This is a genomic window from Paenarthrobacter sp. 10L412, from assembly GCF_056395565.1.
The window spans coordinates 1-57671 of record NZ_JBFTJT010000023.1 but is presented as its reverse complement, the minus strand read 5'-3'; the positions used below and the strand labels follow the sequence as shown (position 1 = coordinate 57671).

The 57671-nt window shown below is 59.5% G+C and carries 48 protein-coding genes and 1 pseudogene (1 of these 49 running past the window's edge); 34 read left to right on the top strand and 15 right to left on the bottom strand.

Annotation, left to right across the window (positions count from 1 at the left end; all coding sequences use genetic code 11):
• The 7 genes from AC1DD7_RS23310 to AC1DD7_RS23280 all read left to right on the top strand — a co-directional run.
• Window positions 1–251 carry the end of an MFS transporter gene (locus AC1DD7_RS23310; RefSeq protein WP_477516768.1) on the top strand. 1150 nt of this gene lie to the left of the window's left edge, so the window shows 251 of its 1401 coding nt (coding positions 1151–1401); the start codon falls outside the window, past its left edge; its stop codon occupies window positions 249–251.
• A 96-nt stretch (window positions 252–347) separates the two neighbouring features.
• On the top strand, window positions 348–812 hold the full coding sequence (locus tag AC1DD7_RS23305; protein WP_477516767.1) for a CBS domain-containing protein: 465 nt from the start codon (window positions 348–350) through the stop codon (window positions 810–812).
• 292 nt (window positions 813–1104) lie between these two features.
• Window positions 1105–2769 (top strand): carboxylesterase/lipase family protein, encoded by a 1665-nt coding sequence (locus AC1DD7_RS23300; RefSeq protein ID WP_477516766.1) that lies wholly within the window; start codon window positions 1105–1107, stop codon window positions 2767–2769.
• Window positions 2770–3088: 319 nt separating this feature from the next.
• Window positions 3089–4690 (top strand): ABC transporter substrate-binding protein, encoded by a 1602-nt coding sequence (locus AC1DD7_RS23295; protein WP_477516765.1) that lies wholly within the window; start codon window positions 3089–3091, stop codon window positions 4688–4690.
• 55 nt (window positions 4691–4745) lie between these two features.
• Window positions 4746–5753 (top strand): ABC transporter permease, encoded by a 1008-nt coding sequence (locus tag AC1DD7_RS23290; RefSeq protein WP_442006367.1) that lies wholly within the window; start codon window positions 4746–4748, stop codon window positions 5751–5753.
• Window positions 5750–6646, top strand: a complete 897-nt coding sequence (locus tag AC1DD7_RS23285; protein WP_442006368.1) for an ABC transporter permease — start codon at window positions 5750–5752, stop codon at window positions 6644–6646. Before AC1DD7_RS23290 ends, AC1DD7_RS23285 begins: the two co-directional genes overlap by 4 nt.
• On the top strand, window positions 6643–8472 hold the full coding sequence (locus tag AC1DD7_RS23280; protein WP_442006369.1) for a dipeptide ABC transporter ATP-binding protein: 1830 nt from the start codon (window positions 6643–6645) through the stop codon (window positions 8470–8472). The genes AC1DD7_RS23285 and AC1DD7_RS23280 overlap by 4 nt, the downstream gene beginning before the upstream one ends.
• A gap of 605 nt (window positions 8473–9077) precedes the next feature.
• Here AC1DD7_RS23280 and AC1DD7_RS23275 read toward each other — a convergent pair.
• The 5 genes from AC1DD7_RS23275 to AC1DD7_RS23255 form a co-directional block, all read right to left on the bottom strand.
• Window positions 9078–9485 carry a transposase gene (locus AC1DD7_RS23275; RefSeq protein WP_477516771.1) on the bottom strand — a complete coding sequence of 136 codons (408 nt, stop codon included), beginning with the start codon at window positions 9483–9485 and terminating at the stop codon, window positions 9078–9080.
• A gap of 1534 nt (window positions 9486–11019) precedes the next feature.
• Window positions 11020–11382, bottom strand: a complete 363-nt coding sequence (locus tag AC1DD7_RS23270) for a hypothetical protein (protein WP_442006371.1) — start codon at window positions 11380–11382, stop codon at window positions 11020–11022.
• Window positions 11383–11495: 113 nt separating this feature from the next.
• Window positions 11496–11900, bottom strand: a complete 405-nt coding sequence (locus AC1DD7_RS23265; RefSeq protein ID WP_477516764.1) for an acyl-CoA thioesterase — start codon at window positions 11898–11900, stop codon at window positions 11496–11498.
• A complete protein-coding gene (locus AC1DD7_RS23260; protein WP_477516763.1) occupies window positions 11897–12802 on the bottom strand; it encodes a nitrilase-related carbon-nitrogen hydrolase in 906 nt (301 codons plus the stop codon). Before AC1DD7_RS23260 ends, AC1DD7_RS23265 begins: the two co-directional genes overlap by 4 nt.
• A 297-nt stretch (window positions 12803–13099) precedes the next feature.
• Window positions 13100–14338, bottom strand: a complete 1239-nt coding sequence (locus tag AC1DD7_RS23255; protein ID WP_477516762.1) for an NAD(P)/FAD-dependent oxidoreductase — start codon at window positions 14336–14338, stop codon at window positions 13100–13102.
• 781 nt (window positions 14339–15119) lie between these two features.
• On the opposite strand from AC1DD7_RS23255, the gene AC1DD7_RS23250 reads away from it, so the two are divergent.
• From AC1DD7_RS23250 to AC1DD7_RS23230, 5 genes are all read left to right on the top strand, one after another.
• Entirely contained in the window at window positions 15120–16364 is a 1245-nt protein-coding gene (locus AC1DD7_RS23250) for a PucR family transcriptional regulator (RefSeq protein WP_477516761.1), read from the top strand.
• Window positions 16365–16576: 212 nt separating this feature from the next.
• Window positions 16577–17392, top strand: coding sequence for an alpha/beta fold hydrolase (locus AC1DD7_RS23245; protein ID WP_477516760.1), 816 nt, complete (start codon window positions 16577–16579; stop codon window positions 17390–17392).
• A 96-nt stretch (window positions 17393–17488) separates the two neighbouring features.
• The gene (locus tag AC1DD7_RS23240; protein WP_477516759.1) at window positions 17489–17833 is read left to right on the top strand and encodes a 3-methyl-2-oxobutanoate hydroxymethyltransferase; all 345 of its coding nucleotides are present in this window, start codon (window positions 17489–17491) and stop codon (window positions 17831–17833) included.
• Window positions 17800–18021 (top strand): 3-methyl-2-oxobutanoate hydroxymethyltransferase, encoded by a 222-nt coding sequence (locus tag AC1DD7_RS23235; RefSeq protein WP_477516758.1) that lies wholly within the window; start codon window positions 17800–17802, stop codon window positions 18019–18021. The genes AC1DD7_RS23240 and AC1DD7_RS23235 overlap by 34 nt, the downstream gene beginning before the upstream one ends.
• Window positions 17918–18223 (top strand): 3-methyl-2-oxobutanoate hydroxymethyltransferase, encoded by a 306-nt coding sequence (locus AC1DD7_RS23230; RefSeq protein ID WP_442006378.1) that lies wholly within the window; start codon window positions 17918–17920, stop codon window positions 18221–18223. Before AC1DD7_RS23235 ends, AC1DD7_RS23230 begins: the two co-directional genes overlap by 104 nt.
• A gap of 577 nt (window positions 18224–18800) precedes the next feature.
• On the opposite strand, the gene AC1DD7_RS23225 is transcribed toward AC1DD7_RS23230, so the two are convergent.
• From AC1DD7_RS23225 to AC1DD7_RS23195, 7 genes are all read right to left on the bottom strand, one after another.
• Entirely contained in the window at window positions 18801–19448 is a 648-nt protein-coding gene (locus tag AC1DD7_RS23225; protein WP_442006423.1) for an adenylate kinase, read from the bottom strand.
• A 5-nt stretch (window positions 19449–19453) separates the two neighbouring features.
• Window positions 19454–20269, bottom strand: a complete 816-nt coding sequence (locus AC1DD7_RS23220) for a polysaccharide deacetylase family protein (RefSeq protein ID WP_477516770.1) — start codon at window positions 20267–20269, stop codon at window positions 19454–19456.
• 175 nt (window positions 20270–20444) lie between these two features.
• The gene (locus tag AC1DD7_RS23215) at window positions 20445–20942 is read right to left on the bottom strand and encodes a MaoC/PaaZ C-terminal domain-containing protein (RefSeq protein ID WP_442006380.1); all 498 of its coding nucleotides are present in this window, start codon (window positions 20940–20942) and stop codon (window positions 20445–20447) included.
• A gap of 46 nt (window positions 20943–20988) precedes the next feature.
• Window positions 20989–22215 (bottom strand): NAD(P)/FAD-dependent oxidoreductase, encoded by a 1227-nt coding sequence (locus AC1DD7_RS23210; protein ID WP_442006381.1) that lies wholly within the window; start codon window positions 22213–22215, stop codon window positions 20989–20991.
• An 80-nt stretch (window positions 22216–22295) separates the two neighbouring features.
• The gene (locus AC1DD7_RS23205) at window positions 22296–23840 is read right to left on the bottom strand and encodes a class I adenylate-forming enzyme family protein (protein ID WP_477516757.1); all 1545 of its coding nucleotides are present in this window, start codon (window positions 23838–23840) and stop codon (window positions 22296–22298) included.
• Window positions 23841–23943: 103 nt separating this feature from the next.
• Entirely contained in the window at window positions 23944–24996 is a 1053-nt protein-coding gene (locus tag AC1DD7_RS23200) for an NAD(P)H-dependent flavin oxidoreductase (protein ID WP_477516756.1), read from the bottom strand.
• Window positions 24997–25112: 116 nt separating this feature from the next.
• Window positions 25113–25892, bottom strand: coding sequence for an SDR family NAD(P)-dependent oxidoreductase (locus tag AC1DD7_RS23195; RefSeq protein WP_442006384.1), 780 nt, complete (start codon window positions 25890–25892; stop codon window positions 25113–25115).
• A 592-nt stretch (window positions 25893–26484) separates the two neighbouring features.
• Here AC1DD7_RS23195 and AC1DD7_RS23190 point away from each other — a divergent pair.
• The 19 genes from AC1DD7_RS23190 to AC1DD7_RS23100 all read left to right on the top strand — a co-directional run bounded on the left by AC1DD7_RS23190 (window position 26485) and on the right by AC1DD7_RS23100 (window position 49051).
• Window positions 26485–27327 carry a citryl-CoA lyase gene (locus AC1DD7_RS23190; RefSeq protein ID WP_442006385.1) on the top strand — a complete coding sequence of 281 codons (843 nt, stop codon included), beginning with the start codon at window positions 26485–26487 and terminating at the stop codon, window positions 27325–27327.
• A gap of 23 nt (window positions 27328–27350) precedes the next feature.
• Window positions 27351–27845 (top strand): MaoC/PaaZ C-terminal domain-containing protein, encoded by a 495-nt coding sequence (locus tag AC1DD7_RS23185; RefSeq protein ID WP_477516755.1) that lies wholly within the window; start codon window positions 27351–27353, stop codon window positions 27843–27845.
• 34 nt (window positions 27846–27879) lie between these two features.
• Complete coding sequence (locus AC1DD7_RS23180; RefSeq protein ID WP_477516754.1) at window positions 27880–28587, top strand: NUDIX hydrolase; 708 nt, start codon at window positions 27880–27882, stop codon at window positions 28585–28587.
• A gap of 387 nt (window positions 28588–28974) precedes the next feature.
• On the top strand, window positions 28975–31887 hold the full coding sequence (locus AC1DD7_RS23175; RefSeq protein WP_477516753.1) for an FAD-binding and (Fe-S)-binding domain-containing protein: 2913 nt from the start codon (window positions 28975–28977) through the stop codon (window positions 31885–31887).
• Between the two features lie 206 nt (window positions 31888–32093).
• Window positions 32094–32246, top strand: a complete 153-nt coding sequence (locus AC1DD7_RS23170; RefSeq protein ID WP_477516752.1) for a hypothetical protein — start codon at window positions 32094–32096, stop codon at window positions 32244–32246.
• 77 nt (window positions 32247–32323) lie between these two features.
• The gene (leuA, locus tag AC1DD7_RS23165; protein WP_477516751.1) at window positions 32324–34063 is read left to right on the top strand and encodes a 2-isopropylmalate synthase; all 1740 of its coding nucleotides are present in this window, start codon (window positions 32324–32326) and stop codon (window positions 34061–34063) included.
• Window positions 34064–34270: 207 nt separating this feature from the next.
• Entirely contained in the window at window positions 34271–34699 is a 429-nt protein-coding gene (locus tag AC1DD7_RS23160) for a MarR family winged helix-turn-helix transcriptional regulator (RefSeq protein ID WP_477516750.1), read from the top strand.
• A 288-nt stretch (window positions 34700–34987) separates the two neighbouring features.
• Window positions 34988–37165, top strand: coding sequence for a 3-hydroxyacyl-CoA dehydrogenase NAD-binding domain-containing protein (locus AC1DD7_RS23155; protein WP_477516749.1), 2178 nt, complete (start codon window positions 34988–34990; stop codon window positions 37163–37165).
• A 272-nt stretch (window positions 37166–37437) separates the two neighbouring features.
• The gene (locus tag AC1DD7_RS23150) at window positions 37438–38220 is read left to right on the top strand and encodes a TetR/AcrR family transcriptional regulator (RefSeq protein ID WP_477516748.1); all 783 of its coding nucleotides are present in this window, start codon (window positions 37438–37440) and stop codon (window positions 38218–38220) included.
• Window positions 38213–39283, top strand: coding sequence for an acyl-CoA dehydrogenase family protein (locus AC1DD7_RS23145; RefSeq protein ID WP_477516747.1), 1071 nt, complete (start codon window positions 38213–38215; stop codon window positions 39281–39283). The genes AC1DD7_RS23150 and AC1DD7_RS23145 overlap by 8 nt, the downstream gene beginning before the upstream one ends.
• On the top strand, window positions 39280–40425 hold the full coding sequence (locus tag AC1DD7_RS23140; RefSeq protein WP_477516746.1) for an acyl-CoA dehydrogenase family protein: 1146 nt from the start codon (window positions 39280–39282) through the stop codon (window positions 40423–40425). Before AC1DD7_RS23145 ends, AC1DD7_RS23140 begins: the two co-directional genes overlap by 4 nt.
• Window positions 40426–40561: 136 nt before the next feature.
• Window positions 40562–41359, top strand: coding sequence for an enoyl-CoA hydratase/isomerase family protein (locus AC1DD7_RS23135; protein WP_477516745.1), 798 nt, complete (start codon window positions 40562–40564; stop codon window positions 41357–41359).
• 54 nt (window positions 41360–41413) lie between these two features.
• Window positions 41414–42625 carry a CaiB/BaiF CoA transferase family protein gene (locus AC1DD7_RS23130; RefSeq protein WP_477516744.1) on the top strand — a complete coding sequence of 404 codons (1212 nt, stop codon included), beginning with the start codon at window positions 41414–41416 and terminating at the stop codon, window positions 42623–42625.
• Between the two features lie 166 nt (window positions 42626–42791).
• Window positions 42792–43517, top strand: coding sequence for a nitroreductase (locus AC1DD7_RS23125; RefSeq protein ID WP_477516743.1), 726 nt, complete (start codon window positions 42792–42794; stop codon window positions 43515–43517).
• 120 nt (window positions 43518–43637) lie between these two features.
• The gene (locus AC1DD7_RS23120) at window positions 43638–44813 is read left to right on the top strand and encodes a thiolase family protein (RefSeq protein ID WP_442006424.1); all 1176 of its coding nucleotides are present in this window, start codon (window positions 43638–43640) and stop codon (window positions 44811–44813) included.
• Window positions 44813–45565, top strand: a complete 753-nt coding sequence (locus tag AC1DD7_RS23115; protein ID WP_442006399.1) for an enoyl-CoA hydratase/isomerase family protein — start codon at window positions 44813–44815, stop codon at window positions 45563–45565. The genes AC1DD7_RS23120 and AC1DD7_RS23115 overlap by 1 nt, the downstream gene beginning before the upstream one ends.
• 166 nt (window positions 45566–45731) lie before the next feature.
• Window positions 45732–46505, top strand: coding sequence for an electron transfer flavoprotein subunit beta/FixA family protein (locus AC1DD7_RS23110; RefSeq protein WP_477516742.1), 774 nt, complete (start codon window positions 45732–45734; stop codon window positions 46503–46505).
• A 51-nt stretch (window positions 46506–46556) separates the two neighbouring features.
• On the top strand, window positions 46557–47546 hold the full coding sequence (locus AC1DD7_RS23105; RefSeq protein WP_477516741.1) for an electron transfer flavoprotein subunit alpha/FixB family protein: 990 nt from the start codon (window positions 46557–46559) through the stop codon (window positions 47544–47546).
• 110 nt (window positions 47547–47656) lie between these two features.
• Entirely contained in the window at window positions 47657–49051 is a 1395-nt protein-coding gene (locus AC1DD7_RS23100) for a cytochrome b/b6 domain-containing protein (RefSeq protein WP_477516740.1), read from the top strand.
• Between the two features lie 190 nt (window positions 49052–49241).
• Here the strand turns inward: AC1DD7_RS23100 and AC1DD7_RS23095 are convergent, their stop codons facing one another.
• Window positions 49242–50225, bottom strand: a complete 984-nt coding sequence (locus tag AC1DD7_RS23095; protein ID WP_477516739.1) for an acyl-CoA thioesterase domain-containing protein — start codon at window positions 50223–50225, stop codon at window positions 49242–49244.
• A 430-nt stretch (window positions 50226–50655) separates the two neighbouring features.
• On the opposite strand from AC1DD7_RS23095, the gene AC1DD7_RS23090 reads away from it, so the two are divergent.
• From AC1DD7_RS23090 to AC1DD7_RS23080, 3 genes are all read left to right on the top strand, one after another.
• Complete coding sequence (locus tag AC1DD7_RS23090) at window positions 50656–51444, top strand: citrate/2-methylcitrate synthase (protein ID WP_477516738.1); 789 nt, start codon at window positions 50656–50658, stop codon at window positions 51442–51444.
• A 230-nt stretch (window positions 51445–51674) separates the two neighbouring features.
• Window positions 51675–52562 (top strand): SDR family oxidoreductase, encoded by an 888-nt coding sequence (locus AC1DD7_RS23085; protein WP_477516737.1) that lies wholly within the window; start codon window positions 51675–51677, stop codon window positions 52560–52562.
• Window positions 52563–52843: 281 nt separating this feature from the next.
• The gene (locus tag AC1DD7_RS23080) at window positions 52844–54022 is read left to right on the top strand and encodes a thiolase family protein (protein WP_477516736.1); all 1179 of its coding nucleotides are present in this window, start codon (window positions 52844–52846) and stop codon (window positions 54020–54022) included.
• A 1568-nt stretch (window positions 54023–55590) separates the two neighbouring features.
• Here the strand turns inward: AC1DD7_RS23080 and AC1DD7_RS23075 are convergent.
• Window positions 55591–57306 (bottom strand): CocE/NonD family hydrolase, encoded by a 1716-nt coding sequence (locus AC1DD7_RS23075; RefSeq protein WP_477516735.1) that lies wholly within the window; start codon window positions 57304–57306, stop codon window positions 55591–55593.
• A gap of 23 nt (window positions 57307–57329) precedes the next feature.
• Window positions 57330–57671 (bottom strand): annotated as a pseudogene (locus AC1DD7_RS23070) (esterase family protein); the annotation flags it as partial.

Genomic DNA, 57671 nt, shown 5'->3' with positions numbered 1-57671 from the left:
CACGAAGTGTGGCTAGGGCAGAATTGGGAAGTTCCGTGAGCTTCAACCAGGTCTTACGATCAGTTGGCGCTTCCTTCGGCACCGCCGTTTCTGGCGCTGTACTCGCGGCGAATATGGCACCTGACCTCCACGCAACCGGGGACGGAATCCGGGCAACCTTCGCGATCGGTGCGCTGCTCTGCATGGCGGTGTTCATAGCGCTGCTTATCCACGCATTCGCCGGTCGTCGTCGCCATATCGGCCAGGTGTGACCGTTCATTTCATGGCTTAGCTGCGCAGGCTGGGATGTGTAGTCTGCGGTGAGGCGGGGAGCGCATACTCGACAACATATGCGGAGGGGAGAAGGCTTGGACCGTCAGCAGGGCACTCGGCCAGCTGCCAGCGGCACAGCCGGGGCGGCGATGGTGAAGTTCCCCAACACGCTACCTCGGACCTCGACCGTTGGCGAAGTTCGTTCCCTCTTCGCTGACGAACACGTGCAGCTGGCCTTAGTGGTCGCGGCAGACGGACAGCTTTTGACCACCATCGAACGCTCTGACATTGCGGCGGAAGCGCCCGACGAAGCGCCCGCAGTACACTTGGGAAGGCTTGAGGATAGGACAGCCTCGGAGTGGTGGCCGATCAGTCGGACGACCGCGTGGCTCAAGTCCTTAGGCCGACGCCGGCTCGCCGTTGTCGACGCCGATGGGCATCTGAGGGGCCTCCTCTGCCTCAAACGAAGCGGAACAGGATACTGCTCAGACGCAGGCGTCCTTGCCCGGCAGCGGGAACAGGCCGAAGCGCGCGTTGGAGAGTATCCGAGCTGCACCTGAGTCTGCCGTACATTCTCCACTTTCCACGCTGTCGCTCCTTCTCATATATTCCTCTCAACTCTCCCTGAAGAAATCGGAAGCCATTTAGCCAGGCAGCTCCCGGAGGAATCCCTCTGCCTGGTCGGGACCCTAAGTAGGGCCACGCCCCCACTGTCGGGATAAGAGCGGCAACTCGCTCATGCGTATGTGCCGAGCGAAAGCTTCCTAACGTTCGAATTTTCTCGAAATCTGCCGCATTTGACTCCTGTGACCGGGAATTAACTGCGGCCAAAGTACAGGAGCCTGCACCACCATGAGGACTGACAACTACGCGGGAACGGGCGAAAGCAACAGTATCGCCGTGGTGCAACCTCTTGAGCCGGGCTTTGCCGCCGGAACCTCGACAGGCTACCGGACAGTCGAGACGGAACCAGGCAGACTGCGCGGCTTGGTCGCCGATGGGCTGGCCGTGTTCAAGGGCATCCACTATGGTGCATCGACGGCGGGGCCCAATCGCTTCCTGCCGCCTCGGCCAGTCACGCCCTGGGCGGGGGTGCGGGACGCGCTCGAGCTAGGTCCTCAATGTCCCCAGATCAACCCGGACTTTCCTGACTGGGTGGACCCCAGCGTTGAAAACGAGGACTGCCTCGTTCTCAACGTCTGGGCGCCGGACCACGCGACCATGTCCTCGAAGCTGCCCGTCATGGTCTGGCTGCACGGCGGGGCCTTCATCTGGGGTTCGGCGGGGGCGCCATTCTACGACGGGGGCAGCATGGCGCGCCGCGGCGACGTCATCGCCGTCGGCGTCAACCACCGGCTAAACGCATTCGGATACACGTATCTCGGTGAGTCTGCCGACGAGCGGTTCGCTACCTCGGGAAATGTCGGCCAGCTCGATCTCGTTGCCGCGCTGCATTGGGTGAGGGAGAACATCTCGTCCTTCGGCGGCGATCCGGACAACGTCACAATCTTCGGCCAGTCCGGGGGAGGCGCCAAGGTCATGACTCTGATGGCGATGGAAGAGGCCAAAGGCCTCTTCCACAAGGCCATCGTGATGAGCGGCTCCCTGCTCAGTTCCAACACCGCTGAGGATGCCTCCGCCGTGACGGCAGGCCTCTACAGGGAACTAGGCATCCGCGAGGGTGACCTTGAAGCCCTGCAGGCGGCCCCGGCGAGGGCGATAGTGCGCTACGTAGAGAAGGTGACTGACCCGCCTTTGACCCCGGACGGGTTGACGGCCTCCTTGAAATACGGCCCGGTAATCGACGGCAGAATCCTGAGGGGTAACTCTTGGGCAGATGGTGCTCCGGAGTCTGCCCGCCACATCCCGATGATGATCGGTACCGATCTGCACGAGACGGTGGGTTTTGCCGGCTTCGTCCCACGGGAGCTGGAGATACCGCCCGCCGACGATCTCGAGTTCGCGCGGAGACTGGCGCTGTACGCCATCGTCAGCAACGTCAAGGTTGAGGAGCTCGTCCCCCTGATTGCTGAATACCGGCGGGCCATGCCGTCGCTGCCGCAGACGGAGCTTTTGCTGCGGATCACGACCGACATCGGTTTTTGGAACAGTGCAGTTCGGCAAAGCTCTGCCAAGGCCGAACAGGGAGGGGCCCCGGTCTTCGCGTATGAATGCCAATGGAGGACTCCGTGTTTCGACGGCAGGTGGTCTCCGCACGGCGTCGAGCTTCCGTTCGTCTTCAACCGTCAGGACTACGGTGTGGCCTGGGACGGCGAGGACTCCAACGAGGCACGCATCGCCGCGGACCCGAATGGCGACAGGTTCCATGTAGGCAACAAAATGTTCGATGCCTGGATGAACTTCGCCAGGACGGGCAACCCCTCAACGGACAGCCTGGACTGGCCGGCCTACAACACGACCTCGCGCCCCACTATGGTGTTCGATGCGCACACCCGAGTGGTCAGCGACCTTCGCGGGGACCTCCGGCCGCACATCATTGCGCTCACGATCTGGTGAGGGCACCGCAAGCGCGGGTTACCCGCCCCGTCGCTGTCCTAAAGCAGCCACGTGGGGGCGTCGACGTCCCTCACGGCGCTTTGGGACCTCCCTTCGTCGATGGGGCTTCCGCACGCCTGGCCTAAAAGGACGCAACCTCTCTGTCCAAACAACTTGACAAGGGCAGGCCGCCGCCGCTCGATGTGTCGGGCTTGTGGGATCCACCAACGGCGATCTCCCTTTTATGAAAATCAACAATTAACGGTGATCTTTTTCACAGATAAGTTCTTTATCAATCGTCATCGGTCTGTCCGATGCACCGAACATGGAGGCGTACCACATGGATCACAGCAGTCACGAGTCGTCCGCAGCAAGGCCCGTCAATCCGTTCAAACTGGAGGCTTCCCGGCGGCAGGTGCTCGCGGTCGGCGGCATCAGCCTCGGCGCACTATTGCTGGCTGCTTGCACCAGCTCGCCCGGCACCGGTTCTGAACAGTCCGGCGGAACGCCTCAGAAGGGCGGTACCCTGCGCCTCTCGATCAGTGACGGTAGCAGTTCGGACACCCTGGACCCTGGCACCGCCCTCACGGGAAATGCGTCCACGGTCTTAAAAGTGGTTTATGACATGCTTGTGGTGACCGACCCCAATTTTGTGGCGCAGCCAGCTCTGGCGACCGCGTGGGAAGTAAACTCCGGTGCCACACAGTGGACAATCCACCTTCGGGAAGGCGTTAAATGGCATGACGGAAGTGACTTCACGTCAAAGGACGTCGTTTACACGATAGGCCGCTGGCTCGATCCAAAGACAGGGAGTTCGATGAACGCATTCCTGTCGCCTTACCTCGACATGGGCGAGGTTTCGGCACCGGACGCCTCGACGGTTGTGCTCAAGCTTAAGAAGCCCAACAGTGTCCTGATGCAGACTATGGGCAATTCTCTTAGTCAAATAGTCAAGGACGGAACCACTGATTTCAGCGGTACCAACGTCGTAGGCACGGGGCCGTTCAAGTTGACGGCGTGGAGCCCGGGCACAAGCTGGAAGGCTGTCCGAAACGACGCATACTGGGGTGGCGCGGCGTACCTGGATGGGATCGAGGCAACGATTACGCCGGATCAGGGCGCCAAGTTGCAGGCAGCGCTGTCAGGAGCGGCAGATCTCACCGACCTGATTCCGATCTCCTTGTGGGCCGGGATTCAAGGCCGCAATGACCTGGTACTCGAAACGATCAAGAACCGGCAACAATGGATCTTTGCATTCGATCAGCGCGTCGCGCCGTTCAACGACCAGCGGGTGCTCGATGCCATCAAGCTGGCAACCGATCGCGACAAGATGGTCGAAACCGCGCTGCAAGGCCACGGTGCGGCAGCAGCAGACGTGTTCATCGCCCCCGACTCTTCGTGGTATCCGGCAGGCCTCAAGCCCGAGTACGCACCCGATAAGGCGAAGTCCTTGCTGGCCGAGGCCGGTTTCCCGAATGGCCTCGACATCAAGTTGAGTGTCACCGATTCTGTGCCTGGGATGTTGGACGCTGCTCAAGCATGGCAGCAGGCCGTAAAGAGCGCGGGGATCAACGTAACACTGGACCAGTTCTCGCCGGACACGTACTGGTCCAAGGGATATATGGTCACTCCTGCTTTTATGTCTTACTGTCCCCAGGTCTTCCCCGTGTCCCGGTTTGACGCCTCCTACCGGAAGGACGCGGCTTGGCCCTATAGCCACTTCTCGGATCCAGTTCTGGACAAGATCGTTGACGAGCTTTACGCCACAACAGATCAGAGCCGGCAGATCGAACTGACTCAGCAGGCTTACCTTCAAGCCCGGAAGACCTACGGCATTCTCCTTCCTGTCTGGGCGGACGCTGCTTATGCGCGGTCTTCCAAAGTCAACGGACTCTTCATCACCATTGACACAGTGGACTTCAGGAAGACGTGGTTGGCCTGAAAGCCCGGGGACGGGCAGACACGATCGATGACTCGCAACTGAGAAGGGTAATGACATGACCATCGTGGCAGCGGAACCGGTAGCCGACCCGGTGGTAGCTGGCGGCAGGAGCATGACTCGCGTTTTGGCGTTGAGCCGTCAGCTTCTGATGTCGGTTCTGACGCTCTTGCTGATTTCGTTCATAGCGTTCGTAGCAATGAACCGTTCAGGTGAGCAAATCGCACGCAACGCCCTCGGGATCAACGTCACCGACGAGCAGTTGCAATCGTTCATAACGGTGCAAGGACTGGATCGTCCGTTGCTGGTTCGATACTTCGACTGGCTCGGTCACTATATCCAGGGTGATTGGGGAACAACTCTGATCTCAAAAGTACCGATCAAGCCGCTGGTACTTCCTGCTTTCGCCCATACGGCAGAGCTCGCTTTGGCATCTCTGGCCTGGTCCCTTCCCGTTGCCATCCTCCTGGGAGTGTTCATGGCTCGAAAAGGAGGGTTCTTTGATCGAGTTGCATTCGTGGTGATGACAGTGCTGGCCGCGCTCCCGGAGTTCGTCATCGGATTGGGCGTAATGATCCTGTTGGCCGTTCAGGTTCGCTGGCTGCCCGTTGGTTCGTCTGCCGCCGCGGGGGAGGTCACTGCTGCCTGGTTCCTGGCATTCGTCCTCCCCGCGTTGACTTTGGGACTGAGTGTTGTGCCTTACGTTTCACGAATAGCACGTGCGTCCGTTTCGGAGGCATTGAACGCACCGTTCACAAGGAACGCCGTTTTGCGGGGGTTGCCCAGACGACTAGTCGTATGGCGTCACGCCACCCGGTCTGCTGCCGTCCCGCTCGTGCACGCTGTCGCGCTCGTCATGACTTACCTTCTGGGAGGAGCCATCATCGTTGAGAACGTATTCGGTTTCCCAGGGCTGGGGCGTCTTTTGATTCAGGCCATCACCCAGGGTGACACCAACTCCGCTCTATCGATAACCGTGCTACTGGGGGCGGTATTTATCGCGCTTAGTTTCATCGCGGATATCTTCGTCACGTATCTCAACCCACGATTGAAGGCAGCCCGATGAGCGTTGATTCCATACCTCAAGCCACAGCTGTTCATCGCAGACCAGTACGTAAGTTTCGTCCTCTGAGACCCATTACCCACACCTGGTCGGGTCGCTTCGGACTGGTTATTGTCAGCGCCGTCCTGCTAGTGCTCATTCTCGGTCCGGCATTGGCTCCACATGCGTACGATCAGCTTGCTGTCGGGCGCCCGCTCTCGCCGCCCAGCAGTGGTCTGCCGTTCGGAACGGACCACTTGGGGCGGGACGTTTTCAGCAGATTCCTACTGGGCGGCCAGATGGTGTTGCTGATTCCCTTGGCGGCCGTTGCACTGGCGACTATCACCGGGGGTTTGTTGGGGATGGTTGCTGCATATGCCGGGGGAGTGTTCGATAAGGTGGTTGCCCGAGTCTTCGACATTCTCCTGACTCTCCCGCCACTGCTCATTGCCCTCTCGGTTATAGCTGGATTCGGCTCGTCGGCGACAGTCCTGTTGATTACAGTGGCTGTAGTCTTTGTACCGCCCATCGGACGGGTCGCCCGGGGTGCAACGCTCGCAGTTGTCACGGCCGATTATGTCCAAGCCGCTCGGGCACGCGGCGAGCATGCTGTTTCCATTGTCGTGCGGGAGATCGCCCCGAACATCGTCGGACCGCTCGTCTCGGATCTTGCCCTCAGGATCACCTACGGGGTGCTCTTCGTCGCAGCCCTCAATTTCCTTGGCCTTGGAGCGACGCCCCCCTCCCCGGACTGGGCCCTTTCTATCGCGACCAGCTTGGGCTACGTGCAGGTTCAGCCCTGGGCGGCTCTCGCACCGGTAGTCGGCATCGCCGCTCTGTCGGTTGGCCTCAACCTGATCGCAGATGCGATCATCTCCTATGTCAACAAAGACACTACTAAGGACTTCATGCTATGAGTACCTCCGTCGCACTGGAAGTGCGAGGCCTCTCAGTGGGGTACGGCCTGCGGAACGGCGTCCTGAAAGAGGTCGTGAGCGACGTCGATTTCGTGCTGGAGCGAGGAAAGATCCTCGGAATGGCGGGCGAATCCGGCTGCGGCAAGAGCACGACGGCGTTGGCGGCGATCGGTTATCGGCCAGGCGCCATGCAAGTGCCCGCTGGCCAGTCAAAGCTCGGCGACATTGATCTGCTGAACATCCCCCTTGCACAACTTCGACGCATATGGGGGAGCAAGGTAGTTTACATGCCCCAAGCATCGTCGAATGGATTGACTCCGGCCTTGACTATTGGGCGTCAGATGGCCGAGCCCCTGAAGATCCACCTCGGACTAACCGGACAAGCCAACCATGACAGGCAAGTGGAACTTTTGAAGGAGGTCGGCGTTCCTAATCCGGAGGCCGCGCTTCGACGTTATCCGCATCAGTTCAGTGGTGGTCAGCAACAGCGGATCAATCTGGCGATTGCTATCTCATGCAATCCCGAGGTGTTGATCCTCGACGAGCCGACGACTGGGTTGGACGTTACGACCCAAGCAAGGATCGTCAAACTTCTGCGACGCGTAGTGGAGGAACACCAGACCGCTGCCTTGTTCGTGAGCCATGACCTGCCTCTCCTCGCGGAGATCTCCGACCGAATCGCAATCATGTATGCGGGCCAAGTCATCGAGTCCGGTCCAGCGGGTGAATTGATGTCACGTCCGGAGCATCCCTACACCAGGGCGCTGCTGGCGGCTGTTCCGGATGCAACCGGCACTCGCGCATTATCAGGGATCCCCGGGGCACCGCCTCCAGGGGTTGTAGCTGGGGCCTGTCCCTTCGCACCACGATGCCAGTTCAGTATCAAGAGCTGCTCGGAATCCAACCCCAAGCTGTTGCCGCTGCGACCAACCCACAACGTTCGGTGCCTCCGGGCCGGCAATTACGAAACCCTTTCGATCAGTGACCGACCTGGAGTCCTGGGAACAGTCGAGGATTCAGCCTCGCTGCTTTCTGTTGATGATGTCTGGTGCGAGTACGGCTCGCGTGGTCATGCGATCCCGGTCGTCAAGGGAGTCACATTCAGCGTCGCTCCAGGCGAGACGCTCGCCTTTGTCGGTGAATCAGGCAGCGGAAAATCAACTCTGCTGCGTGCCATTGCAGGACTGCACCCACGCAGCAGCGGAGAAATTCAGTTTGATGGCGCCACTCTGGCCCCAGACGTGGGAAAGAGGTCACGCTCCGCGCGGCGCGACGTGCAAATAGTCTTCCAAAACCCCGACATGTCCCTGAACCCGCGGCACGACGTAATGAGCCTCGTTACCAGACCACTGCAACTCTTTGCACCCGAGCTATCCAAGGCCGACCGTGAAGAACGAGCACGTAAAATCCTGGCCGACGTAAACCTTCCCGAATCAATGGTCCATCGATACCCAAGTGAGCTCTCTGGCGGGCAGAAGCAACGCATAGCCATCGCGCGGGCATTCGTGACGAATCCACGGCTTATTCTTGCCGACGAAATCACCTCAGCACTTGATGTGTCCGTGCAGGCTGCAATACTCGATCTCCTGTCCGGACTGTCTGCTGAGTACGGCACATCTGTAGTATTCGTCACCCATGACCTCGCGGTAGTACGCGCAATAGCCCATCGCGCGCTCGTTTTGCAGAAGGGCGTTGTCAGGGAGATCGGTCCGGTCACCCAATTATTCGATTCACCGGCGGACGACTACACGCGTGAACTCGTTGGGGCCATCCCGATGTTCAGGCCACAAACGTATGGAGTCGACGCTACGAGCTCACTTACCTGAAAAAGACGCACAGTACGGCTTCGATCCTGAGGTTGAAAGCTGTACTGTGCGAGTTCAAGGGATCGTTCTCATCACGGCTCACCCTTGACGTGAAACCTGCCGTACATGCCACTTCCCTGTCGCCGGAATCGGCGAATGTAGTTTAGGATGCGGCCGTCGGCCGACCGGGAGGATTTCGCTACCTGGTGCCGGATCACCGAACTAAATGCGGTGGTTGCTGTCGTCGAGTAGCGGTTGGCACCTGAGTTCCTTTAGAACTGCTCTGTATAGGACTGTTACGCCGGTTTGCTCGGCGGATATAAACCTGGATGGGGCCTGGATCGAGCCGGCCAAACTTATTATCGAGGGCGCTGGCGCTGGTAGCGGCATCACTCAGGCGTCGCGTTCAGGAGGCTGATATGTAGTTCCGGTTGTCAAGAGGCATGGATGAACGGCTCCTGGCTTTTGTGCCGGGGGCCGTTCATCTTGTGCCGGCCGGTCGTGGTGACTTGTGGTGCCGAGTCTTTCTCGACTGCAGTGTCAGGCTGACATTCGCGGTTGGTTGCGGCATGACGATGTGTTCGGCTGGAGCGTATCGGAGTCTAGAATCGAGCGCCGTCGACGGTTTAGCCCGTCTGCTCATTGGTCGTTGGCCGCCCCGCTCCAGCAAGGAGAACGCATGAACGCGGCCTGACCCCGAACGTGCCTCCGGGACGTGGTGCGACTGCGATGGCAGCAGCGGAGCCAACTCGAGAGCCAGGCTTGCGGTGGAGTCTGTGGTTTCCTTCCAGGGCGCGGATGCGGGTGGCCGGGTCGACGAGATCGAGCTGGCGCATCAGTCGTTGCCCGGGCCGGGCGTAGGGGCGGCGGTGTTGCCACTCCGCTTCGATGAGGAGTTTGCGGGCATAGGTGTTCCCGGCCTTGGTGATCGGGCCCTGGTGCCGGGATTGACCGGAGGACTCCTCGCTGGGCACCAGCCCGAGGTAGGAACCGATGGACGAACCGCTGAATCGGGTCCAGTCCCCGATCTCCACGGCCAGCCCGACGCCGTGGTCATCTGGATGCCCCGCAGGCACATCACCGCCTCGAGCACCGGGGAGTAGCGGCTGGCCGCGGCGTGTTTGTCGATCCGTGATAGATGCGCGACGAGTAGTTCGGGCTGTTCAACGTCGGCCTCGTAGGTGAACTGCAGGGCCGGTTCCTCAAAGCGCTGGCGGTGCAGCCACTCGCGATGTTCCTTCGTCCACCAGGTGTCCTTGGGGTAGCGGATGCCGTGGCGCAGCAGGATGGCGTTGACGTGTTGGCGGGCGTGTGCGAGGTCCCTGGCCATACCGGACCGCAGCCGGGCATCGCCCATGGTCAGTAATTAAGGACTTTACTCTGGGCGACGCTGGGGATGATCAGTTCGACGGCTTGCCTTTCCATCACGGTGCCGGGCCTGCTCGCCGGGTGCCGCGAAGATCACATCAATCGGGTTCACCGGGACCTTTCCACAGTTGCTCCTGGAACACCGCATCTCGCCGGATAGGCCCCCGCCCGCAGGCCGGTGGACCCGGCCTTCTTATTGAATTACTCCAGGACCATGGACTGGGTCGTGAGCCCTGTTCCCGGCAGTCGGTTCATCGCCCGGATGCCCATCTGGCGCTCCGGGGCCCATGTACTAGAACACTCATTAACCGCCACAGGTTACGAAAAACGTAACTGGAGGCGCCGGCATCATCGACCCACCCGAGACGGGTTTGGACCCTCCGAACTAGGACGCAAGCCCGCCGGCCAGTGACGGCCTCCCGGGAATGGGTCAAAGAACAGCTCCGGGCTTCACCTGGCGAGAAGGGGGCGTCGGTGTTGACCAAGGGATGATGAGGGCCAGAGAGACTTGGGCAGTCGACATGTCGCAGCGACAAGTAGCGCCACGAGCGATTCCGGTCCGGGATTGGCAACACCGCCGGAGTTCGCTGGCTTCCCACGCAGCAGTGTACTTATGGCCCCAGCAAGATTCCCCTCCGCGCGCACAGATCCCGGTCAGGTGTACTCTTGCGGGACGTCCGCTGCCGATCCTTTGATCTCCGAGGATCCCACAGCAAGTGGATCGTTCAGAGCCGGAAGACTAAGTCGAGTGGTCTCGTGGGAGTCGGGTCGGCGCGCGATGCGTCTGGGTCCCCCGCGAGACTGCCCATAGCAAGCTTATTCAAAATACGGGTATCAGCAAGGCATAGGAGGCACTGCACCATTTGGACGAAATCAACATTTTCAGATTGTGATTTCCCCGTTCGTATCAGTCGCCTCCCTAAGCGTCCACCGACGGCAAAAGGGGTTGCTGAAGGAACATCTGGTAACCGTCAGCTGCATGGAAGAGGCGACGTTCCCCAACCCATGAAGTAACCCAGATAATAGTCCGGTCGAAACTCAACGCGTCTACCGTTCCGGAGAAACGGTGATTCCCATTTTCGAGAACTACGTTATGCCCTTCTTCGACCAGATCCCAGGGGGTGGTTGACGGTGGCGCCCAAGCCTTTTGAGAGCCTCCGAGACCTTCATCATATGTTGCTTCCATAGCTGGGATTCGCCCTAAGCGACTTCGTCGCGCCAGTGGACTGGGCTGATGGAAAGCAAGAGGCGGGTACCCGGGGTTGCGCTGTACTGGACAGTGGTTCCTTTAGGAAGAACAAGCAGTTCATCGGCGTCACCAATCAGGTCTTCCTTGTGGTCGCCGTTGATTATGATCAGGCGAGCCTGACCGTCAATCACGTAAATTGTTTCTTCATACTGAACCGTCCACGGGTCACTGAAGCCCTCCTCCTGAAAGGTCATAATGTATGTTCCAAGCTGCCTGAGCTTGCTTCCGGCCGTTCGATGTTCGATTTTTGCCGGACCAAAGTCGTTAACGTTGCTCGGATCAAAAGTGGGTTTGTGGGTCAAAGCGTTTGTCATGAGGGCTCCATGTTCTGTAGTTCGTGATTCGGTGGCCAGCAAGGCGTACTTCGACGATTTGCTGGCCGAGCTTGAGAGGGAGAGTAACTGGGACTTGGGGCAGGGTTGTTGGATCAGCCCTGCAGGGCGCCATCGAGTGCCATCGCGACGGCTTCCGGAAGTGGTCGGGAACGGGCCTGAGTTGGGTCGACGTTAACGTAAACGAGTTCGACGTTCGCCAGCTCCTTTCCACCACGAGCAATCGAAACGTCAATCTTGAAGCTGGAATTCCCGACGTTTCGGCACTTGACGTCAACGTCGAGAAGGTCGTCGAAGTAAGCGGGGGATTTGAAGGAAAGAACTGCACTGACAACCGAGGGATCCGTCCCTTCAGCGACCAGCTTCGGGTAGGGCCAACCAATACTGCGGAAGAACTCCGTCATGGCGACGTCGGCGATTTCGAGATAGCGGCTGTTGAAGAGAAACCCCTGAGAGTCCACCTCGTGGTTCCTCACGCGATGCTGGTACAGCGGCATCATGCGCCCATTTCTGCCTGCAGCTTGGCGTACAGATCCAGCCTCCGCAGTGCCAGGCCGGGTGCTTCGGGTTTTGCACGTGAGGCAACCAACAGGTCGTGGTCCAAATCGGCGATCAGTACTTCTTCGTCGGCTGACGCAGTGGTGGCCAGGATCCCGTCGTTGACTCCCACTGTTTTGTCCACGGGCCCGGCGACTAGGGCCTTACCAACTGCGAACATCGGGGAATCGGTAGGAATGCCGCTTGTACCGAACAGTGGTGACATCACCACGTACAGTTGGTTCTCGATAGCACGCGCCTGACAGCCGGTACGCACCCGGTGGACGCCCCGCCGGTTCCACGTGAGCGAAGGGCAAAGGATCAGGTCAACGCCTTTATGGACCAGATAACGTGAGAGCTCAGGGAACTGGATGTCCGCGCAGATCAGCAGGCCGACCGTAAACGGCCCAATTTTTGTGACCAGGAGTTCATCGCCGCCCCGGGCGCCTAGAGCATGCTCCTGTGGTGTGAGGTGGATCTTGTCTTGGGACTCGATCCGACCATCCGGGTGGGCGATGAACGCTGTATTGCGCAGCGATCCATCTTCGGCGACCCGGTTGTGACTTCCACCAGCAACCACGATGTTGTAATCCTGGGCCATCCTGCGCATGCCCTCAACGAGGTCATCCGTGAACTCCGGCAGGAACTTCCAGTAGTCCGATGTGATTGTGGCGGTCGTAACTTCGTGATCTGTGACTGCTCCGAGGAGCCCCGTGCTTGCGAGCTCTGGGAAAAGCACGAGTTCGGCCTTTTGTTCCGCCGCGCGCTTTACCAGCCCCTCCACATGATCCAGATACTGCTGGAGAGTCCTCTCCGGCCGGAGTTCGAACTGAATGGTGGCTACCTTTAGTGACGCCTTGGTCATAGGAATCTCCTGTCTGAGAAGTCGGCCGTCGCTGGTCGGCGATTCTTCCTTTATGTTCTTCCCGCGGTTGCGGACGAGCTGGTCGGCAGGTCGTAGAAAGAATATTCAGGTGGGGCATGGCGTTGTTGTCACAATCCATGTGCCGGGCGACTCATGCAATAGACGCTAACGGAGCGTCGAGGGGCTGAATACTAGGAGGATTCTGAAAGGGTAGTCAATGATTTGGTTCTCAGGCCAAAGGGTCAGGACTACTGAGCCAGTTGCTACGGCTTTTGACTTGGAAAGAAGGCTGGAGAGCTAGTCGGCAGAGATTCTGAGCGCGGACCGGTTCATTTTCAAAGCACCAGCAAAGGTGCTGGTCTCCCCGGCGATGACCTCCGCCATCACCTGGCCGCAGATGGGCGCGCTTGCGATGCCCCACGCGTGGCCGACGTTTATATAGGCGCCGTCAGCCCGATCGACGATGGGAAGGTGGTCACTTGTTTCGCTTCCGAGACCAGCCCAAAGACCGGTAACGCCGTATTCAGCTAGGCTTGAGTATCTGTCCAAGGTGGTCGAAACCATTGCGTTTGTAGCATTGATGCTGATGTGGGGATTGAGAGAACCCCGTCCGTCAAGACTGTTTCCGATGAATATTGACCCTCCGCGGTTTTGGGCGATCGAGTCGTCATAGTCAACGAACGAGGACCCTGAAGTCCCGCCGGGGCTCGTTCCCGCGCTGGAACTGTTCGGGCCGGCAAAAACCGCGGCTTCATAAGTTGGAAGGTCAGTGAGCGCCCCGCATCCGTACACACCCCGGGGTCCATGCATTATGGCGTTCAAGCGCGTGTCTATGGGCTGAGTCAGCATCTGACCCACTCTTGCAGTGCTGATTGGGACGTCGATCCCCTCGGCCCGGAGGTTGGTTGACCAGGCACCCGTTGCCCACACCACGCCCGATGCATGGATCTCGCCCCGGACCGTGCGGACCCCTGTTACGGTTTCGCCGTTTCGCAGGGTTGAAAGGACAGACGTATTTTCAAAAGTTCGGATACCTGCCCGCACACAGGCGCTGGCCAGAGCGTTGACGAACTGCACACCATCTATTTGGGCATCATCGGCGCAAAAGACGGCGCCGAGCGCACTTTCCGGAAGGATGGAGGAGTGCTTCTGAGCCTCTTCCCGGCTGATCATGGTTGCGTCCAAGCCGGCTGCCCGCCGGTTGGCAGCATAATCTTCAAGAACCCGGCCCTGTGCGTCGTTTTCGAAGAAAAAGAGGCCGCCTTGATTGCGATAGTCGAACACATCGCCAAGTTCGCTCAAGTAGTCCTGGTACTTTTCCTTGCCGGCTTTAGCGAGAGAGAGTTCGTCCCCTGTACGCCGCGTCTGCAGCCATAGGGAACCTGCGTTTCGTCCGGAAGCACCGTAGGCAGGAAACCGCTGTTCTACGACGACGACGTCGAATCCCCGCTTGCGCAGCTCCCAAGCGGTGCAAAGCCCCACAATTCCTGCTCCTATGACGACAATGTCACCTGTCGCAAGTGTGTCAGCGCTCATGGCAAGGTACCTTCTTCCTCGGGCTGTCCTGTGGCCCTCTTCGTTAGTCTTCCAGATAGACGAATCCGATAGCAGGGTGAGAAGTCCTTGACGCTTGAATTTCCAGAGGTCAAGCCCATGCAACATGACCTATACGCCAGAGAACGCAAGCAGGCCCATATGCCCAGCCGTATGGTGTTCGAGTCTCTACCTGCGACGTTAGGAGCCCACCAGCACAGGTGTAATTGTTTCTTGTCCAACGTTCGTCGAATAGCGTTAGAATTCTCACAGGGGGACGGCTAAATTTCTGGTCTAGTCTGGGCGAAAGCGGTAGGCGAGGCCAACCGCCCGTCCCGGTCTCTTCCCGAAAGAGTTCCCTATGATAGTTGATCCGACCTCCTTGCCACTAGGAGCAGTTCTAGCGGACTTGGGTCCTGCCGCGAAGCTTGTCGCGGGGGACGCTTCCCAGCAGTCCAGGCAAGTTCGTGGCGCTGTTGTCTTGCTGAAGCCGGAAGACTTACCCACCGACGTGGATGTGGTCGTGATATGCCCAGGTGCCGCAAGCTTTAGTGACTTGGTCGCGGACCGGCTCGATGGGCCCGGACGCGTCATCTTCGTTACGGCGTCCGAGTCCTCTCTTTCGGAAGGGATCCAAGTCGTCGGGGAGCAGCACGTCGTCATCGCTGTTGATCCAGCCCTGAACGTCGCTAGCGTCGTGATGTCATTTTCTCGATCGATGCAAATGCCGGAGGAATCCGTTTCCCGCCGATTAGCCTCCTTGCAGAGGGCGCTCAGTCAAGCGATGACAGAAACTGAACCGATAGCGGCGCTACTAAGCCGATTGGCGCACGTATGTAATGCCACCGCAGTCCTCATCGACAGATTCGGTAAGACTGTCCATGCCACCGGGCCCACACCCATGTCACTTTTGTTTGAAGAGATCGGCCGCACCGAGGCCGATTCACAGAACGTGGACGTGGACGGATGGAGGGGGGTGGCAGCCAGAATTTCGGCTCCTGACGAGGCCGACTCGCATTTCGGTTGGCTCGTCATCACGGCTCGGCGGACGAATTTTCCGGATAGCCATTCAACCTCCGCCGCTCACGTAGCCGCAACCTTGGTCGAGGCCAGCCAGCGAATGGCCGTGGCCGCCCGACAACAAGAACGAGCCATACGCACTGCCGTGCTTGAGGAGGCGCTGGCATTGCGCCGCGAGCCTCACAATCCCGAATTGGCGGCCCGAATAGCGGCTTTCGGCCTGTCTTTTGACGACGAGTTGCGGACCATTGTTTTCCGGCCAATTCGACCTGCGGTCGCATCGCGCTCGTTGCCGGCGTCTGAGGATCTATCGGAAATGTTGGGCAAGGCACTGGAGTCACAGTCCATCGCGTACCTCATGACCGCCAAGGACAAGACAATAACGATAGCGGCGCAGTGTAGCGTTCAAGCCTTCCGGCGAGTGATCGTGGCGGAAGGCTCCAAACTCCCAGGCGCCCTCATTGGAATCGGCCGCAGTGTGCATGCCTTGGGCGACATTCTGGACTCATACCAGGACGCGCAGTTGGCGGTTCGAACCCTTCGCCGTAATTCGCGAGGTCCTAAACTTATGGCGTACGAAGACTTCAACTATGCAACTAGGCTTTTCGCTGACGTCGGTTTCGACAAGATGATCAAATGGGCCCAGGAGTTCCTGAAGCCCTTGGAGGGGCGCGAGCTGCTGGTAGAGGGTCTTCAGACATACTTTGAGCATGCTCAGAACATCAACGCTGCGGCCGACTACCTGGAAATCCACCACAACTCACTGCGCTACCGGATAGCTAAAGCTGAAGAAATCCTGGGCATCAATTTGAGGGAACCGGGTGCTGTTTCTTCCGTTTTCTTAGCTCTGACGGCCCTTGAGCTGGGACGGATTCAACAGCTGCGGCCCAAATCGTCCGGCGATACGGGACGAAGCCGTAAACCATCGGACGTTGAAGCAAGCGACGTCGTGCCCTACTCGAGGCCATTCGTCGAAAGAGCCGGCGTAGTTCGTGCTCCCGCCAGGTGAGACACGGAGCGGGTGATCCTAAGAGCGTGGGCGTGGTTATGAAGAGCGCTTATAGATCCTGACGGTGACCTGTTGTGCTGTTCGTTCTGGCGCTGGAGAAGTTCGCCTGCGCGCTACTGGGCCCTAACAGTCTGCTTCCGCAACAGAAACCGGTCATAACCGCGCGGCCTCGAGGCCCAAAAAGATTCATATGCAGAACTTAAGGAAAGAAAATGACCGGTACTAATCTCGCCTTCCAAACCTCGGACGGAGTATCGATTCGGTATGACGACGAAGGACACGGACGGCCCATCGTTTTTGCGTCCGGCGGCACCGCTCACAGCGCCTACTTTGTATGGCAGAGAGATGCACTTCTTGAAGCCGGATACCGCGTGATCCGCTACGATCATAGGCTCCACGGCCGCTCGGACATGCCGGAGCACGGTCAGAGGATGAGCAGGCTAGGCCTGGACCTTGGAGAGCTTCTCACGGCCCTCGACCTCCGCGATACGGTTCTCGTGGGGCACTCCATGGGAGTTTCGGCAAGCCTTGCCTACTTCTCAATTACGGCTGACCCATGGGATCGCATATCGGCATTTGTCGCCGCTGAGCAAACTGCAAAAATTGTCAACACCGCAGACTGGCAGCTGGGTGTCCGGGGTATCACCGAACAGAATGTTTTCGATGCCATCGACTTTAAGCTTAATTGGGACAACGATGGCGTAGAGCCGGATCTGCCGGAGCATGTCCAGCAGTTTTTTGACTCGATTACGCCATCTTGGAAGGACTTTGCGTGGGACAAGTCACGCCGTCTTTTCGCAGATCATTTTCTCTCAGATTGGCGAGACGTCGTGCCACGAATCAAAATCCCCACCCTCGTGATCGCAGGCAGGCATTCTCCCTTCTACGACGTTGACGTAATGCGTTGGTTCGCCGAAACGGTACCCGATGGTCGGCTCAGCGTCTTCGAGCACAGCGGCCACGACCCCTATCTGAACGAATACGTGGAGTTCAACTCTCAGCTCTTGGAGTTCATCTCTAAACACTAGTCATCGTTGCTAACACTTCCGATTGGGGTTCCGGCATTTGCCCCCTCGGGTTGACAACTGTGCACATGCTGCGCGCCGCCTACTGCTAGCTTCAATGTGTTTGGCAATGAAACAAGTTTGCCCGTTAGCGTTGACGAACTCCTGCCACTATGTCGCGCGGTAACCCGCTGCCAGGCGCGCACTGGTCGTCGCCGACCTACCGTTTGGCCGCTATGTGGTTATCAGCCCCGGCAAACCATCGCCACCGGCATCAGGTTCCTCAAAGAGGGGCTGGCCCATGCCGTGAAAATCGAAGGCGGAGGCTTTTACTCCGGAACAGTGAGGGCGATGGTAGAGGCAGGAATTCCCGTCATCGCTCACATCGGGCTCACTCTCCTCAGAGCGAGCACGCTCTCGGCGGATACCGCGTGGAGGGCCGCAGCCACGACGCCCAAAGGCTGATTGAAGACGCCCTGGCCTTGGAAGAGGCGGGCGCCTTTTGCGTTCTGATGGAAATGGTTCCTGCGGATACCGCGGGACGGGTAGATGCAGCGATATATCCCCACAATCGGCATCGGCGCTGGCAAAGCGACCACCGGACAGGTTCTGTGGCAGGATATGGCCGGGATTCGCGGTGGGAAAGTTGCTAAGTTGTCAAGCAATACGCAGATCTTCGATCAAGACTACTCCAGGCTGCAACGACCTTCGGACAAGAAGTTCGTTCCGGCGAATTTCCCGAAAGCAAACACTCCTTGCAACAACTGCCCGGCCCCACTTTCTCTAACTAATTCCAAACACGATGAATCTAATTGCCGGCCAAGTTCTACTTATCCCTTGCTGGCCACCACTTGATCTCTAATCACGCCAGTAACGATTGCACATGCGTGAGAGTCGAAGATGAAGTGATGAAACGAATTCTGAGCAGGAGGCCGCCAGGTGGGGAGGGACTTTAGCCCGCATTGCCCGCCCATCAAGGGCTTTTTTGGCTTGTCACGGTTCCTGGTGATGGTGGCAACGATGAGCACTTCGATCTCTATTCACCACCGGCAAACCGTGTGCCAGAGCCGACCGTTTTCGAAGCGGTGTTGATCAGTACCCAGCATCGCTGGTCCAATTTTCGCTGGATCAGCCGCCACGAGAAACCGAACGAAGCGGCTTCCTCGCGATGGCCCTGGTGGATCCGATGAGGGTGGCCACCAGCGCTTCACGGGGCCTGCGGCTGTGCCGTGCCGGCACCGGACCTGCGATGCCTGCTCGCTGAAGCTCTGGCGCGGGCACGGCACAGCCGCAGAAGGATCATCGGTTTGCCGGCGTGTCAACCCGACCAGCGACAGGAATGTCACGCAGAGGTTGATGCCGGCGGAAGCGTCCTATCCACTCGGTTCGTTCCGGGAGCTGAGGCCTCTCAAGGAGACTAGGACACGAATTCTTAGGGGAGTGCCGTGGCAACTAGAACAGGCGCCGGCTCGAGTCTGCCATTAGCCGCTACGGCGGTGGTCTGCCTTGATGACAATCCGAGAGTAAGATCCAGTGCGGTCGAAACTCTGCTGGATACGTCCGAGATACTTCCCAGCCCATCCACCTCCGTTAAGATGCCGCGTTCGCCGTACCGGGACGTAACGGCGGTTGTCTGGTCGAAATACAGTTTCATCCTGTTTCTAATGACTTCCGCAGTGTCGTCCGAGCGGTTTTCGCGTTCAGCTCTCTGGAGTAAACGCTGGACCAGTTCTTCTGTATCGGCAGTGAGCTGCAGTACGACGTCAAGCTCGCGCCCCTTGGTTGCAAGGATCACGTCGAGATAGTCAACCTGACCTAGAGTGCGGGGATATCCATCCAACAGAAATCCGTTGTCCGCGTCGTTTTGTTCCAGGCGCTCACGAACCATCGCGTTCGTCACCGAATCGGGCACAAATTGCCCTGCATCCAGATATGATTTAGCCGTTTGGCCCAAGCGTGTTTCATTTTTGACATTTTCGCGGAAGATGTCCCCGGTTGAAATGCTGACGATCCCGAACCTCTTTGCAATGTAGCTTGCTTGCGTACCTTTGCCAGCTCCGGGAGGACCTATGAGAAGCATTCTGATCACGGAATCATCCTATCTAGCGGATCGAGGTCATTCAGGAGGGTTCTGGAACCTGCGGGGGAGGATGCCGCCGCTGGCGCAGCGTCGTCTTGCCAGCAGTTGAAGAGCTCGGAGAGCGTTGGAAACCATACACCTTCAAATGAAGTGACGTGGTCGAGGAACTTTTCGAGCATTATAAGGTTGTGTGCCCGTCCAATGGTCTGCGGGTGTAGTGTCCACGTCATTGCGCCCCCGGCACATCGCTCATAGGCGAAATTGAAACTGTCGATCCAACGAGCCAGAACCGTCTCGTTGCTCTGCATGAGCGCGTTTCCCTTGAAAGATTCGAGTTCGGGGAAATCGTCGAGGAACCATGAGACAGGGAACTCAAGTACGCTGCTCTCCGGGCCGAAGGTGTTGCCTTCTTCCTCGCTAATGCCGACCACCATCCGGGGCCGGTAAGGCTCGAAGTCCCTCCCCATGAGAGATGAATCCCAGTCAAACTCGAATTTCGCAAGGAGATCGAGGGTGTTGTCCGTAACATCCAATGCAGGAGATCGGTATCCCCGAGGACGTTTACCCAGGAGCTTTTCGTGCTGGGCTATTTGAAGTTCCAGCAGCCGTTCCTCCTCGGTTCGATCGAGGGAAGGCACATATTCGTGGTAGACACCATGAGCGCCGATTTCATGGCCGGATTCGACAATTGCATCCACTGAGCTGCGGAACGTTTGCATCGTGTGTGTGGGCACACACCACGTCGTAGTGATTCCGTAGCGACGGAAAACGTCAAGGAGTCGTGGGGCGCCGACTAAGGCGCCGAATTCACCTCGGGACATCAAGGACTGGGACGTTGATCGAAAAGTGCCTAGCCATACGCTTTGGGCATCAAAGTCGGGGCTTAGAGAAACGGCGAGGCGTTTGCCGTCGGGTAGATGAAGAGGCACTACGAGCAACTTTCTGTTTCAGGCAAGGGAGTTCGCCTTGCCGAATGTTCTGGTTCGAGCGGCCAGCCTAGGCTGGCCGCCGGGAAAGAAGGACGATCCAGTCGCCTTCCTGGCAGATCACGCCGTCCTGGTTCAGAATTTGAACCCGAGTGGTCACAACACCCCGGTCGGGCTTGCTGGCAGACGGCTTGATGCCAATCACTTCTTCGCGGACACTGATGGTGTCGCCAATACGGATCGGGGCACGGAGGTTCCAGTTGTCAATTCCTAGAAAGGCGATTGCTGAGCCGTTCTTCCATCCCAGCGCCATTTCCAGCCCAAAGGCAATTGAAAGTGCGCCGGGACCATGGAAGAGCCGGGTGCCAAATTCTGTCGTTTTGGCGTACTCCTCGTTGGTGTGCAGCGGGTGCATGTCTCCGGACCAGGTGGCGAACGTTACGACATCGAACTCTGTGACGGTCCGTCCTGCCGAGTTCCACTGCTGTCCAAGTTCCAACTCGTCCAGGTAGCGCACGGCTGACTCATTGGTCGTGCCGAGTAGATGAGTAGTCAATGTTTCTTTCACTTCCGTATAGTTTTTGGTGCTCTTGTGGCAGGGCGGGTGCCCGGGGCTAATAGCGGATGACTCCGTCTACCGGGGTGGTCAGGGACGACCGGTAGAGGGAAAGTTCGTCGAGGGAGTGGCTGAGGCGGTCGCCTGAGATCAGTTCGGCCACCAGCTTTCCCGTGATCGGCCCGGCCAAGTTGCCGTAGACGTGCCCGGTGGCCAGAATCAGCCCGGGAAGTTCCTCCACCTCGTCAACGATCGGGAGGGAGTCAGCCGTGGCGGGGACGAGGCCAGCCCAGGCACGTTCAATACCGAGAGACCTGTAGTTCGGGAAGGTTTTGAGCAATGAATCGATGGCCAGCTTTAGACCGGCGGCAGGCATCCTGTCGTCGAGTTGGTCGGGGTAGTCCATTGGGCAGCCAATGAATAGATTCCCGTCCTCGGTCTTGGCCACACATTCCATGTGTTCGAGGCCCTGTGACTGGTCCTCTGAAGGGGAGGTGAAGTACTCGTCCCGGTAACTGGGGAGGTTCCGGATGTGGGCGTATTGCTTCGCAGCAAGCGGTCCATTGAGGATTTTATCGAGCTTCTCCTCTACAGGAGCCAGTAGGACAGCACCCAGCCTGTGCGGCTTGATGGGTACGGTTACGCCCTCTGATTCGAGCATTGTAGACCACACACCACCCGCCCAAACGACGTTGTCCGCTGAAACGCTGCCGCCGGCTGTTCGTACTCCGACGACTTTCGAGCCGTTCCGCAGGAGTCCGAGGACCGGCGTGTTTTCATGAATTCGAACACCGAGCCTGCGGCATTCCTGCGCCAAGGCACGGACGAACTTCGGGGTACGAATTTGGCCATCTTCGGGGCTGAACGTGGCTCCAATAACATCGGGCGGCAATATCGGGGCGGCTTCATGAGCGGCCTGGTCGTCAAGGAGCTCGGCTTTGAATCCGTCTGCGATCCGGGCTTCCACAAATTCCTTATAGACTCGCCGCTGATCGTCCGTGTAGAAGAACGTCATGGCACCGTTGCTTCTGTATTCGAAGGATGGCCCGAGGATGTCTGCAAAGTCGTCGTACAGGGCCCTCCCTGCACGGGTCAGTTCGACGGCGTAGTCGCCGTGGCGATTCTGCATGTGGAGGAAGCCGAGATTTCGCCCGGAAGCGCCGTGGCCAAGTTCCCGCTGTTCGAGAAGCACAACATCGTGCCCCTTTGAAGCAAGAAAATAGGCAGTTGATACACCCACTATTCCGCCGCCTACAACAACCACACCGGCCTTGTCGAGCTTCATTTCGTCATGTCCTAACTTCGTCTTGATGCAACACGTATGAGGGTGGCCGTCTCGTGATTTGTCGGCCTAGGAGCCGGCTGCTAAGCCCTGCCCTGGCTCTTTTCAGCTGTCAACAGTGTCGCCACGTCCCGCCTATTGACTTTGCCGGTTGTCGAATTCACTGGAAGCGAGTCGACGGCGATGAACTCGCTTGGAACCTTGTATGACGACAAGCGGGCGGCAGCGAATCCCTTCAGGTCGGCTTCGTCGAGGGGCTCTATGCCCCTGGGGACGACGGCAGCAACCACGCGCTGGCCGTAGACGTCATCGGGAAGACCAACAACGGCCACTTCACCAACGGAGGCGTGCTCCTGAAGTACACGCTCAACTTCCGCCGGCGAGATGTTTGTTCCACCACGGATGATGACGTCTGAGAGCCGCCCAACCACGTAGACGAAACCGTCCTCATCCACCCGAACAAGATCTTTTGTGCGGTACCAGCCGTCATCAGTGATGGCTGTCCGCGTTTGTTCTTCATCACGCCAGTAGCCGAGCATAAGCCCCGGTCCAGTCGAGTACGCCTCCCCAACCTGCCCGGGTGGAACTTCCGCTCCGTCGGCGTCGAGAACCTTTAGCTTCGACCGGGGCACAAGCTTGCCCGCCGACCCTGGCTTAGGGGTTGGGTTCGCGATGGGGTCGTAAGTCACCAGTGGGAGGCATTCGGAGGCGCAGTACGCATCCAGGACGGGTAGTCCAGTCTGGGCTTCCCAGCGGCTGAACGCTGCTTCGTTCCTGGGCTCTCCGCCTGAGATGCACAGTCGAAGTGATGGGAAAGCCAGCCGATCCCCGGCCCGGGCTTCAGCGTATTGGGCCAGCTTTCCGAAAGTCGCCGTCACGCCGGCAAGGAATGTGGCCGAATGCTCCTCAATGGCCGGAGCTATCATGTCCGGGCGGGCCCTCCGGACTATCACCACTGTCCCGCCGCGCAGCAGGACGGCCAGGGATGTGCTAGCAAGCCCATAGAGCCATGCCATCGGCAGGCAGATGATGGCATTGTCTTCGGACGAAAGGTGCCAGACTTCGCCGTAGGTGTCCGCGCAGTTATAAATGGCTGTAGCAGAAAGCATGATCGCTTTCGGGCGGCTCGTGGTGCCTGACGAGAAGCAGATCATGGAAAGGGGTTCGCGAAGACCCTCGGGGTTGGGTAGAGCGTCGTGCCGAACCTCGGTTACGTGGAAGTCAACGATATCGACAATCGGGGCATTTCGTGAGGCAGGGGCGATATGCGCACGATCAACGCTTTCGGAGATGACTATCAGCGCCGGGTCACTTGTGGCGATGGCATATTCAAGGTCCTCTGGACCCGAAGAAGGATAGACAGTAACCAATACGCCGCCACTTCGCCATACAGCGAGGGCTGTGGAGAGATAGTCCGCTGAGCTTTCCGCGACGAGGGCCACCCGATAACCCGGCTTGAGCCCGGCCGAAAGCAGCACGGCTGAGCGATGCTCAATTGATGTCTGGAGATCCTTGTAGCTCATGAAGGTGTCGCCGTCGACAATCGCTGTCTTATCGGGGTATTGCTCGGCGATGGATTCCAGCGCTGCGGAGACAGGATCCGTTAGCTCCGGCGACGATTCATTCATTTACGCTTTCACTTTCTTTTGATAGTTGGAAGATTCCAACTGGCCCGTTGAGTCGGACTCGTCTAACTCAACGGGCCCTTTGCCTTTTTATTGGCGATGCCTGCTATTTGCCGGCGGCAAGTCCACGCAGAATCTTTTCTGCATCCGTTGCCATATTCTTGACGATCTCCCCAGCGGGCAGGATTTCGTGGACAAGCTGCATGGTCTGGCCCACGGGCATCATTCCGAAGTCCATGTCGCCATCCTGATATCCGGTTTCGACCCGCGTGCCGGCGACGGCGTATTGTCCAGGAAATCCTGCGGGTTTCTTGTCAGAAGACTCCCATTCCGAGGTCCATTTGTTCTCGAATGCACGCATACGCTTACCGCTGTACGAGTAAGTGATAGTGCTATCCTTGAAGGATCCTTCCACCACTCGGTTCTTGAAATTGTCGTGCCCATATGCTTCGGGGCTGGCAATGAATCGCGTTCCCACCCAGACGCCCGCCGCGCCCAAAGCCAGGGAGGCGGCCAGGCCGCGTCCATCGGCGATCCCGCCGGCGGCCAGGACTGGCTGATCCACCACATCAATTACGGCAGGGACAAGGGTCATAGTGGATGCGTATCCGGTGTGGCCGCCGGCCTCAGTTCCTTGAGCGACAATAAAGTCGACACCCGCTGCGCTGGCCTCCTGGGCCTTGCCCACGGAGCCGACAAGAGAGAAGACCGTGATTCCGCGGTCCTTGCACTCTTTGATGAACCAGTCCGGTGTAGCGAACGTCAAAACAACTGCCGAGGGTGCGGCATCCAGGACAATCTGCACCTGGTCTGCAACGGCCCCAGGCGTCAAAAGCGCCTCTACACCTGCAAGCTTTTCTTGGTGTGCACCCGAAAGCGATTGCCACAGTTCGCGCACTGGCGCCCACTGTGCTTCATCTTCAGTGGTGAGTGAGTCCGGTAGCAGGAGATTAATTGCATAGGGCTTGTCGGTTCCAGCTTCGATCTTCTTGATTTCGGCGCGAAGGTCATCGGGCATGAAGCTGACGCCGCCCAGGCATCCCAGGCCGCCAGCGTTACTGACCGCGGTGACGAGTTCGGCCTGCGCCACACGCGCCATGCCGGCGGAGCAGACGGGGTATTGGAGGCCCAGGGCTTCCGTCAATGCTGTCTTGATCACTTATACACCTTTCACTTCGGAGCCCAAGATCATCCTGGTTTCCGGTTGGTTCATGTTTGCCCCGAAGGGGGAGTTGGTGGGGTAGCTGTTGTTAGCAGGCCACACGGTCGGCAGGACTACGTCGCGTTCCAGCCGCCGTCGACCTGGATCGTTTGCCCGTTCACATAACCAGCAGCGTCGGACGCGAGGAACAGCACTACGCTCGCCACCTCTGAGGGTTCGCCCGATCGTTTTGCCGGAATGAGGAAGTCCATAATTTCAGGCGACACCCCGATGCCTCGCTGCTGCGTCGAAACGAGATCACCCAAGATCTCCTCAGAAGTCGCACGAAGATTTGTCTTGATGACGCCCGGGGCGACAACGTTGGCGGTTACCCCGTGTGGAGCAACATCGATGGCGAGACGACGGGTCAGCCCCTCTATGCCCGCCTTGGACGCGACGTAGGAGATGCCGTCTGCTGCGCCCCTTTGGCCCGCGACGGAGCCGATTGTAATGATGCGACCCGAGTTCTGCTTCGTCATTGCCTGCGCCGCTGCACGGCAGCCGTAGAACGTTCCTGTCAGGTTGACTCCGATAATCTTGGCCCACAACTCGGGCGTCGTTTCGAGCACGTCGGCATACCCGTCGAAGACTCCCGCGCTGTTGACCATGACGTCCAGTTTGCCGGTCTTCTCGACAACCTCGTCCACCAAGGCAGACACCGAGTGGTAGTCGCTAACATCTACGACCCGTGTGTGCAGTGAGTCCGGAGAGCCGAGCTCTTGCCGGGTCTCCGCCAAACGTTCCTCTGAAACGTCACTCGCATAGACTTCGTAGTCTGCTTCGACGAATGCCTGGGCAATGGCCCGGCCGATGCCAGAGCCGGATCCGGTGATAATTACGCTTTTGCTTCCCATGCCCTACAAACTACGTTGGGGATCTTCCGAGTGAAACTGTCATCTTCACGGCTTTTTGTCGACGTTGTCGTGGAAGCTACAGGAGCCGGGTTGGAGGTTCGGTATCTGGGCCGCCCACTATGGACTCGCAAGTGAGGGATGAGGATGGGCGCTGGCGCCCCGCGTTTGTACTTTGACTAGGGGCGGGTGGCGGGCGTTGAAAAAATTCCGGGGCCGGTACCCGTCTTGTCGCTTTAAGGTGGCGGGTACGACAAACCGTCACCAGATTCCGGCAAATCAAGGCGCCCAGACCACAGAACGGGAAGGGCAACGATTATGCCGGTACCAACTCCGGGTCCCCCAACTGACCGTACGCTGGGGGACCCGGCTCCAAGCAGTGCCACGTTTTCGTCGCTTGACTGATCCGTCAGCACTTGCGCAGATGCGTTAGTAATTTTCCGCCTGGAGGTCACGGCTTCAGAAAATCTCCAATGCCAGGATGATGCGGTTGATTCTAAAGTTCAAGGACATGGCCGACATATTTTGGAGCTTGGCTCGTCATCTTGCCTAGCACCGCAGGCCCTTTGAAACACATGACGGTTCGGGAGAAACATTGCAAAAGGATACTGCAGACCAGTCTGGGGCTTATTGGTCATCCTCTGTTAGCCAAGTCACTGATACGAACGTTTATGTTCGCGGCTATGACCTTGAGGATCTGATCGGGCAAATCCCCTTCACGGCAGCCATATTTCTCGTGATCCGTGGTCGGATCCCTTCGGACCATGAGATACGGGCGCTGGACGCAGTCCTCAGCGGAATCTTGGATTATGGTCTTGAAAAGCCCGGGACAGTGGCCGCAAGGTTTGCTGTCTCCGCCAATCCAAGTATGGCTATCGGCATGTCAGCCGCCTGTTTATCTGTCGGGAAGCACACGCTGGCGACTGAGGACAGCGGCCGCTTCATCCGGGCTACGCATGCGGAGTTTCTGGGATCCGGCCTCACGCTCGAAGCTTTCGCTGAGGATAAGGTAAACCGCATGCGTGAAGCAAGGGAACGCATCCCGGGCTTGGGGCACCCCATTTTTAAGGTTGTTGATCCTCGCGCTGAACGGCTCCGATCGATTGCTATGCAGGAAGGTCTGTGGGATCAGGCGGCTGAAGTGTACGAGGCAGTGCACAGGGCCTTCACGAAACTCCCAGGTAAGTCGGACATCCCGATAAATGACGTTGGTGTTATGGCCGCGATACTGCTGGGGCTCGGCTTCACGCCAGAAGAAGGGACAGGTATTGCCTTGCTCTCGACGCTGCCTGGGGTTATCGCCCACGTATCCGAAGAGCTCTCCGGAGGGAAGCCAATCCGAATCGTCCCGAGAGATTCAGCATCCTATGAGGGGGCTACTGGCCGTGATTTTAATGCGGATCGACTCGAAGCCGGCTGGGGCCCTTCCGGGGCCTAGGCGGTAACCGAACAGGAGCAAAGATGGATGCAGGGGCCGAGAATCGTCTGATCCCTTCAGCAACCCGATTCTTTGAGGATCTCCAAACAGGAGATTCGTGGTCGTCTCAAGGGCGAACGATTACAGAGACGGACCTGGTTACCTTCGCGACGTGGTCGGGGGATATGCACCCCCTACACACCAACCAGGAGTATGCCCGTGGTACTCAGTTTGGAGAACGGGTTTTCCACGGTCCTGGGACACTTGCGATCGCTTTTGGCCTGGAAATGGGAATGGGGTGGAAGGAACGTTCGGCCATAGCATTTCTCGGCATTCATGACTGGAACCTCATTGCACCTGTTCGCATCGGCGACACCATTGCTGTACGGGAAGAGGTAGTAGAGCTCCGGCCTTCTGCGACTAAGCCGGACCGGGGCATTGTGAAAACCAGACTTCAGATACTCAATCAGCGAGGCGACGTCTGCCAAGAGGGTTTCTGGGTCGTTCTCCTGTATCGGTCTGCTGCTTACACACCATGACAACGAGAGTTGGGCAACTCGGCAGGAGGAATCAATGAGCATTACCGCTGGTGAGGAGATATGCGCAATGGACCCACCGGTTCCGCGGCTTGCAGTAAGCGTGGTCCTGATGCGGGATTCCCTGCACGGAGTTGAAGTCTTTGTCCAACGCAGGGCACTAACGATGGATTTTGCTGCTGGTGTGGTCGCATTTCCAGGAGGCCGCGTCGACGCTGCTGACTCCTTGCCATCGGCGCTGAGCAGAACGCTGTTGGACTCTCAGGCGGTGGCATGGCGGCGGACCAGGGTTGGAACGGATGCAACGAGTGCGCCACAAACTGCCGCTTGCCTCCTGTCTGCCGCCGTGCGTGAACTGGCAGAAGAATGCGATGTTGTCCTACAACCAGAAGACTTGGTCCCTTGGGCAAACTGGATCACACCTGAGGGCTTTCCCAAACGTTTCGATACGTTCTTTTTTGTGACTGCTGTAGCGCCCGATCTGGAGCCCCAGCATGTCACGACGGAGGCAACATCGTCGCAATGGATGCTGGTGCGAAGGATCCTTTCAGACGAAGCTGCCGGAAGGCTTAAGCTCCTCCCCCCAACGCTGGCAATTTTGGATGAAATTGCAGTAATGCGCACCACCGAGCAAGTGCTTTCGGGGAAACGGGCAATCGAGTCGGTGTGCCTACGCCTTGATGAAGTAGAGGAGTTCCACCGCCTGCGGCAACTGAGCATGACGGATACCCGGAAGCGGTCTTGATACAGCTTCGCGTGCCTATACCAGTTGCGCATTCGGGGATGCCGCACTGCCAACCCACTACCAATATTTTCACCAGAGTTTGGGTGAGGGGGTTGGTGCAATTCCAGTAGCATCGCCGGAGCAGTCGTCGTAGCGTGACGCATGTGCCGCAGAGCGGATGAAACTGTCATGAGGACAAAGGAGCAAGTGTGGCCCACGCTGGTGATCCGGACGCTCTGATGACGGACGCTCTCCAGAGCGCGTCAACGTCGCTGCGGGCAGCCACGCTGTTTCCGGGAGATGTTCCTCTCCAACTGGACAGGTTTGTCACCAGAAGATTTTTTCAATATTGCATATCCGACGTGCGTGCCCGGCTTCACCGGGACGAAACTGGAGCCTGATAACGCTATGACTCAAGATGTCCTCTCCACACCGGGCCGTGCACCGGTCCTTGCCCGGCTGGAAGCCGCGGGCGTGCTTGCCGAAGAAATGGGCCATCGTATTGCCGCGTATTCCTATGACGCGTCCAACTACAGGGTTCCGCCTGTTGCCGTGGTCTTCCCACGAAGCGTCCAGGATGTCGTGGCTGCGGTGGCCGCATGCCGGGAAACCGGCACACCGTTGGTGAGCCGGGGTGGCGGGACATCCATGGCCGGCAACGCCATAGGCCCCGGCATTGTTCTGGACTTCTCCCGGTACATGAACCGGATCAACAGCGTCGATGAGGCCACCAAAACCGTCGACGTCGACCCCGGCGTCGTCCTCTCCCACCTGACCGTTGAGACAGAGAGGGTCACCGGTGGGAGGATCACGTTCGCACCGGACCCTTCGTCAAAGAACCGGGCCACGATCGGCGGCTCACTCGGGAACGATGCTTGCGGTAATCACTCAGTACGCTACGGCCGCACCTCTGATCATGTGCTGGAGATTGACGTTGTCACTTCCGACGGCGCACAGTTGACCGCCACGGCGACCGGTCTGCGCGCAACTGACCCAGCCGATACCTTCTCGGTCTCCCGCGCCTTTGAGCTGGGGGAGGAGCTTAAGCAGCTCGCCCAGGACAACCTGGCAGGTTTTCGGGTAGAGCTGGGCCGTATCCAGCGCCAGGTCTCCGGTTACCACCTGGCCAACCTCCTGCCTGAAAATGGTTTCAACGTGGCCCGAGCCTTCGTGGGAACCGAGGGCACTTGCGCGATCGTCGTGCGGGCCCGCATGAAACTCGTCCCTAAAGCACCCAGCGCCCTCCTCGTGTGTCTCGGGTACGCCGATGTCGTGGACGCCGCCAAGGATATCGAGACCATCCTGGAATTTTCGCCCGCCGCCGTCGAGGGCATTGACGAGGCCATCGTGGACACAATGAAGTTGCGACGCGGACCCGATTCAGTTCTGGGCCTGCCCGAAGGCAAGGCCTTCCTCTATGTGGACTTGGACGGGGACAACCCCGAGCAGGTAGCCGGGGAAGCGTCCCGGCTCCTCGAACGGCTGGCGGCAAACGGACGGATGGTGGACGGGCGCGCGGTTCCAGACCTCGTCCAGCGCGCCACCCTCTGGCGGGTCCGGGAAGACGGGGCGGGTCTTTCCTCCCGGCCGGCAAGCGGCGGGGAATCACAGGCAGGCTGGGAAGACTCAGCTGTTGCGCCGCGGAACCTGGCCGCATATCTGTCCGATTTCCGTGACCTTTTAGCTGAGTTCGGGTTGACCGGAATTATGTACGGGCACTTTGGTGCAGGCTGCATGCACATCCGCATCACTTATGACCTGCGTAGCGAGGAGGGCCGGGGCGTCTTTCGTAAGTTCACCCACGCCGCAGCTGACCTCGTAGTGCGGCACGGTGGCTCATTGTCTGGTGAGCATGGCGACGGACGCGCCCGCTCGGAGTTTCTGCCGGTCATGTATTCCCCAAAAATGATCGCAGCATTTGAGACCTACCGTGGACTTTGGGACCCTGCCGGCATCCTGAACCCAGGATCCATGACAGATGCGGACCCCATGGATGCCAACTTGGCGCACGAAGGTATTCCCCAACGCGAGTGGCGAACTCACTTTGAGCTCCGTCCGGTCGAGGCCGCGGCCGCCGGTGCTGACCCGTGGGTTCATGCCGTCCAGTCCTGCATTGGCGTGGGCAGGTGCCGATCCGATGCCGGTGGCGTCATGTGCCCGAGCTACCGAGCCACAGGGGACGAAAAGGATTCAACGCGCGGCCGTTCCCGTGCTCTGCAGGACATGGTCCGAGGTGCCAAAAGCATCGACGAAGGTTGGAAGTCGAAGGATGTCCGGGAAACACTGGATCTGTGCCTGGCGTGTAAAGCCTGCTCCAACGACTGCCCTGCCGGGGTGGACATGGCCACGTACAAGTCGGAGTTCTTCTCCCACTACTACGAGGGCAAACTGCGGCCCATGTCGCATTTCTCCCTTGGCTGGTTGCCGCGCTGGCTGAAACTGACCACCCTGATCAGCCCGCTCGTGAACCTAGTCCTTGCCAGTCCGCTGGGCAAGGTGGTGGCCGCAGCAGGCGGGCTGACTACGCACCGGAAGATGCCGAAGTTTGCCTCCCGGGCCATGCTCCGCAAGGAATTGGCGCCCTACGCGGATTCATCGGCCCCGGCAGATGCGGTCCTTTTCGTGGACTCGTTCACCAAGGGCTTCAGGCCTGAGGTTGCCGGGGCTGCGGCCCGGGTCATGGAAAGCACAGGTCGCACTGTCGGCTGCGAGTCCGATGCTTGCTGTGGCTTGACCTGGATCTCCACCGGCCAGTTGGACACCGCCAAGAAGCTCATGGGCAATGCGGTCGCGAAGCTCGACGACGGGGCCGATACCCCCATCGTGGTGATTGAACCTAGCTGCGCCGCGGCGTTGAAGAAGGACGCACCCGAACTGCTCGGCAGCGAAGCGGCCGAACGCGTCTCCCACAGGATCCGGAGCTTCGCGGAGGCCGTGAAGGAATGGGTCGACGGCGGCTGGACACCACCTGCCGTGCCGACGGACGTCACCGTGCAAACCCACTGCCACGAATACTCCACCTTCGGGGCCACCGTCCAACGAAAGGCCTTGGCCGCCCTCGGTGTCGCAAACGTCAACGAAGCCACAGGCTGCTGCGGGGTCGCCGGGAACTTCGGGTTTGAAGCCAACCACTACGCCATCTCGATGAAGGTGGCCGAACAGGCCTTGGCTCCGGCCTTGTCTAAAACAGCCTCCGACGTCCCCGTTCTGGCCGACGGTTTCAGCTGCGCCATGCAGGTCAAGCAGCTGGACCCGGACCGCAAGAGCCTGCATTTAGCGGAACTGCTCGACCAACGCGCGCCTGGAGGTGAAATGCAGTGAAGAAGTTAGAGCCAGCAACAAGCTTTCCGGTCGCAGTCGAACCCCACACGCCGGGCTTGCCCCTCTTTTTCGACCCATTGGTTGAGCTGACAAAACACGGCCCGTCCAGAAGTCCGCAATCCGAACTCGCCGGCCCTAAGAAGCCACCTCCCCGGCGCGGACGACCGCGGAACCGATCCCGCGACAGGTCAACTGAGAGGAGTGCGATGCTCGACATGGTCGTCCATGACCTGCAGGCCCTTGGTGTCCGACTCAACAGCAGCAGCGCCCTTTCGTCCGAGCACTCGTCCTACCTTCAGATCGTGCGCACGGAGCTCCCGCCCCTTAGCTGCCGCGGCGAGTCCTCAGGCGCAATCTAGCGCAAGGCCATCCTCGTCGCGGAGTTCGTGTTACCCGGCCACCCTTCAATGAAGATCTCAAGAAAAGGCCTCCCGTAATGCAAAACGCACAAAAGTCCTCAGGAATGCCCGCCCACCGCTACACGCCGTTCCAGGACCAGATCAAGGTGGAACTGCCAGACCGCACCTGGCCGGACAAAATCATCGCCAAGGCGCCCCGCTGGTGCGCCGTGGACCTGCGCGACGGTAACCAGTCTCTGATCGATCCCATGAGCCCGGCGCGCAAGATGAAGATGTTCGACCTGCTGGTCCGCATGGGCTACAAGGAGATCGAGCTCGGGTTCCCGTCCGCCTCCCAGACCGATTTCGATTTCGTCCGGCAGCTCATTGAGGGCAACCATATCCCGGACGATGTGACCATCCAGGTCCTGACCCAGGCCCGCGAACACCTGATTGAGCGGACCTACGAATCCTTGGTGGGCGCCAAGCAGGCGATTGTCCATCTTTACAACGCCACCTCGGTGTTGCAGCGCCGCGTGGTGTTCAACCAAGACGAGGACGGAATTTTGGATATCGCCCTCCAAGGCGCCCGGCTCTGCAAAAAATACGAGGAAACGCTCGTTGACACGCATATCATCTATGAGTACTCCCCGGAATCCTTCACGGGCACGGAACTGGAGTACGCGGTGAGGGTGTGCAATGCCGTGGCCGATGTTTTTGAAGCCTCCGCTGACCGGCAGGTCATCATTAACCTGCCCGCAACCGTGGAAATGGCTACTCCCAATGTTTACGCCGATTCGATCGAGTGGATGAGCCGTCATCTGCACCCCAGGGAGGCCATCATCCTGTCCATGCACCCACACAACGACCGCGGAACGGGTGTTGCTGCCGCGGAACTGGGGTACATGGCTGGCGCGGAGCGGATCGAAGGCTGCCTCTTCGGCAACGGCGAGCGGACCGGAAACGTGGACCTTGTCACCCTGGGCCTGAACCTTTTCGTCCAGGGCATCGATCCCATGATTGACTTCTCCAATATCGACGAGGTCCGGCGCACGGTGGAGTACTGCAACCAGCTGCCCGTCCCGGAGCGTTCGCCCTACGGTGGCGATCTCGTCTTCACCGCGTTCTCCGGATCACACCAAGACGCCATCAAGAAGGGCTTCGAAGCACTCGAACGGGACGCGGCCGCTGCCGGCAAAGACGTTTCCGACTTCACTTGGCAGGTTCCGTATCTGCCCATCGACCCCAAGGACCTGGGTCGCTCCTATGAAGCAGTCATGGGGGTCAATTCCCAGTCCGGCAAGGGCGGAGTGGCCTACCTGCTTAAGACCGAGCACAGCCTGGATCTGCCGCGACGTGCCCAGATCGAGTTCTCGGGCGTCATCCAGCGACGCACTGACACGGTGGGCGGGGAAGTCAGCGGCGCTCAGCTTTGGCAGATCTTCCAGGACGAATATCTGCCCTCCCGCGAGGCTGACGGGCAGTGGGGCCGATACTCGCTGGGCGCGGTCAAGACGGAAACAGATGACGACGGCGGCATGACGCTTCACGCCTCACTCACCGTAGACGGCGTGCAGGTTCAGCGCACCGGTACCGGCAACGGCCCAATCGCTGCCCTGCTGAGCATCCTCCAGCAGGATGGTGTGGACCTCAGGGTGCTGGACTACAGCGAGCACGCCCTCTCAGAGGGCGGTAGCGCGATGGCTTCAGCCTACGTGGAGTGTGCAGTGGGGGAGCGCGTGCTGTGGGGCGTCGGCATCGACGCCAACACAAGCACGGCCGCTCTCAAGGCTGTCATTTCCGCCGTGAATCGAGCCATCCGCGACGCTCAGGCCTGATCTCGGCAGTCGGTTGACCGCCTCGCAGGATTCTGGACACGGCTGGACGCCCGACCAGTCGTGTCCGAAACCTCAAGCTCGGTTGCCGCATGAGGCCAGCGTCGCGATCGTTTTCTTTCTGGGCGAGGAGTCGATACGCGCCCTGCCAGAGAGGATTTTCGCATGAAAGAGCAAGCAGGTTGATCAAGTCGGTTGTATATTCGAGGCATGATCGACCAGAAGAAAATGACACACTCCTTCTTTGAGGCGCTGCACCCTCTACTGGCGCGCTTGAACGTAGAACGGACCCTCTCGCCTGGAAAGCTGGGCATTCTCAGATATCTGTCCAAGCACGGACGGGCCACCACTTCGGAACTTGCTGTGGCTGGACGGGTCAGCCCTCAGGGCATCTCGCTCGCTGCGCGGGAATTGGAACGGCTGCAGCTTGTGACGCGCGTACCTGATGACGTGGACCGTCGCCGGGTCTGGATCGAACTTACGCGGGAGGGCGGCGAAAAACTTTCTCAGGAGGTGTCTGTTGGGTATGGCTGGCTGGACCGGACAGTCAGCGAGCGCTTGACGCCGGAAGACCGCAGGGTGCTCGAGGCAGTCATTCCCGTTCTCAGAAAGCTGGCGTCCGAGGCGAGCAGCGACTGAGCCCTGGTACCGGATGCTCAGCTGAGAGAGTTCCGCCTCGGGCCTGGGCATGCGCCGGTCTAAATCTCGTCTTGCCAAAAACTACAGTAATATCATAGTTGCTAAGCAAGTATCATATTCCCAAGGTGCGGAGACGCTAACGCAAAGTAGGCGCTCGTCCTCCCGGGCAATCCCCGCCGCACAAGTCGCCCACCAGGTTTCCCGGTGACCTCGCGATGCCCTTCTGTAGAGAGCCGATCTGACGGTGTCGGACCGCCACTACTGCCTCCCTCGACTAAGGAATGACATATGACAAACCCGACTCGCACGGAAGCTCAATCCGGTGATCCGGATGCCAAGCCCCTCGGCGGGCTCTCGCCCTATGTGCAATTGACAGAGGTCCAGCTGCCTGGAGCCGGCAACTTCGCGCTGATCACTCTGACCGGTGGTGACGGCAAGCCCGCCACCTTTAGCCCCGAGTCGCTGCAGGCACTCCACGGGATGCTTGCGGAAGTCGCGAAGGGCGTCGACTCAGGACGCGTGGCTGGCGTTGGCATCACCGGCCAGAATCGCTTTTTTGTGGCCGGCGCAGACTTAAAGTCTCTGAAATGCGTGAAGGACCTGGAGTCGGCCCGAGCTGTTGCACGTCTAGGACATCAGGTGTTTGGCGCACTCGCGGCAATAAAAGTTCCAACTTTCGCCTTCGTCAATGGCGCGGCCATAGGCGGCGGGCTGGAAGTCGCGTTGGCAGCGCGCTACCGTACAATTTCATCGGACGCGAAGGGGATATCTCTGCCCGAGGCCTACCTCGGCCTGGTGCCCGGCTGGGGCGGAGTGTACCGACTTCCCCGGCTCATCGGGCCCACTAATGCGGTGAAGTTGATGATCGAGAACCCACTGGCTAACAACAAGGTTCTTGACGGCAGGTCAGCGTATGAGCTTGGTATTTCAGACACTGTATTCGACAGTCCCGATTTCCTGAGTCAGTCACTGGCCTGGGCTGACCGGGTTATTACCGATACGGCATTCCGGGAAGAACTTGACCGACGGCGGGCCTCGGTTGCCGGCTCCTCTCGGGAAGAATGGGATGCGGCCGTGGCTGCGGGTCGGGCCATCGTTGCATCCAAGACCTCCAATGCCTCACCTGCCCCTGCTCGTCTGCTGGATCTGCTCGAACTGGGCAGGAGTCTGGATCAGGCACAATCCGCGGATTTGGAAGTCAACGCACTCGGCGAACTGATCCTGACACCGCAGTTCAAGGATTCCGTGTATGCGTTTCTTGAACTTCTACAGCGTAGAGCCAAGAATCCGTCGAATGCGCCTGATCCGGCGCTGGCCCGCCCGATCAACAAGGTCGGAGTTGTCGGCGCTGGACTGATGGCCGGGCAGCTGGCCCTGCTGTTTGCCCGACAGCTGCAGGTACCCGTTGTGATGACGGACATCGACCAAGGCCGCGTAGATAGAGGTGTAGGTGACGTCCACGCCCAGGTGGACAAGCTGTTCACCCGCAAACGCATCTCCCTGGACGACGCCGATCGCCTTAAAACCCTTATTAGCGGCTCGGTGTCCAAAACCGCCTTTGCCGACGCTGACTTCGTGATCGAGGCGGTCTTCGAAGAACTCTCTGTCAAGAAGCAGGTCCTCGCAGAAGTCGAGTCCGTCGTTTCCGAAAAGTGCGTTCTTGCCACCAATACGTCCTCGCTGCTGGTGACGGAGATGGCCGCAGACCTCCTGCACCCGGAACGCGTCATCGGGTTTCACTTTTTTAATCCGGTCGCCGCCATGCCCCTGCTGGAGGTTGTGCAGGCAGCCAAAACCAATGATGAAGCCTTGGCCACAGCGTTCGTCCTCGGTAGCACGCTGAAAAAGACCTCGGTGCTCATCCGTGATGCCACAGGATTTGTGGTTAACCGTGTACTACTGCGGCTGGTTGCGGAGGTCCTGAGGGCCTTTGACGCGGGCACCCCTGCTGACGTCGCCGACAAGGCACTCAAGCCCATGGGACTGCCAATGACGCCATTTCGGCTTTTGGCCATGATCGGTCTTCCTGTGGCGCAGCATGTTATCGAATCCCTCCATCTCGCCTTCGGCGACCGGTTCCCCATCTCGACTAATCTCCAGAGACTGATAGACCATGGCATCACCTCGTTCTGGTCTGATGAATCCGATGGCAGCCCGCACATCCCACGGTCCACCTTGGAAATCCTGGAGTTCACTGACAGCCCTGCGACTTCGGAGGAACTGCTTGAACGTGTCCAGGACGCCTTGGCGCAAGAGATCGGGCTTCTACTTGACGAAGGAGTGGTCGCATCGGCGGAGGACGTGGACCTTTGCATGATCGCTGGCGCTGGCTGGCCGCTCCACCTCGGTGGCATCACTCCTTATTTGGACCGGACGGGCGCCTCCGAAAGAGTCAATGGCCAGCGGTTTCACCTGGACAAGCGGCAGGCCCAGCTGCAGAGCCCATCTTGCCCTGGGACCCCTTGAGACACTTTCCACGTCACAAGTGCTTTCTTGGGTTGCGGCGCCAACAATGTGAATGCCTGCTCAGGCCCACCAGGGACCGCGGGGGTTGGTGGAGTGGGGTTTGTCTGGCTCCCTTGATTCGCTTCTAAAAAGTCCACCGGACCAGGCGCTGCTTACCCAGCCGCATTCCGGGATCGGCTGCTAGATTCTTCTTTGATTGATAGTCGACAAATAAGTTCTTGATTGCTGACCAGTAAGTTGTTATGCTGCAAGGGCGTTCTAAGGAGTAAGACGTGCGCAAAGGGCAAGAAGTCGAAGAAGCAGCGGGATGGCCTTCACCCAGTTGGACTGTTCAAGAAGAGGCTGAGCTACGGCGGCAGACTGTCCGGGGAAGCAAACGCGTAGCAAGCAAAGAAACGCAGACCTCGCCGCCCCAACGCCGCACGCAGCAAGAGCGGCGCGAGGAAGCTGAGATGAGGCTTCTTGCGGCAGCGCGGACCCTGCTCTCGCGCAAAGGATGGGTCGGAATGACCTTGGCGGAGGTGGGCCTCACGGCTGGCTACAGCCGGGGACAAGCCGCGCACCACTTCGGCAGCAAAGGTGCGCTGTTGCGTGCCCTGACGCTGCACATCAATCGGTCGTTCGCGCAGGAGATGCAAGATGCGCCAAAGCCTCCTGCCGGCCTGCAGGCGGTTCTTGGCTATGTCCGCGTGTACCTGGGGCGTAGCGATCCGAAGTGGATAAACACCCGAACCCTCCTGTTGCTGCTGGCGGAGTCCTTGCTCGAAGACTCGGAGACGGCCGACGTAGTAGCGGTATACAACCGCGAAATGTTTGCCTGGCTGGAGGACAACCTTCGCATCGGAATTGAGCAGGGCGAGGTGCGCCGCGATATTAATCCAGCGCTCGGAGCTGAGTTCGTTGTGGGCGCGCTTCGTGGCCTTGCATCGCAACGTCTTATACAAGGTTCGCCGGCAGACATACGTGGAATTAAGGATCAGGTAGTGCAATTAGTCGAACACACGTTCGCAGCGCCCTCCGATCGCGAACAGAAGGAAGGAGCAAACGATGGATGATGAAACTCGCGAGATGCTCCATCAAACGGCAGCGAGCATTTTCGCTGAGGGACCCTCTGACTTATGGGAGGTCCTTAAAAGCGTTGGATTTGACAAGGCATTGGTGCCTGAAAGCAAGGGCGGCGTGGGCGTGAGCTGGGCAGTTGCCTGCGAGCTTCTGGCAATCGCAGGCAAGCACGCAGCTGCCGTGCCGATGGCCGAGGCAATGATCGGGCACTGGCTCGTTGATCTTGCAGGTGTTGAAGAGATAGAACTGCCGACTCTCGGCTTTTCGTCGCTCTCGGAACCGGTCCGGCTCACCCGCACCGGCGACGAGTGGCACGTCGGCGGGGCACTTGTACGGGTGCCTTGGGGCAGTGCCTGCACGCACATCGTATTCATTAGTGAGGGCCCGGAAGCCCAACTGATCGTAGTTGCCCGCGATGCATCGGGCATCTCAATTACGCCCGGTCACAATCTCGCAGGGGAGCCGCGCGATGACGTCGCCTTCGAAGGCGTAGTGCCGCATGCGGTGGTGCCTGCGCCGTTTGAATCGAATTCGCTGCAGGCGGTAGCTGCAATCACGCGCAGTGCTCTGATGGCAGGCGCCATCGAACGTGCTTTGACCCTGACTGTGGACTACGCCAACATGCGGGTCCAATTCGGCAGGCCGATTGGCAAGTTCCAAGCGGTCCAGCAGAACATTGCCGTACTTGCGACCCAGGCAGCAGCCGCGCGTGCAGCGACCGAAGCCGGGAGTGAGGCGATTGACGACTGGATCGCTGGCGAGAATGAGTCACTCATGCACAGCGTTGCAGTGGCAAGCGCGAAGATCCGCACTGGGGAAGCAGCCGGAGAAGCCGCTGCCATCGCACACCAGGTATTCGGGGCGATCGGCTTCACTGAGGAACACGAATTGCAGCGCTTCACGAAACGACTCTGGTCCTGGCGCGACGAATACGGCAGCGAAGCGTTCTGGGCCGACCTACTTGGGGAAAGCATCCTCATCAATGAATCTGAGAAGACCCTCTGGCGCACAGTTGCGCCGACGAGAAGCAGCCTCGACATAGGAGCGACGCGATGAGCAACCTGTCCTTTCCGCCACCGCGGCAGTCGGAGGTCGGCGAGCGGCTGCGAGCAGAGGTACGCGAGTTCCTGGACGATTTTGATTGGCGGGGCGACCCGCATGCAGCCAGCGTTTTTGGTGGCTACGATCCTGAATTCAGCGAAGCGCTTGGCGCGCGCGGATGGATAGGGATGGGCTTTCCCCAGCGCTATGGCGGTGGCGGCTACGGCCTCGTTGAACGCTATGTGGTTATGGAAGAGCTGCTCGCCGCCCGGGCTCCGATCACTGCACACTCCATAGCCGACCGGCAGAGCGGCCAACTGCTGCTCCGGTTCGGCAGTGAGAGCCAGCGTGAAGAAATCCTGCCCCGCATCGCCGCCGGCAAGTCCTACTTCTGTATCGGCATGAGCGAGCCGGACTCTGGGTCGGACTTGGCTTCTGTACGCACCCGCGCCACGAAGGTAGACGGAGGCTGGCTCGTAAACGGGGCGAAGATCTGGACCACGAATGCACACCGCAGCCACTACATGATCCTGCTTTGCCGCACCTCGCCGGCAAGCCAGGAGCGCCACGCGGGCCTGAGCCAGTTTCTGGTCGACATGAAGACGCCCGGAATCGTGTGCAGGCAGATCGTAAACATCGCTGGAGGGCAGGAGTTCAACGAAGTGCATCTACAGGATGCGTTTCTCCCGGACGAGGCGCTAATCGGCGTCGAAGGTGATGGATGGAAACAGGTGACGAGTGAGCTGGCGTTTGAACGCAGCGGGCCCGAGCGCTTCCTGTCGCATCTCAGTGTGTTGGAAGAATTCGTTCGTGTCGTGAAGAACCAGCCGTCTGCTGTGGGAGCCAGGGCCCTCGGGCGCCTGGTGGCCCACCTCACCACGCTGCGGCGGATGTCGCGCAGTGTGGCTACGATGATCGCCGATGGTCAGGATGCCGCACTGCACGCCGCGCTGGTAAAAGACCTGGGCACCTGCTTCGAGCAGGAGATTCCCGAGATCCTGCGGCTCGCGCTGCAAGCCGAGCCAGACCCGGGCGCCGCTGACTCATATCGGGCGGCTTTGGCTTACGTGGTCTTGAACGCGCCCTCCTGCACGATCCGCGGCGGCACCAAAGAGGTGCTGCGCAGCATCGTTGCGAAGGGGTTGGGACTGCGATGAGAGGTGGCCCGCCACGAAGAAAAGGGTTTCACCGTCCAATGGACTTGAGCCAGGTCGGCCAACAACTACCAAAGGCGGGGCGTCAACGGAATGCCCGGGCATGACACAACGTAGCTAATTGAGAAGGGCAAAACGAATGTCTATAGAGCTGTCAACGGAGACGGACGAACTTCATCTGCAGCAGTCCGAGCACGTCTTGTGGCTAAGGCTAAACCGGCCGCAGGCATTGAATGCGCTTACCGCGTCGCTTGTTGATGATCTCACCAAGGTCATTCAGGAGGCTGATGAAGATCCAGATGTGCGGGTTATTGTCCTCACTGGAACTGGTAGGGCTTTCTGTGCCGGCGCGGATTTGAAGGACAGTGCAAAGCGCAGTACCGAAGAGGGTGCTCGTTTTGTGAAGAAAATTGGTGAACTCACGAACCTCATCGAAGAGTGCACTAAACCTGTGATCGCGGCGATTAATGGTATCGCTATCGCCGGTGGTCTGGAATTGGTGCTGGCGTGCGACGTTGTGATCGCGGCGGAGGCGGCGGTCCTCGGGGACGCCCATTCAAATTACGCTATGTTCCCTGGGGCGGGCGCCACAGTGCGTTTGCCGCGCAAGATCGGCCTTAACAATGCCAAGTATCTGATGTTCACGGGCGATATGCCTAGCGCCCGCGAGTGGCTGGCGATGGGCTTGGTAAGCCAGGTCGTCCCTGGCGAAGGCCTAAATGACGCGGTATCGGCACTGGCCAGCAAGCTTGCCGGTAAAAGCCCGTTCGGGTTGGCAAAAATGAAGCAGGCGCTAAATGACTCTCTGGATCAGCCGGCACAAATCGGACTGCGCTACGAACGGGCGTTGGTAAACCTTTATAGCCACTCTGCCGATCGCGTAGAAGGGCTGGCGGCATTCCGGGAAAAGCGTCCTCCGCAGTTTCAGGGTAGATAGACGACGATGCGTCCCGGGCCGAGGCCCCTCACCTGCGTATTCAAGATTTGAGGAATGAGATCTATGGAACAGAACGTCAAAGGACCGTTGTCAGGCATACGAGTGATCGATGTCGGCACCATGGTCGCTGGACCCGTGGCTGCAACTCTGATGGCCGATTTCGGCGCGGAGGTGATCAAGGTTGAGCAACCCGGCAAAGGTGACACTTTGCGTCATATCGGCCCGAGCTTGGGCGACGGTGAGAGCTTGTGGTGGAACGTCGAGGGGCGCAATAAAAAATCGATCACGCTGGACCTACGTCAACCCGAGGGGCAACGGATCCTGAAGGAGCTAGTGAAGACCGCCGATGTCCTGGTGGAGAATTTTCGTCCAGGGACCTTGGAACGATGGAACCTTGCCTGGGAAGACCTAGAACAGGTGAACCCCGGGTTGGTAATGCTCAGCGTCTCCGGGTACGGACAAACTGGCCCATATGCCTCTCGAGCGGGCTATGACCGAATGGGTCTGGCGCTGGGCGGGGTGTTGAACGCGACAGGCTACCCGGATCGGGCTCCCGTGAAGGTTGGCGTTGCCATCGCTGACTACCAGACAGCGGTGCTTGCAGCTTTCGGGACGATGGTGGCCCTGTACAACAGGGACGTTGGCGGTGGTAAGGGCCAGCAGATCGACCTTTCGCTGTATGAAACGGTCTTCCGATTCACTGATGTGATGGTGACCGCGTTCGATAAGTTTGGCGACAGGCGCGAGCGCACAGGGAACCTTCATTTCGCGGCCGCGCCGGGGGACCACTTCGAAACGATCGATGGGCGCCACATCGTCCTGACAGTATCCTCGGACCGCATGTTCCGCCGCCTGTGCGAAGCAATACCGGAGCTGATCGGTGATGATCGGTTCACCACTCACGCGGATCGCATCTCCAACATCGAGGAGATAAATCGACTCGTGGGGGAGTGGATCAAGTCTCGGCCCATTCCGGAACTCTGTCAGATCCTCGATGAAAAGGGCCTGGCGTACTCTCTCATTTACTCGATCGAGGACATCGTTGTCGATCCGCAGTATCAAGCGCGGGGCACCATCGCCACCGTCGAGAATCCGCGGTACGGTGCGCTCAAAATGCCAGCACCGCAGCCGAGGCTGAACCGAACGCCAGCGCCTGCGATGCGACCAGCTCCCGAACTGGGATCGCATACGGACGAGGTTCTAAGTGAACTTATTGGTCTCTCGGCCGAGGAGATCGCAGGACTGCGCAAAGCGGGCACCATCTAGGCGCAGGAACGGCACTGCGCTGCAAAAACGTGGGAAGACTGCAGGTGAAGTTGCAGGGCGGTTCGCCCGGCGCGATGCTACCGCCGTTCTGCCGGAGTCCACCTGATAGCCAATGAAGGCCTTCAGCAAGAACTACCGAAATCGAGACACTGCTAGGAGAAGTGCGTTGATATCATCACGCGTCACGACTGAAGTGCAGGACCCCGCGAGTGTGGAAGCTGCCATCGAGAGCCGCTTCTCGTGCCGGGCATTCCTTCCGGACAAAGCCGTCGCCCGAAGCGACATCCAAGAAATATTACGCGTCGCCAGCCAATCCGCGTCCGGCACGAATACACAACCGTGGAAAGTGTATGTGCTTCAGGGCGATCAGCGGGATAACCTTGTCCACCAAGTGTGCGCTGTGGACGACGCGGTCTTTTCTGATCCGGGCTTGGCCGAAAAGCACCGCGACAAGGTCGACTTCTACCCGGCTGAATGGGTCTCGCCGTACATCGACCGGCGTCGTCAAAACGGCTGGAGCTTGTATGACCTTCTCGGCATCGGCAGGGGCGAGAAGAACAAGATGCACGCTCAGCTACAGCGTAACTACCGCTTCTTTGATGCCCCCGTGGGGCTGATATTTACGGTCGATAAGGTCATGGGGCGAGGATCGCTCATCGATTACGGCATGTTCCTGCAGAACATCATGCTTATGGCCCGGGCTCGGGGCCTCCACACGTGCCCGCAGGCGGCTTGGAACTACTACGAGTCGACAATTAAGCCGATCATCGGCGCTGGTGCGGACGAAACGCTGGTGTGCGGTATGTCACTTGGCTACGCCGATGAGTCGGCGCCAGTGAACTCACTCGTGACGCCGCGGGAGACCGTGGATAGTTTCACCCAGTGGGTTTGAACTCGAAAGTCAAGTTCCTGATCAGTCGGGAAAATGCGACTTTTCCATCCTGGCAAGGGGCCCTTGGTCTTCACCGCCAAAGTCACACCAGCAATTCATCTTAAGAGCAACGGAGAACGAATCGTGGAGAAAATCATCGTCCTGGACGGTGCACGCACCCCTATTGGCAGCTTCGGAGGCATCTTCAAGGATGTTCCCGGCCATGTGTTGGGGGCGACGGCCAGCAGGGCAGCCCTGGAACGCGCCGATGTTACCGGCGACGACATCGACGAAGTCGTCATGGGTTGCATTGGCCAGGTGGGGGCCGACGCGTATAACGCGCGGCGAGTCGCTGTCACGGCAGGACTGCCAACGGGTGTTCCGGCCTACAACGTCAACCGGCTGTGCGGTTCCGGCTTGCAGGCAATCTGGTCGGCAGCCATGGAAATGCAGTGGAACCAGCTTGACTTCGCTCTGGCCGGCGGCAACGAGTCCATGACAAGGATGCCGTACTACGACTTCGGCGCGCGCCAAGGCTACCGCCTTGGCGACCGTTCCCTCAGCGATGGCACTCTCATGATGCTTACCGACCCCTTGCACGGCATCCACATGGGAGTCACTGCCGAGAACGTCGCCAGCAAATACAACGTCTCACGCCGGGAACAGGACGAGTTCGCTGTCGAATCACAACGCCGCGCCGCTACGCCCGAGGCCCAGGCAGCGTTCGCCGAGGAAATCACGCCAGTCAATGTCGCGGGTCGAAAGCCTTTCACAGCTGACAAGGATGAGCACCCCAAGCCTGAGACAAGCATGGAGACCTTGGCGGGATTGCGTCCTGCATTTGCCACTGGTGGGACAGTCACGGCCGGTAATGCATCGGGTATCAACGACGGCGCCGCCGCCGTCGTCCTTGCTCGCGAGTCCGTCGCTGCTCAGCGTGGCCTGAAGGGCTTGGTTAGTCTTGAGGCGGTGGCCACGGCCGCCATGGAACCCGAACTCATGGGGTACGCACCCACGCTGGCTCTGAGGTCCTTGTTCGAGAAGACCGGCACCACCCCGAAGGATATCGGTTCGATTGAACTGAACGAGGCATTTGCCTCACAGGCTGTCGCTGTCATCCGGGACGCCGACCTCGATCCGGCCCAGGTCAATCCGTACGGCGGAGCCATTGCCCTAGGGCATCCGGTCGGTGCCACCGGAGCGATCCTGACGCTGCGCCTTGCCAAGGACATGGCACGCCGGGATCTGGAACTCGGAATTGTCACCATGTGCATCGGTGGAGGACAGGCGCTCGCAGCACTCTTCCGGAGGATCTGATGTCAAAGCCCGTAACTTTAACTACGGTCGGCGGCGTCGGACACCTGCAGCTCAACCGCCCGGAGGCGGCCAACACTATAAATATGCCCTTAGCCGTAGCGCTCGGAGAGGCGGTTAGCCGGGTTGCGGAGGACGACGCGATTAAGGCAGTCTTGCTGACCGGCAACGGCAAGCGGTTCTGCGCCGGTGGAGACATTTCTGCGTTCACGGAGTCCCCAGACCAGGGTCGGTTCCTGACTGAATTGGCGGCCACGGTTGATGCGGCTGTGCAGGCTCTCGAATCTCTGGAGAAGCCCGTGGTGGCGGCTGTTCACGGGGCCGTTGCCGGTGGTGGGCTTGGTATCATGCTGGCCGCTGACGTGATCATCGCAGGGGAAGGTACAAGCTTTGTGTTTGCCTACCCCTCCATTGGCCTGACTCCCGACTGTGGCACTTCCGCCAGCTTGCCCCGCGCCATGGGGCTACACCGCGCACTGGCCTTTGCCCTATCCGGCCGGCCTTTGAATGCCAGTCAGGCGCTCGACCAGGGACTTGTTTCAGAGGTGGTCGTCGACCCGATGGACCGAGCGCAAGAGGTGGTCGCAGCTTGGGTTGCCGGGGCTCCGGGTGCGCTCGGCGATGTCCGAAGGCTGTTGCGTCAGGGCCTCGGCCTCTCGCGGGCGGAGGTGGGTGCACGCGAGTCCGTGACTATCGGTGAGCGCATGGCCGCCGACGAGGCTCAGGTCCTCATTCCGGCATTCCTTGGTCGCTGACCGGTCGGCTGTGGCTTTCGTTTTCTGAAGGGCGAAACCGCACCACCTTTGCAATTCTGCACAGGCGGTCCAACAAAATAGTTGTCGAGCAACTAGTATTTTTCGCTAACTCCCCGTAGATTGGGATATGAAAGCGAAAGCGTTAGCCCACCGAGGAGGGTTCTCCATGAAGATAGTTGTGTTGGCGAAGCAGGTTCCGGACACCTGGTCCGATCGTAAAATCGACTTGGAATCCGGAATGCTGGACCGCGGTGCGTCCGAGTCTGTGCCGGACGAGATCAATGAACGGGCCTTGGAGAACGCCCTTCAGCTAAAGGATTCGCGTAAAGATATCGAAATTGTGGTGGTCGCAATGGGGCCGGAGGACGCGGGCAAGAGCATTCGGAAGCTGTTGTCGATGGGCGCTGACTCCGCCGTTTTGGTCTCGGACGAGTCTTTGGTGGGTTCCGACATGGTGCAGACAGCGCGGGTGCTGGCTGCCGCCGTCGAAAAGCTCGGAGGCGTGGATCTGGTCCTCGCCGGCAACGCGGCCACGGACGGTCGGGGTGGAATGGTTCCAGCAATGGTTGCCGAGATCCTCGGGTGGCCTGTACTCCCGGGACTTGATGAGGTCGTCATCGAACCCGACGCCGTCTCGGGCCGGGCGCAGGTGGACGGCGGTGCTCTTCGCTTGTCATCGGCCTTGCCGGCAGTGGTGTCTGTCACGGAGAAGTCCGCCGATGCCCGCTTTCCAAACTTCAAGGGAATTATGGCGGCAAAGAAGAAGCCGCTGGCGAATTGGTCGCTCAGTGATCTAGGAATCGCCGTAACTCCGGAAGTCGCATCGGTGATGGTCTCGGCGTCGGCCCGCCCAGCGAAGCAAGCCGGGCCGAAGGTTGTCGACGACGGCACCGCGGCTGCGCAGCTGGCCGAGTTCCTGGCGGCGAACCGCCTCATCTGAACATGAGCGGACCCTACTGACACAGAAGTTAAACAGCTGAAGGAAAACACCATGCCATATACCGGAAACGTTCTGGTCCTGATCGAGACCAACCGCGAGGGGTCGCCGAAGTCCACTGCCGCTGGCCTGCTTAGGTTGGCTGCCGACCTCGGCAAGCCCGTTGCGGTGGCGGTTACTGCCCCGGGCCGGTCCGGGGACCTAGTCGCTGAATTGGGGAACTTGGGCGCGGCCAATGTGTACCTGACCGAATCGGAGAGTGCCGCCACCGAATTGGGGTCCGCGCTGGTCGGTGCCCTGGCAGACGCCGTACATACGTATGGGGCGGGCTTGGTGTTGGTACCGGCGACGAACGATTCCAACGCTGTGGCAGGTCGGCTCGCAATTGTGGCTGGCGGTTCTGTAGCCGCTGACGCGGTCGCGGTTCGCTTCGACGAGGAGAGCCAGGAGCTCATAGCTACCCACTCAATTTTCGGCGGCGACTTCACGACCGAGTCGACCGTGGAAGGTGGCCTAATGGTAGTTACGGTGCGTCCGGGCTCCATCGAGGGCGTGGCAGAAGCCGTCGCCTCTCCTTCGGTCACGTTTGCGCAGATATCAACCACGACGGCGACTGGGGCCACGGTCGATGAGGTCAGCGAGGCTGCGGCGAAGGCAGGCAGGCCGATGTTGAGAGGGGCAAAGAACGTCGTCTCCGGCGGACGCGGTGTTGGTTCGAAGGAGGCGTTCAGCGTGGTGGAGGAACTAGCCGACGTGCTGGGTGCCGCTGTGGGTGCCTCGCGTGCCGCCGTTGATGCCGGGTACGTGCCGCAGTCCTACCAGGTGGGTCAAACTGGCGTTACGGTGACCCCCCAACTCTATGTGGCGCTGGGAATCTCAGGGGCCATCCAGCACCGGGCTGGCATGCAGACTTCCAAAACGATCGTTGCCATCAACAAGGACGAGGATGCTCCGATTTTCGACGTCGCGGATTTCGGCATCGTCGGGGATGTGTTCACAGTGGTCCCACAGCTGATCGAAGAGATCAACAACCGACGCAGCTGACCCCGGTGCCGGGCAGTCCGCTACCCAGTGAGGACCATGAGCAATGGTCTGACGGAGGCCTTCCGGCCATTTGAACCCGAAGTTGATACCCAGGCAAAGGACCGAGATCTATGACTAGCGAGCGAGACCCCAGCCAAGCACCCAGACGGCGCCGCATGGCAGGATACACGCCGCTAGCGCCCGAGCGCACCGATGCCGGGCCCTTGTCTGCAGAGCGCGTGCAGACGCATGTGCAGCAGCAGCCGGGCGATTCGTCGGTTACAGAGAAGGCCATGACGATGTCGCCGACCATCGATGACGTCACTGCGATGATCGATAAGACGGAGCCTCAGGGAATCGACCTGTCAGCGGAGCGGGAACGCGAGCAAGCCAAGCCCGCTGCTGAGCACGCTCCTCCACGCAAGCGCCGGATGGGCGCTGTCCCGCCGGCGGCCGGAGAGCAGGAGGTCGCGCGTCCATCGACTGATTCTGCAGTAGGGAGCGGTTCTGGTTCCGCACAGGCGGGTTTGGTCGCACCGGCGGCCAAAATGACCTCTTCGGCTAGTCTCCTCGGCACAAAGGGGGCGGCAGAGGACGGCCCCATAAGTAAGTCGAGGGTGACTGGCCCGGCATGGCGGAAACCCGCCGTAGTTACCGCTGTGTTGTTGGTTCTGGGCCTGCTGATGGTGGTTGGCGCGCGTTGGCTACGTACGCTTGAGGGTGTGCAGCAGTTCGTTATGTCTTACAGTGGGCACGCCTGGCAGCCCGAAGGTGCGCCGGTCGGAATCCCGGCATGGCTAGGCTGGCAACACTTTCTCAATATGTTCTTCATCGTGTTGATTGTCCGCACCGGCCTTCAGGTCCGTACGGAGCGTAAGCCTCCCGGCTACTGGACGGCGGAGAAGAACTCGTTCTTCTCCCCGAAGGGCAACAGCCCGAAAAAGGTATCACTGTCCCAATGGCTGCACCAGACTCTGGATGTGCTCTGGGTGGCGAACGGGATAATCTTCGTCGCTCTGCTATTTGTCAGCGGGCACTGGACGCGGATCGTACCGATGAGTTGGGACGTCTTCCCCAACATGCTCTCAGCAGCAGTCCAGTATGCCTCGCTGGACTGGCCGGCCGAAAATGGCTGGGTGCATTACAACGCACTGCAGGTGATGGCCTACTTCCTCACGGTGTTCATCGCCGCCCCGTTGGCGGTTCTGACCGGCGTCCGGATGTCGACTTGGTGGCCCGAACGTGCACGGCGCCTCACGATGATATATCCGGTGGAATGGGCGCGGGCATTGCACTTTCCTGTGATGCTCTACTTCGTTGCGTTTACGGTGGTGCATGTATTCCTGGTGTTCTTCACCGGAGCCTTACAGAACCTAAACCACATGTACGGCTCCCGGGACGTAGTGGACTGGTGGGGCCTTGTCGTGTTTCTGATCTCGCTGTTGGTCATCGCCGCAGCCTGGTTCCTGACCAAACCGTTGTTCACCACACCCATCGCAAACCGTATGGGCAAGGTCACCAGATAGTCCGACGAACTCCTGCCCATGGAGTGAAGCATGGGCAGGAATCACCGCTGATCCCTGCGTGACCTGCCGGAACAAACCCAATAACAGGCCGCTCAAAGGCCATTTCCGGTTGGGACCTCCCGTTCGGACGACGCCCGGTGCGCTGACGTCCAGAGTCACCGGCACTGTTCGCCTGGTCACTCTAGGTCGGTCAGCGGGCCGGACGGAAGAGTGCGTGGGCTTGTGCGACTGGCTTGGTTTCGAAGGCCTTGTCAGGGTTCTCTCGCCGAGCAGTTTCTGAGCCACGTGATGCCGGGTTCCATGGAGTTGTACGGATGCTGAACAGTTCCACGTCCACGCTGCACAGGGAGCGGCCTGCATGTCGGATTCGTGCGCGTGTAGCAATCGGTCCAGTGGACGGGCGCAGAAACACCATCCGAAGGGACTGGAGATCGAAATGATCACGAGCCGGAGTGGCCGCATGGGCAGCGAGTCCCGCCATCATGGTCATGGCCCCTCCGTGAACGGTCCCATTGCGATTCATAAACTCATCGACCGCAGGGAAATCCGGTCCCCGAAGGAAACTTTCGGTGTTCGCTGGCTTCCCGCCCGCAGGGCTCGAGGCCGGACTACGCATGCCAAGCAATCTGTCCAACGTGACGTCGGATTCGGGCCCCAAGGGCAGCGCGCCCATACGGTTGAAATGGTCAAGTGCCCCGGCAGGGGTGGGTCCGACTGTTTGAAACCAGCCAACGGCATGTACGTGCTCTCTACCGTCCGGCCCACGGAGACTACCAAAGGACACGCCTCCCCTCGGATCTACGAAGCCGCTTCTGGTCCAAGCCTCCAGTACTGTGCCGTCAGCAGGTAGCGGGGCCAGGAAGTTCAGTTGCAGCTCCGTCGTGACCATCCAAGTAAGGTCCGGGGCGGCGGCGCGGATAGAAGTTGCGAGAGTTTGGTCCAACAGGGAGGCGGCCGTCAACCCCGTTGGGCGCCCCTCGTGGTCCAGGCACCAAACTCCAGTGACCATGGAACCGGTGCATTCGGGTACCGTACCGTCAACGGCGCCACGCAGCCGGGTTCGCATGAGCCGCTCGACGCGCCCCGACGTGGGCGCCACAACGGCTCGGGAAGCTGCAGTGCTGGGGTCGGCGGGCGGGGAAGACTTGTGCATGCCCGGAGTTGAAGGAGCCATTCCACGAACATATCGCAGTCTTCGCTATGCCTGAATCCGTTTAGCAATCTATGTGCCCTCAAGTGTTTGGCTTGTCTCAGCCGCAAAAGCTGCCGTCGAACTCTTTAGTGAACCACTCGTCAAACACTTGATTGTTGATCAGTAAGTGATATTCTGCTTGCATAGTACCGCTCTCAAGCCAGTCAGAACATTGGCAAGCTAGACGACTAGTCCACGGGGTTGCGACTAGCTCGCCGGCTCCGAGGGTCGGCAATCTTGGTTGCAAGGGCGGTCCAGAGGGACTGCCAAAGCACTCACGAGGCTCGCGTCGCGGATCTGGTACCTCGCGGCGTTGGCGGTTGGACGCAATATAGGAAGCCAGCGTGCAGGCTTGGAGCGTTCGGTGCGCAAGTTATTGAACTACAGGTAAAACTAGAACTGAGGACATCAAGTGACCACACGGGATACCAATGCTTGGGAAACTGACATAGGGGAAGTCGAGAAGGACGATGTAATTATTCGGGGACACCGCCTGAGTCAATTGATCGGGAATACTTCATATTCTGAGATGATGTACCTGGTTCTTACCGGGAACCGTGCAACACCTGGTCAGGCTCGCGTTCTTGATGCTCTACTCGTTTCGGTGATGGAACACGGAATATCGCCGTCGAGTACGATCACCAGAATGCTCGCGTCATACGGGGTTCCCATTCAAGTAGGGATTGCGGCCGGAGTAACCACCTTCGGGGACATCCAGGGTGGCGCTGGACAACAACTGGCATTGAAGTTGCAATCGGTTGTTCATCGAATAGCCGAAGATGGCGAGGTCACCGACGAATCGCTGCAGCGAGCCGCCAAGGAGATTGTGGCTGACAGCAGGGCAAAGCGCGCCCCTCTTGAGGGGTTTGGTCATCCGCAACACGGTGCGGATCCGCGCTTTCCTATTCTGATGGGTATCGCCAAGGAAGAAGGGGTCTTCTCCCATCATTCGACATTGCTGGCCCACCTGGAACACGAGCTGAGTCAAGCAGTTGGGCGCAAGATTCCAGCGAACGTCGATGGCGCGATTGCAGCTCTCATTCTTGATCTCGGGTTCACCTGGGAGACGACGCGAATATTCCTGGTCGCACCGCGGTCTGTCGGCCTTGCAGCCCACTACTTGGAGGAGGTTGCACAAGGAAACACCTGGCGGCACGTTCCTGCCGACCAGGTAAATTACACTGGCCCAAACCCATCGTAATTGGTAATCCAACAGTGATGACAATGTTCGAGTAGCAGTATTGGCGCTGCCGCTGCGGTCATCGTGCATTTCTCACAATAACTTATGTGAAGTTTTGCTGTCTGAGTTCCTGCATGTTCATTTGAGCGACAACCCAACTGCGTCGGAATTTCCGTGCATCGCAGCGTGGCTCGGGACAATCTCGCTTGAGCATCAGTATTAAAGAACGATCGAAGGAATGGAGCAGGCTTATGGGTGTTCTGGATGGAAGAGTGGCGATTGTGACTGGCGCCGGACGCGGTCTCGGCCGCGAGCACGCCCTGCTGCTTGCGGCCGAGGGTGCGCGTGTGGTTGTAAATGACGTTGGGGGAGCGAGCCCGGACAATGGTCCGGCGCATGACGTGGTTGCCGAAATCAAATCCGCGGGCGGGCAGGCCGTGGCTAATACTGACAGCGTCAGTGACTGGCATGGCGCGCAGCGGCTGGTCGAAACCGCCATCCGCGAATTCGGCGTCCTCCATGTGGTGGTAAACAACGCAGGCATCATGAGGGATCGGATGTTGATCAACATGACCGAGGAGGAGTTTGACTCGGTGGTGGACGTCAATCTAAAGGGTACTTTCGCTGTCAGCAGGCACGCGGCTGCGTATTGGCGTAACCAATCAAAACTAGGGTTGGCCGCAGACCGGGCGATTATCAATACCTCCTCGGCCGCGGGTCTACAGCCTGGGGCAGGCCAGACGAACTACGCCGCAGCGAAGGCAGGGATCGCTGCCATGACGCAGGTCGCTTCAAAGGAGCTCAAGAGGTATGGCGTACGGGTCAACTGTATTGCGCCGGCTGCGCGGACACACTTGACTCTGTCTACGCCGGGGCTAAGCGAACGGATTGCGGAGCCGGAGTCCGAGACGGAGTTTGACAGCTGGCACCCCGGAAATATCTCACCGCTGGTCGCGTTCCTGGCGGCCGAGCGCTGCGCCCTCTCCGGCCATATGTTCCGTGTGGTGGGTGATCTGATCGGAGTCTACGAAGGGTGGCGGGTCGTAGAGACATTCGAGAACGGTAGCCGTTGGAGTGTGCCGCAGATTGAGCAGGCACTTGTCGGCGTCGCAGTCGAGCCCATCGCCCAAGAAGCCTGAGCGTAACGCGTCCTTCCATTGCCGAACGGGAGAGGCGCCGTGCCCGAATTCGCCTGCTCATACAGGTGTTTGCGTCCTCGCACTGGTGAGGGGACGGTGCGTTTCGCCGCGGTGGAAAACTGCTGACCGAGACGTTGGCAAGAGTCGCCTGATTCGGAGGTCGAACTAAAGACTTGATTACCAACCAGTAAGTGTTAGACTGGCCAAAGGCTACTTGAGCAAACGACCCGCACTGCAGCGGAGCCTTTGCGTTTTTGTTGAGAGAGTGAATTGGAGTAACTATGACCGACCGCGTAGCGATCGCTGGAATTGGAATGACTTCTTTTGGGAAGTTTCTTGATCGATCGGTGAAGAGTCTCTCCGAGGAAGCTGTGAGAATAGCGCTGGAGGATGCCGGAATCGATGCGGACAAAGTAGACCGCGTCTACTTCGGCAACTCGGCGTCTGGAGTCATCACCGGACAGGAGATGATTCGAGGCCAAGCCGCGCTCAGGAACACGGGCCTCATGGGCAAGCCCATAATCAATGTGGAAAACGCTTGCGCTACGGGCAGCACAGCGTTCCATCTGGCGTGGCAGACAGTGGCCAGTGGCCAGGCAGATGTTGTGCTGGCAGTGGGAGCGGAGAAGCTGAGCCATGCAGACAAGACCGTCTCAATCGCAGCGTTCGGAGGTGCGGTAGACAAGGAAGAGGAACTGCCCTCGCATGTTGGCTCCGGCAGCGGCTCCATTTTTATGGACATTTACGCAGAACGTACTCGCAGGTACATGGACGCCACGGGAACGACGCCAGCCGATTTTGCTCGAATAACCGTCAAGAGTCGTCACGCTGCGTCGCTCAACCCCTTCGCGCAGTTTCGTAAAGAGACGACGGTCGAGGAAGTGCTGGCAAGCCGGATGATCAGTGAACCGCTGACGCTTCCGATGTGCTCTGCAATCGGCGATGGGGCAGCAGCGGTGGTCCTGTGTTCGGCTCGTGTGGCGTCCAAGCTCTCAAGGTTCAGGCCTGTTTGGGTAGCCAGTTCGGCGCTTGTTTCGGGCTCAGCAGATCCGACGAAGCCGAACGCTTCGTCTCGGGCTGCGAAGGTGGCTTACGAGGCAGCTTCGATTGGTCCCGAGGACGTCCATGTGGCAGAGGTTCATGACGCATCGGCCCCTGGCGAGCTAATCAATTACGAAGTCATGCAGTTCTGTGCGCCGGGGGGTGCTGCGGAACTGTTGCGCAGTGGTGCGACGGACCTTGGCGGAAGGATTTCCGTCAATCCGAGCGGTGGTTTGCTCAGCAGGGGCCACCCCATTGGCGCTACCGGAACCGCTCAGATATTCGAACTGGTCCTTCAGTTGCGTGGAGAAGCGGGTGCACGGCAACGGGAGTCGGCAAAGGTCGCCGTAGCACAGAACTCTGGGGGGCAGGTTGGCGGAGATTCTGCTGCAGCGGTGGTCTCAATCCTCGTAGCCTAGGTTTCTTTCGCTGCCAGCATGACTAACGAGCCTGGCGGTCTTGGTCTAAGGTCGGGGGAACCGGGCGGATTGTCCTCAAGAGGGGATGCGGCGCTGTCCGCATCCCCTTTGTGGACTGCAGTTACCTAGCTGGGATTGGTCGTTGTACTCCCGTAGCACTGAAGGATCCCTGCCGGTTGAGCGGACGGCGCCGTTGGCCCAGAAGCGTTGACGAGCTCAACTTTAAGCTGAGGGACCGGGATATCGCTCGGTCCACCTAGTTTAATGCTCTCACAAAGCTGGGCGGAACTGCGTCGAAGATGTCCTTGTCATGAGCGGATATGAAAGCGCCCGTATCGTTACCACGACAGTGTCGGGGCGCTGGTTCCCGAACTACGGCGGAAAATCCATTGCGACATACGTGAACGCGACCAGCAACTTGCGACGATTTCGCTTCGCGGCCTCCCTTGCCGCCAGGGCGCTGTTCACCGGGTAGCCCGGCACTAAGTGTCTCGGATCCCGGTTTCGAATGCGAGGTGTTAGGTTGGCCCTTCAACGCAGCGTGAGATTAGGAATTCCACCTGCTCATCCTCCCGCAGGCTAATACCGGAGGCCTTAACGTACAGGACCTCGGTGAAGTCCTTAGACTGCGTTAACTTTGAGTGCGTGTTGTGTGAATATGATCGGGCGGCCAGTTGGAATGAGGTCCAGGGTTCTGGGCCGCACTCAACTTAGAGGGGTACGTTCTCCATTGCGGCGTCACCACGAGACCATAATCCGCCAGCTTCTACGAAGAACTCGAAGAACCAAGTTTTTAAATGTGGATATCAAGTTGCCGAGCTGGAAAGATCCCGGGTCCCCATTCACCCTGTGGGCGAATCCTGTCGTTACGGACTCCAGCCGCTTTGAAGCCGCTGGGGATGGCGGTCTTTTAGCCGCATGGCACAGCACCCTGGGACAGACGTAGCGGATTGACTATCGTTGGTGGGGAATGCTTAGCCACGCGGCAGGCTCCGGGTCTCTCCGCCGTCGAGAATCCTCCCCGGGTTTCTGCCCGATCCCCGCTTCCGGCGGTCCTGGAGGGGCAGCGATACCGGCGCAGAACGCAGCAGAGCAGGACACGATTAGGATGCTTATCCGATTTTGCTCAGCAGGCCCCGGTCGGCACGGAAGGATCGTACCGATCAGCGACCCGCCGCAATAGGTCCAGTGGTCAAGAAACCTTACACGCTGCTAGCTCCGAGGCGTCAGACGCAAGAATCGCCTCAGGCGGAGCATAAGGACGTCCTTTGGACTGAGAAAGTGTCCTTGAGGCCCTTCACGCAACTTTATTGCGTCACTTCCAGTCACCTGTCAGCAGTCTGCCGGTAGATCGAGGGCTGGTTCCCCATATCTGGATTGCTGGGAGAGACTCCGGATACGGCGTTCAGTAACCGTCTCAATCAGCTGCAAAGCGAAACAGAATCCCCGACTTTACAGTGTGGGGCAGGGCGATTATCGATGGCATCGGAGGTATGTAAGCCTGCGGCGTACGATCCGGGTCAGTGGGCACTGGGCCACCTGGTCTGCGCAGTGCCCACTGAACTCATTTAGGTGCGGGGAACTTGTTTCTCTTCCGTTGGGACGATGGGGAGTTCGATGTATGACGGGCGGCTGGTGTCATGGTAGAGCCGCTGATGTGCGGGGACGAACTCCGTCCCGGCTTGGTCGCCGGTGTTGAGGTTCCGGTCCCACCGGGGGAAGCAGCTGTTGGTGATCTGCACCCTGATCCTGTGTCCGGCCAGGAACACGTTGCTTGTTGACCACAGGTCGATCTCGATCTCCTGAGCCTCGTCAGCACCGTGGTTTATGCGGAGGATTCCGTCGGTCAGGTTCAAGGATCGTCCGTCGGGGTGCACGTCGCACAGGCGGGCGACCCAGTCTGTCGAGGGCGCTGAGCTCTGGACGTGCAGCCGTACCCGGATCGGCCCTGTTACCTCGAGGTCCTCCCTGAGGACCTCGGAGGTGAAGACGAGCACGTCCGGTCGCGACTCGACCGGTGCCTGGTCATGCGGTCCCCGTCCTGGTGTGAGTGCCATTGGCCCACCGTACGTGGGAACCGGGTCGGCGGGGTCGTAGTCGATCTCACTCGGTCCTGACTCGACGGGCAGTGCCTTCGTACTGAGGCCTCCATCGGCATGCAGGTGCCAGCGCTCGGTGCGAGAGCGTTGCAGGGGCCAGGTTTCCTCGTCCCGCCATTCGTTGCGTCCCATCACAAATATCCGGACCGGCGCCGGGGCACTCACGGGTGCATCCTCGGTGAGGTGGCCGCGGAGAAACGCCAGCACTTCATCGCTCCACTTGCCGTTTGGATGGGCTCCCGCGTCCCGGCTGGACATGATTCCGAAGTCCTGCGCGCCGATCCGGTTGCCGAAGTCCTCGTGGGTCCATGGTCCGATGATCAGCCGCGATTCTTGGCCGAGGTTGCGCATTGCTGTGAAGTTGTCGATGGTTCCCTGCAGGCAGGTGTCGTACCAGCCTCCAGTGTGCAGGCTGGGGATCTGGACACGGGAGTGACTCCCGGCCACCCGCATGTGCTCGGTTGCCTCCAGGTCAGTGGCTGCGCCCGGCTCTACGAACACCGGCGTGCCGTGCCGTCGCAGCACGGGCAGTTCGGTGACCGGCAACTCCCAGTAGCCGTCCTTCTCGAGACCGTCGAAGTCTTCAATAAGGGCCGAAACGCGGGCCGCCAACTCATCGTCCGTCAGGCCCTGACGTGACAACCAGTCGAAACCGGCAGCCAGCGACCACGATGTGATCACTGTGAACTGCGTCGCACCGCCGCGGGCTACCAGGGCCTCACGCGGCTCCGTCCACGTCATCAGGGGCGTGATCGCCTTCAACGCGGGCGGCTGCTGAAGCGCGGCCTGCCATTGCGTGTTCCCGCAGTAGCTGCCACCGACCATGCCGACCCGCCCGTTGGAGCCGGCAAGCTGGGCGGCCCAAGCAATGGTGTCAAAGCCGTCTGGACCCTCGTGCTGCAGCGGCTCCCAGTCGCCGTCTGAAGCGTAGCGGCCCCGAACATCCTGGATGACCATGATGAACCCTTTTCGGGCCACTTCTGTCGGAGAGAAACCATTCCAAACGTTGTCCGCAGCACCGGCCTTATTGTAAGGCGTGCGCACCACCAAGGTAGGCCAAGACCCGTCCCCCGCAGGGCGGTAGATATCGGCCCGCAGCACGACGCCGTCCCGCATCCGCGCAGGGACATCAAGTGTCACCTGCACTGAAGTTGACGTGTCAATAACTTCGTTTGTGGTGTTCATGCCCTCTGCTTTCGTGTTCTGGGTCATTTGGCTTCAACCTGGTCGCGGAAGATCCATTGGAGTGTTTCGGGGAACACTGCGCCGGCGTGTCCGAGGGTGTGCCCGGCGGTGCCGAACACGAACATGGAATCGTAGCGGCGATACTTCAGGGCTGCGTCGAGGTCATGGTTGGCGATGGGGATGTTGCCGTAGACGATATCGACGTCGCGCTTGCCCGATTGGTGCCAGACGCGGATTGGCTTGCGGGGGGTGCGCCGGACCATGCTGGGGAGGTTGTTCGCGCCCAGAATGTTGATGAAGCTGCCGCAGTGAGAGATCACGTTTCCGAACTGGTCCGGGCGGTGGAAGGCAGCGGTGAAGGCGCC

What these genes read in the sequence shown, in the direction of transcription:
- AC1DD7_RS23265 (WP_477516764.1), bottom strand. Translation starts at nt 11,900, where the DNA reads ATGATGCCGCTGTACCAGCATCGCGTGAGGAACCACGAGGTGGACTCT.
- AC1DD7_RS23180 (WP_477516754.1), top strand. Translation starts at nt 27,880, where the DNA reads ATGAGCATTACCGCTGGTGAGGAGATATGCGCAATGGACCCACCGGTT.
- AC1DD7_RS23145 (WP_477516747.1), top strand. Translation starts at nt 38,213, where the DNA reads ATGGATGATGAAACTCGCGAGATGCTCCATCAAACGGCAGCGAGCATT.
- AC1DD7_RS23285 (WP_442006368.1), top strand. Translation starts at nt 5,750, where the DNA reads ATGAGCGTTGATTCCATACCTCAAGCCACAGCTGTTCATCGCAGACCA.
- AC1DD7_RS23290 (WP_442006367.1), top strand. Translation starts at nt 4,746, where the DNA reads ATGACCATCGTGGCAGCGGAACCGGTAGCCGACCCGGTGGTAGCTGGC.
- AC1DD7_RS23105 (WP_477516741.1), top strand. Translation starts at nt 46,557, where the DNA reads ATGCCATATACCGGAAACGTTCTGGTCCTGATCGAGACCAACCGCGAG.
- AC1DD7_RS23250 (WP_477516761.1), top strand. Translation starts at nt 15,120, where the DNA reads ATGACAGAAACTGAACCGATAGCGGCGCTACTAAGCCGATTGGCGCAC.
- AC1DD7_RS23075 (WP_477516735.1), bottom strand. Translation starts at nt 57,306, where the DNA reads ATGAACACCACAAACGAAGTTATTGACACGTCAACTTCAGTGCAGGTG.
- AC1DD7_RS23080 (WP_477516736.1), top strand. Translation starts at nt 52,844, where the DNA reads ATGACCGACCGCGTAGCGATCGCTGGAATTGGAATGACTTCTTTTGGG.
- AC1DD7_RS23245 (WP_477516760.1), top strand. Translation starts at nt 16,577, where the DNA reads ATGACCGGTACTAATCTCGCCTTCCAAACCTCGGACGGAGTATCGATT.
- leuA (WP_477516751.1), top strand. Translation starts at nt 32,324, where the DNA reads ATGCAAAACGCACAAAAGTCCTCAGGAATGCCCGCCCACCGCTACACG.
- AC1DD7_RS23280 (WP_442006369.1), top strand. Translation starts at nt 6,643, where the DNA reads ATGAGTACCTCCGTCGCACTGGAAGTGCGAGGCCTCTCAGTGGGGTAC.
- AC1DD7_RS23230 (WP_442006378.1), top strand. Translation starts at nt 17,918, where the DNA reads ATGCAGCGATATATCCCCACAATCGGCATCGGCGCTGGCAAAGCGACC.
- AC1DD7_RS23210 (WP_442006381.1), bottom strand. Translation starts at nt 22,215, where the DNA reads ATGAAGCTCGACAAGGCCGGTGTGGTTGTTGTAGGCGGCGGAATAGTG.
- AC1DD7_RS23095 (WP_477516739.1), bottom strand. Translation starts at nt 50,225, where the DNA reads ATGGCTCCTTCAACTCCGGGCATGCACAAGTCTTCCCCGCCCGCCGAC.
- AC1DD7_RS23085 (WP_477516737.1), top strand. Translation starts at nt 51,675, where the DNA reads ATGGGTGTTCTGGATGGAAGAGTGGCGATTGTGACTGGCGCCGGACGC.
- AC1DD7_RS23175 (WP_477516753.1), top strand. Translation starts at nt 28,975, where the DNA reads ATGACTCAAGATGTCCTCTCCACACCGGGCCGTGCACCGGTCCTTGCC.
- AC1DD7_RS23225 (WP_442006423.1), bottom strand. Translation starts at nt 19,448, where the DNA reads ATGCTTCTCATAGGTCCTCCCGGAGCTGGCAAAGGTACGCAAGCAAGC.
- AC1DD7_RS23220 (WP_477516770.1), bottom strand. Translation starts at nt 20,269, where the DNA reads ATGTCCCGAGGTGAATTCGGCGCCTTAGTCGGCGCCCCACGACTCCTT.
- AC1DD7_RS23195 (WP_442006384.1), bottom strand. Translation starts at nt 25,892, where the DNA reads ATGGGAAGCAAAAGCGTAATTATCACCGGATCCGGCTCTGGCATCGGC.
- AC1DD7_RS23205 (WP_477516757.1), bottom strand. Translation starts at nt 23,840, where the DNA reads ATGAATGAATCGTCGCCGGAGCTAACGGATCCTGTCTCCGCAGCGCTG.
- AC1DD7_RS23100 (WP_477516740.1), top strand. Translation starts at nt 47,657, where the DNA reads ATGACTAGCGAGCGAGACCCCAGCCAAGCACCCAGACGGCGCCGCATG.
- AC1DD7_RS23170 (WP_477516752.1), top strand. Translation starts at nt 32,094, where the DNA reads ATGCTCGACATGGTCGTCCATGACCTGCAGGCCCTTGGTGTCCGACTC.
- AC1DD7_RS23110 (WP_477516742.1), top strand. Translation starts at nt 45,732, where the DNA reads ATGAAGATAGTTGTGTTGGCGAAGCAGGTTCCGGACACCTGGTCCGAT.
- AC1DD7_RS23260 (WP_477516763.1), bottom strand. Translation starts at nt 12,802, where the DNA reads ATGACCAAGGCGTCACTAAAGGTAGCCACCATTCAGTTCGAACTCCGG.
- AC1DD7_RS23115 (WP_442006399.1), top strand. Translation starts at nt 44,813, where the DNA reads ATGTCAAAGCCCGTAACTTTAACTACGGTCGGCGGCGTCGGACACCTG.
- AC1DD7_RS23140 (WP_477516746.1), top strand. Translation starts at nt 39,280, where the DNA reads ATGAGCAACCTGTCCTTTCCGCCACCGCGGCAGTCGGAGGTCGGCGAG.
- AC1DD7_RS23155 (WP_477516749.1), top strand. Translation starts at nt 34,988, where the DNA reads ATGACAAACCCGACTCGCACGGAAGCTCAATCCGGTGATCCGGATGCC.
- AC1DD7_RS23270 (WP_442006371.1), bottom strand. Translation starts at nt 11,382, where the DNA reads ATGACAAACGCTTTGACCCACAAACCCACTTTTGATCCGAGCAACGTT.
- AC1DD7_RS23255 (WP_477516762.1), bottom strand. Translation starts at nt 14,338, where the DNA reads ATGAGCGCTGACACACTTGCGACAGGTGACATTGTCGTCATAGGAGCA.
- AC1DD7_RS23135 (WP_477516745.1), top strand. Translation starts at nt 40,562, where the DNA reads ATGTCTATAGAGCTGTCAACGGAGACGGACGAACTTCATCTGCAGCAG.
- AC1DD7_RS23295 (WP_477516765.1), top strand. Translation starts at nt 3,089, where the DNA reads ATGGATCACAGCAGTCACGAGTCGTCCGCAGCAAGGCCCGTCAATCCG.
- AC1DD7_RS23185 (WP_477516755.1), top strand. Translation starts at nt 27,351, where the DNA reads ATGGATGCAGGGGCCGAGAATCGTCTGATCCCTTCAGCAACCCGATTC.
- AC1DD7_RS23160 (WP_477516750.1), top strand. Translation starts at nt 34,271, where the DNA reads ATGATCGACCAGAAGAAAATGACACACTCCTTCTTTGAGGCGCTGCAC.
- AC1DD7_RS23130 (WP_477516744.1), top strand. Translation starts at nt 41,414, where the DNA reads ATGAGATCTATGGAACAGAACGTCAAAGGACCGTTGTCAGGCATACGA.
- AC1DD7_RS23300 (WP_477516766.1), top strand. Translation starts at nt 1,105, where the DNA reads ATGAGGACTGACAACTACGCGGGAACGGGCGAAAGCAACAGTATCGCC.